At 57.1% G+C, this 43,589-nt stretch carries 50 protein-coding genes (1 of these 50 cut by a window edge); 20 read left to right on the forward strand and 30 right to left on the reverse strand.

The window, feature by feature from the left end; translation table 11 throughout:
• The 8 genes from ACR0C5_RS17215 to ACR0C5_RS17250 form a co-directional block, all read left to right on the forward strand.
• Positions 1 to 1,390 carry the 3' portion of a ParB/RepB/Spo0J family partition protein gene (locus ACR0C5_RS17215; protein ID WP_170417794.1) on the forward strand. It extends 476 nt beyond the left edge of the window, so only the last 1,390 of its 1,866 coding nucleotides appear in the window; the start codon falls outside the window, past its left edge; its stop codon occupies positions 1,388 to 1,390.
• Between the two features lie 115 nt (positions 1,391 to 1,505).
• A complete protein-coding gene (locus ACR0C5_RS17220) occupies positions 1,506 to 1,799 on the forward strand; it encodes a type II toxin-antitoxin system RelE/ParE family toxin (RefSeq protein WP_170417791.1) in 294 nt (97 codons plus the stop codon).
• A gap of 5 nt (positions 1,800 to 1,804) precedes the next feature.
• Positions 1,805 to 2,095: an addiction module antidote protein gene (locus tag ACR0C5_RS17225; protein ID WP_152460667.1), complete on the forward strand. Its 291-nt coding sequence runs from the start codon at positions 1,805 to 1,807 to the stop codon at positions 2,093 to 2,095.
• Positions 2,096 to 2,117: 22 nt separating this feature from the next.
• A complete protein-coding gene (locus ACR0C5_RS17230) occupies positions 2,118 to 2,660 on the forward strand; it encodes a hypothetical protein (RefSeq protein ID WP_170417788.1) in 543 nt (180 codons plus the stop codon).
• 683 nt (positions 2,661 to 3,343) lie between these two features.
• Positions 3,344 to 3,544, forward strand: a complete 201-nt coding sequence (locus tag ACR0C5_RS17235) for a hypothetical protein (protein WP_170417785.1) — start codon at positions 3,344 to 3,346, stop codon at positions 3,542 to 3,544.
• 472 nt (positions 3,545 to 4,016) lie between these two features.
• Complete coding sequence (locus ACR0C5_RS17240; protein ID WP_170417782.1) at positions 4,017 to 4,436, forward strand: hypothetical protein; 420 nt, start codon at positions 4,017 to 4,019, stop codon at positions 4,434 to 4,436.
• Entirely contained in the window at positions 4,433 to 6,268 is a 1,836-nt protein-coding gene (locus ACR0C5_RS17245) for a relaxase/mobilization nuclease domain-containing protein (RefSeq protein WP_170417779.1), read from the forward strand. Before ACR0C5_RS17240 ends, ACR0C5_RS17245 begins: the two co-directional genes overlap by 4 nt.
• Positions 6,269 to 6,289: 21 nt before the next feature.
• Positions 6,290 to 7,393 (forward strand): hypothetical protein, encoded by a 1,104-nt coding sequence (locus ACR0C5_RS17250; RefSeq protein ID WP_170775031.1) that lies wholly within the window; start codon positions 6,290 to 6,292, stop codon positions 7,391 to 7,393.
• A gap of 209 nt (positions 7,394 to 7,602) precedes the next feature.
• On the opposite strand, the gene ACR0C5_RS17255 is transcribed toward ACR0C5_RS17250, so the two are convergent.
• A complete protein-coding gene (locus ACR0C5_RS17255) occupies positions 7,603 to 8,019 on the reverse strand; it encodes a MerR family transcriptional regulator (RefSeq protein ID WP_170417773.1) in 417 nt (138 codons plus the stop codon).
• A 74-nt stretch (positions 8,020 to 8,093) separates the two neighbouring features.
• Between ACR0C5_RS17255 and ACR0C5_RS17260 the strand changes: the two genes are divergently transcribed.
• From ACR0C5_RS17260 to ACR0C5_RS17270, 3 genes are all read left to right on the forward strand, one after another.
• The gene (locus ACR0C5_RS17260) at positions 8,094 to 8,723 is read left to right on the forward strand and encodes a cation efflux transmembrane domain-containing protein (RefSeq protein WP_170417770.1); all 630 of its coding nucleotides are present in this window, start codon (positions 8,094 to 8,096) and stop codon (positions 8,721 to 8,723) included.
• Between the two features lie 74 nt (positions 8,724 to 8,797).
• Positions 8,798 to 9,265, forward strand: coding sequence for a DUF411 domain-containing protein (locus tag ACR0C5_RS17265; protein WP_170417767.1), 468 nt, complete (start codon positions 8,798 to 8,800; stop codon positions 9,263 to 9,265).
• A gap of 38 nt (positions 9,266 to 9,303) precedes the next feature.
• Positions 9,304 to 9,849, forward strand: a complete 546-nt coding sequence (locus ACR0C5_RS17270) for a c-type cytochrome (protein ID WP_170624900.1) — start codon at positions 9,304 to 9,306, stop codon at positions 9,847 to 9,849.
• A gap of 214 nt (positions 9,850 to 10,063) precedes the next feature.
• Here the strand turns inward: ACR0C5_RS17270 and ACR0C5_RS17275 are convergent, their stop codons facing one another.
• The 17 genes from ACR0C5_RS17275 to ACR0C5_RS17355 all read right to left on the reverse strand — a co-directional run bounded on the left by ACR0C5_RS17275 (position 10,064) and on the right by ACR0C5_RS17355 (position 23,653).
• Positions 10,064 to 11,956 carry a type IV secretory system conjugative DNA transfer family protein gene (locus tag ACR0C5_RS17275; RefSeq protein ID WP_170418000.1) on the reverse strand — a complete coding sequence of 631 codons (1,893 nt, stop codon included), beginning with the start codon at positions 11,954 to 11,956 and terminating at the stop codon, positions 10,064 to 10,066.
• Positions 11,949 to 12,107 carry a hypothetical protein gene (locus tag ACR0C5_RS17280; RefSeq protein WP_170417997.1) on the reverse strand — a complete coding sequence of 53 codons (159 nt, stop codon included), beginning with the start codon at positions 12,105 to 12,107 and terminating at the stop codon, positions 11,949 to 11,951. The genes ACR0C5_RS17275 and ACR0C5_RS17280 overlap by 8 nt, the downstream gene beginning before the upstream one ends.
• 12 nt (positions 12,108 to 12,119) lie before the next feature.
• Positions 12,120 to 13,133 (reverse strand): ATPase, T2SS/T4P/T4SS family, encoded by a 1,014-nt coding sequence (locus tag ACR0C5_RS17285; protein ID WP_170417994.1) that lies wholly within the window; start codon positions 13,131 to 13,133, stop codon positions 12,120 to 12,122.
• A gap of 205 nt (positions 13,134 to 13,338) precedes the next feature.
• Entirely contained in the window at positions 13,339 to 14,172 is an 834-nt protein-coding gene (locus ACR0C5_RS17290; RefSeq protein ID WP_170417992.1) for a TraB/TrbI/VirB10 family type IV secretion system protein, read from the reverse strand.
• A gap of 11 nt (positions 14,173 to 14,183) precedes the next feature.
• Positions 14,184 to 14,864, reverse strand: coding sequence for a hypothetical protein (locus ACR0C5_RS17295; RefSeq protein ID WP_170417989.1), 681 nt, complete (start codon positions 14,862 to 14,864; stop codon positions 14,184 to 14,186).
• Positions 14,864 to 15,679 carry a TrbG/VirB9 family P-type conjugative transfer protein gene (locus ACR0C5_RS17300; protein WP_170417985.1) on the reverse strand — a complete coding sequence of 272 codons (816 nt, stop codon included), beginning with the start codon at positions 15,677 to 15,679 and terminating at the stop codon, positions 14,864 to 14,866. The genes ACR0C5_RS17295 and ACR0C5_RS17300 overlap by 1 nt, the downstream gene beginning before the upstream one ends.
• Positions 15,679 to 16,323 carry a VirB8 family type IV secretion system protein gene (locus tag ACR0C5_RS17305; RefSeq protein WP_170417982.1) on the reverse strand — a complete coding sequence of 215 codons (645 nt, stop codon included), beginning with the start codon at positions 16,321 to 16,323 and terminating at the stop codon, positions 15,679 to 15,681. The genes ACR0C5_RS17300 and ACR0C5_RS17305 overlap by 1 nt, the downstream gene beginning before the upstream one ends.
• Before the next feature lie 17 nt (positions 16,324 to 16,340).
• A complete protein-coding gene (locus ACR0C5_RS17310; RefSeq protein ID WP_170417979.1) occupies positions 16,341 to 17,396 on the reverse strand; it encodes a TrbL/VirB6 family protein in 1,056 nt (351 codons plus the stop codon).
• Positions 17,393 to 17,893: a hypothetical protein gene (locus ACR0C5_RS17315; RefSeq protein ID WP_170417977.1), complete on the reverse strand. Its 501-nt coding sequence runs from the start codon at positions 17,891 to 17,893 to the stop codon at positions 17,393 to 17,395. The genes ACR0C5_RS17310 and ACR0C5_RS17315 overlap by 4 nt, the downstream gene beginning before the upstream one ends.
• Positions 17,890 to 18,636: a type IV secretion system protein gene (locus ACR0C5_RS17320; RefSeq protein WP_170417973.1), complete on the reverse strand. Its 747-nt coding sequence runs from the start codon at positions 18,634 to 18,636 to the stop codon at positions 17,890 to 17,892. Before ACR0C5_RS17320 ends, ACR0C5_RS17315 begins: the two co-directional genes overlap by 4 nt.
• Positions 18,636 to 18,773 (reverse strand): hypothetical protein, encoded by a 138-nt coding sequence (locus ACR0C5_RS17325; protein ID WP_170417970.1) that lies wholly within the window; start codon positions 18,771 to 18,773, stop codon positions 18,636 to 18,638. Before ACR0C5_RS17325 ends, ACR0C5_RS17320 begins: the two co-directional genes overlap by 1 nt.
• On the reverse strand, positions 18,770 to 21,136 hold the full coding sequence (locus tag ACR0C5_RS17330; protein WP_170417967.1) for a VirB4 family type IV secretion/conjugal transfer ATPase: 2,367 nt from the start codon (positions 21,134 to 21,136) through the stop codon (positions 18,770 to 18,772). Before ACR0C5_RS17330 ends, ACR0C5_RS17325 begins: the two co-directional genes overlap by 4 nt.
• Positions 21,129 to 21,407: a VirB3 family type IV secretion system protein gene (locus tag ACR0C5_RS17335; protein WP_152460684.1), complete on the reverse strand. Its 279-nt coding sequence runs from the start codon at positions 21,405 to 21,407 to the stop codon at positions 21,129 to 21,131. Before ACR0C5_RS17335 ends, ACR0C5_RS17330 begins: the two co-directional genes overlap by 8 nt.
• 3 nt (positions 21,408 to 21,410) lie before the next feature.
• Entirely contained in the window at positions 21,411 to 21,692 is a 282-nt protein-coding gene (locus tag ACR0C5_RS17340) for an HAD family hydrolase (RefSeq protein WP_152460685.1), read from the reverse strand.
• Positions 21,689 to 22,372: a lytic transglycosylase domain-containing protein gene (locus ACR0C5_RS17345; protein ID WP_331252774.1), complete on the reverse strand. Its 684-nt coding sequence runs from the start codon at positions 22,370 to 22,372 to the stop codon at positions 21,689 to 21,691. The genes ACR0C5_RS17340 and ACR0C5_RS17345 overlap by 4 nt, the downstream gene beginning before the upstream one ends.
• Positions 22,373 to 22,834: 462 nt before the next feature.
• A complete protein-coding gene (locus tag ACR0C5_RS17350; protein ID WP_170417964.1) occupies positions 22,835 to 23,248 on the reverse strand; it encodes a thermonuclease family protein in 414 nt (137 codons plus the stop codon).
• 48 nt (positions 23,249 to 23,296) lie between these two features.
• Positions 23,297 to 23,653, reverse strand: coding sequence for a hypothetical protein (locus ACR0C5_RS17355; protein ID WP_142638830.1), 357 nt, complete (start codon positions 23,651 to 23,653; stop codon positions 23,297 to 23,299).
• 419 nt (positions 23,654 to 24,072) lie between these two features.
• Between ACR0C5_RS17355 and ACR0C5_RS17360 the strand changes: the two genes are divergently transcribed.
• The 3 genes from ACR0C5_RS17360 (at position 24,073) to ACR0C5_RS17370 (ending at position 27,329) form a co-directional block, all read left to right on the forward strand.
• Complete coding sequence (locus ACR0C5_RS17360; RefSeq protein ID WP_170624892.1) at positions 24,073 to 24,531, forward strand: hypothetical protein; 459 nt, start codon at positions 24,073 to 24,075, stop codon at positions 24,529 to 24,531.
• A 367-nt stretch (positions 24,532 to 24,898) separates the two neighbouring features.
• On the forward strand, positions 24,899 to 26,188 hold the full coding sequence (locus ACR0C5_RS17365; RefSeq protein ID WP_170417959.1) for a helix-turn-helix domain-containing protein: 1,290 nt from the start codon (positions 24,899 to 24,901) through the stop codon (positions 26,186 to 26,188).
• 187 nt (positions 26,189 to 26,375) lie between these two features.
• The gene (locus tag ACR0C5_RS17370) at positions 26,376 to 27,329 is read left to right on the forward strand and encodes a LuxR family transcriptional regulator (protein WP_170417956.1); all 954 of its coding nucleotides are present in this window, start codon (positions 26,376 to 26,378) and stop codon (positions 27,327 to 27,329) included.
• A 263-nt stretch (positions 27,330 to 27,592) separates the two neighbouring features.
• Here ACR0C5_RS17370 and ACR0C5_RS17375 read toward each other — a convergent pair whose 3' ends face one another.
• Positions 27,593 to 28,012 carry a MerR family transcriptional regulator gene (locus ACR0C5_RS17375; RefSeq protein WP_170417953.1) on the reverse strand — a complete coding sequence of 140 codons (420 nt, stop codon included), beginning with the start codon at positions 28,010 to 28,012 and terminating at the stop codon, positions 27,593 to 27,595.
• Positions 28,013 to 28,157: 145 nt separating this feature from the next.
• Between ACR0C5_RS17375 and ACR0C5_RS17380 the strand changes: the two genes are divergently transcribed.
• Together ACR0C5_RS17380 and ACR0C5_RS17385 are read left to right on the forward strand one after the other, a co-directional pair.
• Entirely contained in the window at positions 28,158 to 28,481 is a 324-nt protein-coding gene (locus tag ACR0C5_RS17380; RefSeq protein ID WP_170418031.1) for a hypothetical protein, read from the forward strand.
• A gap of 4 nt (positions 28,482 to 28,485) precedes the next feature.
• Positions 28,486 to 28,704: a GDCCVxC domain-containing (seleno)protein gene (locus tag ACR0C5_RS17385; RefSeq protein ID WP_237215937.1), complete on the forward strand. Its 219-nt coding sequence runs from the start codon at positions 28,486 to 28,488 to the stop codon at positions 28,702 to 28,704.
• A gap of 211 nt (positions 28,705 to 28,915) precedes the next feature.
• Here the strand turns inward: ACR0C5_RS17385 and ACR0C5_RS17390 are convergent, their stop codons facing one another.
• Together ACR0C5_RS17390 and ACR0C5_RS17395 are read right to left on the reverse strand one after the other, a co-directional pair.
• The gene (locus tag ACR0C5_RS17390; RefSeq protein ID WP_170417950.1) at positions 28,916 to 29,392 is read right to left on the reverse strand and encodes a DUF411 domain-containing protein; all 477 of its coding nucleotides are present in this window, start codon (positions 29,390 to 29,392) and stop codon (positions 28,916 to 28,918) included.
• A 284-nt stretch (positions 29,393 to 29,676) separates the two neighbouring features.
• The gene (locus tag ACR0C5_RS17395; protein WP_170417943.1) at positions 29,677 to 30,090 is read right to left on the reverse strand and encodes a heavy metal-responsive transcriptional regulator; all 414 of its coding nucleotides are present in this window, start codon (positions 30,088 to 30,090) and stop codon (positions 29,677 to 29,679) included.
• Positions 30,091 to 30,179: 89 nt separating this feature from the next.
• On the opposite strand from ACR0C5_RS17395, the gene ACR0C5_RS17400 reads away from it, so the two are divergent.
• Positions 30,180 to 31,208, forward strand: coding sequence for a lysylphosphatidylglycerol synthase domain-containing protein (locus ACR0C5_RS17400; protein ID WP_170417940.1), 1,029 nt, complete (start codon positions 30,180 to 30,182; stop codon positions 31,206 to 31,208).
• A complete protein-coding gene (locus ACR0C5_RS17405) occupies positions 31,195 to 32,445 on the forward strand; it encodes an MFS transporter (protein ID WP_170417937.1) in 1,251 nt (416 codons plus the stop codon). Before ACR0C5_RS17400 ends, ACR0C5_RS17405 begins: the two co-directional genes overlap by 14 nt.
• A 292-nt stretch (positions 32,446 to 32,737) precedes the next feature.
• On the opposite strand, the gene petA is transcribed toward ACR0C5_RS17405, so the two are convergent.
• The 9 genes from petA to ACR0C5_RS17450 all read right to left on the reverse strand — a co-directional run bounded on the left by petA (position 32,738) and on the right by ACR0C5_RS17450 (position 41,116).
• Positions 32,738 to 33,286 carry a ubiquinol-cytochrome c reductase iron-sulfur subunit gene (petA, locus tag ACR0C5_RS17410; RefSeq protein ID WP_050605700.1) on the reverse strand — a complete coding sequence of 183 codons (549 nt, stop codon included), beginning with the start codon at positions 33,284 to 33,286 and terminating at the stop codon, positions 32,738 to 32,740.
• 325 nt (positions 33,287 to 33,611) lie between these two features.
• The gene (locus ACR0C5_RS17415) at positions 33,612 to 33,890 is read right to left on the reverse strand and encodes a DUF2933 domain-containing protein (RefSeq protein WP_170417934.1); all 279 of its coding nucleotides are present in this window, start codon (positions 33,888 to 33,890) and stop codon (positions 33,612 to 33,614) included.
• Positions 33,887 to 35,221: an APC family permease gene (locus ACR0C5_RS17420; protein WP_255612171.1), complete on the reverse strand. Its 1,335-nt coding sequence runs from the start codon at positions 35,219 to 35,221 to the stop codon at positions 33,887 to 33,889. Before ACR0C5_RS17420 ends, ACR0C5_RS17415 begins: the two co-directional genes overlap by 4 nt.
• Positions 35,218 to 37,503, reverse strand: coding sequence for a copper-transporting P-type ATPase (locus tag ACR0C5_RS17425; protein ID WP_170418025.1), 2,286 nt, complete (start codon positions 37,501 to 37,503; stop codon positions 35,218 to 35,220). The genes ACR0C5_RS17420 and ACR0C5_RS17425 overlap by 4 nt, the downstream gene beginning before the upstream one ends.
• 132 nt (positions 37,504 to 37,635) lie before the next feature.
• Positions 37,636 to 38,685, reverse strand: coding sequence for a YncE family protein (locus ACR0C5_RS17430; protein WP_170417931.1), 1,050 nt, complete (start codon positions 38,683 to 38,685; stop codon positions 37,636 to 37,638).
• Positions 38,686 to 38,817: 132 nt separating this feature from the next.
• On the reverse strand, positions 38,818 to 39,177 hold the full coding sequence (locus ACR0C5_RS17435) for a hypothetical protein (protein WP_152460765.1): 360 nt from the start codon (positions 39,175 to 39,177) through the stop codon (positions 38,818 to 38,820).
• Between the two features lie 84 nt (positions 39,178 to 39,261).
• Positions 39,262 to 39,630, reverse strand: a complete 369-nt coding sequence (locus tag ACR0C5_RS17440; protein ID WP_157054266.1) for a hypothetical protein — start codon at positions 39,628 to 39,630, stop codon at positions 39,262 to 39,264.
• A complete protein-coding gene (locus tag ACR0C5_RS17445; RefSeq protein WP_331252139.1) occupies positions 39,627 to 40,349 on the reverse strand; it encodes a TVP38/TMEM64 family protein in 723 nt (240 codons plus the stop codon). Before ACR0C5_RS17445 ends, ACR0C5_RS17440 begins: the two co-directional genes overlap by 4 nt.
• Before the next feature lie 251 nt (positions 40,350 to 40,600).
• Positions 40,601 to 41,116 (reverse strand): EF-hand domain-containing protein, encoded by a 516-nt coding sequence (locus ACR0C5_RS17450; RefSeq protein ID WP_170417928.1) that lies wholly within the window; start codon positions 41,114 to 41,116, stop codon positions 40,601 to 40,603.
• A 172-nt stretch (positions 41,117 to 41,288) separates the two neighbouring features.
• Here ACR0C5_RS17450 and ACR0C5_RS17455 point away from each other — a divergent pair, with 172 nt between their 5' ends.
• Together ACR0C5_RS17455 and ACR0C5_RS17460 are read left to right on the forward strand one after the other, a co-directional pair.
• Complete coding sequence (locus ACR0C5_RS17455) at positions 41,289 to 42,014, forward strand: response regulator (RefSeq protein WP_170417925.1); 726 nt, start codon at positions 41,289 to 41,291, stop codon at positions 42,012 to 42,014.
• On the forward strand, positions 41,978 to 43,408 hold the full coding sequence (locus ACR0C5_RS17460; RefSeq protein WP_237217564.1) for an ATP-binding protein: 1,431 nt from the start codon (positions 41,978 to 41,980) through the stop codon (positions 43,406 to 43,408). Before ACR0C5_RS17455 ends, ACR0C5_RS17460 begins: the two co-directional genes overlap by 37 nt.
• The last annotated feature ends 181 nt before the right edge of the window (positions 43,409 to 43,589 follow it).

A 43,589-nucleotide genomic window follows, 5' to 3' on the forward strand; every position in this document is an offset into this window, starting at 1 on the left:
TCTGGATGCGCTCAAAGCCGGTGAGATCAGCATGGGGCTGGCCAAGGCCATGACCGTCAGCACCGAAGAAGAGAAAATTCTGGAGGTTCTGGAACGGGCCAAAGAATGTCGGTGGTTCAGTGAGCATGATGTCAAACAGGCACTGACGTCGGAGGCTGTTAGCAGCACTAGCCGCAAGGCCGTATTTGTCGGGCAGAAGGCTTATGTTGAGGCGGGCGGCACCGTCACCGCTGATCTGTTTGCCGATGAAACCCTATTCAATGAAGGCGCGTTACTGGATCGTCTGTTTGCCGAGAAACTGGCGGTAGAAGCGGAAAAACTGCGCGACGCGGAAGGCTGGGACTGGGTGGACACCCATGAGGAAAGCTACATTCCCTATGGGTTCTCGGGTACGAAAGACATGCACCGTTTGGACATGGTGAGCCGGGACTTCACCGAAGGACAGGCCGAACGGTATGACGAACTTGCCGAACTCTATGAGGGTGAGGCTCTGGACGCGGATGGTGAAAAGGAGCTGGCCGCGCTTGAGGACTATACGGCGCCGTTCTATTCTGACGCGCAGCGCAAGCTGTCCGGCGTGTTTGTCTATGTCACCAACAATGGCGAGATCAAAACATCCCCGGCCTATGTCGCGGCGGAACATGTTCAGGCTGCCATTGAGGCTGGTGTTCTGGCCCCGGTCAAAGAACCGGAGATCAAGGAAGAACCAAAACCAGTTTATTCGCAGAAGTTCATCGACGACATGGTGGCGATCCGGCTGGCAGCGGTTCAAACGGCCCTGCTGGACAAGCCTGATTATGTGTTGAGCCTGTTTGCTTTCTTTGCCACCCCGGCCTCCGGTCTGAGCAGCAATCTGTTTGGGTTTGGCTATGGTGGTGCCGAGCGGAACACACCCGAGATCGATGACCAGTTCATCCTCGACCCGCGTCTTGGCGGAGAACGGGATGAAGCGGCACAGGCAGCCTATGACCAGTTCCACGAGATTGCCGCACAAGGCAGCGTGGAAGCGTTCAAAGCGTTTCGCGATCTGGGCAAGAAGACCCGCAATGGTGAGATCACGGGTTTTCTGGCCCGGCGGTTTCTGACCCAACGCCCGGAGTTCATGGCGGAGATCGAGGCTGAGATCGAGGCTGACATGCGCGCGATCTGGACCCCTTCGGCTGAAAACTGCTTCAAGCGTCTGAAAGGCTGGCAGCTGGATGATCTCTACAAAGACCTGCTGGACCTGCACATCGACGCCGACATGTTCAAAGCCTTCGCGAAATCCAAAAAGGGTGCCAAGAACGAGGCGCTGCACAAGCTCTTCAATGATCCAGAGCATCAAAAGGCACTGGGCGTGACCGAGGCACAGAAAGCCCGGATCGATGCATGGGTGCCGGATTGCTTCTGAAACTGGCAGGGCAGGGCGCAACGCGCCCTGCTTTTCAGCAATGATTTTTGATTTTAGTTCAATGGTATAGGTTGTTTTGACTTGAAAGGTTGTAGCCTGTAGGCTACATATAGGTATGATAGAAATTCGTAAGACGGACCTGTTCGACAAGTGGCTCAAGGGCCTGAAGGACCAAAGGGCGAGAGCCAGGATCTTGGTTCGCATCACGCGGTTGAGCCTGGGCAATCCCGGTGATGTGAAACCGGTTGGTGAAGGTGTGAGTGAACTGCGTATCTCCGAAGGGAAGGGGTATCGCGTTTACTATGTGTCGCGCGGTGACGTTTTGATCGTTTTGCTGTGCGGGGGAGACAAGTCATCCCAGCAAGCCGACATCAAAACCGCCAAGGCGATGGCAAGAGAGTTGGAGTGAAAAACATGGGTGTCAAAACAACGAAGTTTGAAGCGGCTGACTATCTGGACAGCCCGGAAGCCATTCAAGCCTATCTTGAAGCGGCTTTTGAAACCAGCGACACGGCGCTGATCGCGTCGGCACTTGGCGATGTTGCCAAGGCCAAAGGTATGTCGAGTGTGGCCGACAAATCTGGTCTGTCTCGGGAAAGCCTCTACCGCGCACTTAGCGAAAATGGCAATCCCGAGTTTGGCACGGTGCTGAAAGTGCTGAGCGCTGTGGGTGTGACGCTCACCCCGAAAATGCACGTGAATTAACCCACTTTAAAGGCTATCCACCATGTCCACCGATGCAGCTCCGTCTACGGTTGAAAAAGCCGCCCGCCGCGTCTGGAAATCCGCGCAGATGTTCGTCGGGTTTCATACAGACCAGAAGGGCAAGCCGCGCACACAGCCGAAGCTCTGGCCGCCAAAAAACGGGAGCGCGTCGATCCATGGTGATCCCAGCGCGCAGGAGGCCATCGTGGTCGTCAAAGCCGCTGATCCGGACGAGGTACAGGACGTGCAGATCAAGCTGCACCCAAACCGCATTGTTGTGCGCCGCGATGCAGATGCCTGGTGGCAGGGTGTCGCTGTAGATGAGCATACCGTGACGGTCCGAATGGCCGACAACACGATCATCGAAATCCGCCATGACGGATCGGTGAAGCGGCGCTCGGCAGAGGACGAAACCCATGTTGAAGCAGATGGCAGCATCTTCAAGTTCACGGAATTTGCCGAGGCGCATATGACGGGTGACGGGGTGGAAATGACCCGCCGCACAGAGGATCGCATTGCCACGATCACAGCTGACGGTGTTGTCGATCGCGCGCGCAAGCGTTAGCCTGTAAAGAATACCTCCAGATTTTCCTTTGGTTAAACTCGTGGCCCGCTTCGGTGGGCCTTTTTCTTGGCGTACTCATCACTGTATCTGCCCGTGCGCCGGTCTCGCCCCGCGACAGCGCTTGAGAGAGTTCTTGCGGATTACCGGGGCGTCCTACCGAACCCGCCAATCCAAATTGAGTCCGGCTGTTTACCTGATCCGCACAAGCACGGACCAGGGCCGGACCGTCCGGTCTTTGGCCTCCGCCAGTTGGATAGGGCGGTTTGCACCGTCCGTCATTCTTCATCCTTTGCGACGACGGTCATACCGACCCAGAAGGGCAACCCCCAACTTAGAACTGAGCGCCGCGCCTGTGTCGGATCGAGGTGATGTTGCCGCCATCAAAGACATCGTTTTGTTCAGATGTTCCGCGCGCAGCGATCCCAGAAAGCCTTGCCTTTCACCAGGTCTGACAGTTTCAAGTACGTTGCCGGAGAAGATCCTCGGCTGCGGTGTTTCTGAAGGGATGAACATAAGCGGGCAGTCGGGGAAGACGCGCGGCGCCCGGGCCGGGCGCCGCGCTTCAACAAGGAATGTCCCCTGCGCCTGCGGCGCATTCCGCGCGGATCAAATTCCCTGCTGACATCCCCTTGATGCCCGCTTTTCCCTTGTTCATCGAAACACGCCATAGCGAGGATCAAACAATGGCAACTCAAACTCTGAAACTGAGCGTCAAGACCGGTGAAAAAGAAGGCAAGACATTCTGGGATCGATGCGGGGTGCTCTTCGTCAATACCGATGAGACCGGCACCATCACCTCGATCCAGGTCAAGCACAGCATGTTCCCTGGCGTTGAGATGGTGGCCTTCCCGAAGCGCACCGATGACGATCCCGTCACCGAATGACGGGAGGGCAGGGCGGCGCAAGCCGCCCTTTCTTCTGCTCCGGCCGCAGGCCGGACCACATATGCGCCACAGGTGGCGCGCGGTCCTAAGACCGGGCAGGGGTGCCGACCTGCCCCAATGCGGCAGCAGACAACCCTGCCACACCCGCCGCGAAAGCGGCGGGACATTGAGCGCGCTGAGGCGCGCGGAAAATGCCATACTGACCTTGAACGTGCCGGTATGTGACGGGCGCTGTTCGGGCAGCTCCCGCTTTGCGTGATTGCCCTGCGCCGGTCCACCGGCACCCACGCCTGCTGGCTGGAAAAGGGGCAGGACCCTTTTCCCGGCGTGGAGATTGCCTCCAAGAGCAAAACTGTTCCGGGGGCAATTTGAGAAAATACGGATTTCTAAAATCACCCCCGGTTTCCTCTTGGAGAGTATGACAGGATAAGGTAGTTGTGTTACAAGTCATAAAAACAACCAGAGGTATACATTGAGCAAGCCCGGCGACACCACTGTCTTTTCCGTTCGATTGCCGTCAGATGCGTTGGTGCGTTTGGAGGAGGCCGTGCAGTCGCTTGGGGCCAAGAGCCGCAACCAGATCATCCAACGACTGATCTATCGTCTGATCGGGTATCTCGATCCTGACCCGGCCGTTGTCGATCTCTGGCAGACGCACTTGCGGCAGGTTCAGGGTGGATACACCAACCTCAATCAGCTCGCAAAATCGGCCAAACGCGGTTCGGTGATCTGGACCGATGACGACCGGCGCGATGTCGAAAACCTCCATCGTGCGATCATCCAGCACCGGCAAGACCTGAAGGCGCTGATCACCGCGGCCCGCCGAAACCGAGAGCCAGACTCCGCCATTCGCCGAATCTTGCGCGACGATGAGAGGACATCTGAAGCATGAACGTCGCGGCTCACAATTTGACGGCAGGGGACTTTCTGGAGCTAGCCTTCCGGGAAGCGCAGAAGGGTATCGATCGGTCCAAGCAGATCAGCCAGCAGCTGCAAACCGCCAAGCGCATGAAGTTCATGATCTCGCGGGCCTCATCCATCAAGGCGCGGCTTGGTGCTGTGGTTGGAAAGCCCGAGGCGGTTGTGAAACACGTCCGCAAAGGTGGGGTGAAAAAAGCGCATGAGCTGCGCCGCCAGATCAATTACCTGACCGTCAGGGCAGAGGGCGTGTTGGACATCCGCGACAATGGTGTGACCCCGCTCGATGCCGATCAGGTGAGTGATCTGATCGAGACCTGGGCCGAGGATTTCAACGGGAAAACCAACTATGGTTATACCCGTCACATGATCGTTTCTTTTCCCGAAGGCACCTATCCGGATGCCGCGCATGAGGCCGGTTTGGACTTCGCGGATCGCCTGTTTGGGAGCGGTGATTTTGGCGATACCTGGGACTATCTGACCGTGTTCCACAACGACACTGACAACCCCCATGTCCACATCGTTGTGAATAACCGAGGCGTGGAACATGGGCAGTGGTTGGCTATGGGTATGAGCAGCGACATGAACATCGACGTTCAGCGCTCTATCCAGGTTGAGGTTGCCGAAGGATACGGAATTGAGCTGACCGCAACGACCCGCCTTGAGCGCGGTTTGCGGCAGGAAGTTGAGACCGACACGTGGAAGGTTCAGGCCGGACTGTCTGTTGTTGAAAGCACTCCGGAGGTTGAAGTTACGGCCCGCGACATGGCCGGTGATGTGATGACACTCTCCATCGCAAGAATGTCGGATCTGTTTGATGAGCGCGCCAACGCTGTCAAAGACCGGATCGAAGAGTTTGCCATCCAACTCGTTGAAAGTGAGGAACCTATGGTATCGAGAATGGAACATCTGCTGGATCAAGCCCATCATTTTGATGATTACGGCGAGCCAGGAGACCCGTCTTATGTGTCGCCCGAAGTCATGAGCAACTTGCGGCGACACATCGAATTAGGCGGTTCTGAGGAAACAATCGCACCCGAGCTGAAGGCTCAGGTTGTTGCCCATATCAGCGACGTTCGGGACAACGAACAGAGCCATCCGTATCTGTCTGCCCTTGCTGATATTGTCGATGACAAGGCGTTCCAGTCGTCCGCTGATTATGCCCCGGCAGCACGCCGGTACGAGGTCTATATACAGGACACCTTGGGCAAGGGGGCCTATGAGGACTTCCAGACTCAGACCAAAGAATTGCTGCAATCCATCGACAAGATGGAAGGGCTGGCCCGTGAGGTTGACGACCCTCATCTGCGTGTCGCTATGGATATTCAAATTGGCGAGTTGAAGGGCGACGTTGCGGACCTGCGCACCAACGATCCGGACCTTCAAGCCTTCATCATCGAGGACCGCCGCTATTCAACGATGATGGGAATGGGCACTGCCGAAATGGATGTCTTGGATTATTCAGAGGCCGGCAAGTGGGCAGCGATCCGCAAAGAAGTCACCGACACGGCCAGCAGCTACGGCCTCGATGGCGAGGCGTTCGTTGCCCGCTTTGGCGATCATCAGAACGTCACCCTGGGTACAACAATGGGATGGCGCAGCGACGACATTTCGACCGCCGCGGCCCACTTCCAGGCGCAAGGATTACCCGACAGCCACGACCGCGCTGAGGCCGTTGTTGACGAGCTGCACCAGCTTGCGTCTTCCAGGATCATCGCAATCTCAGAAGAACTTTCAGACGTTCACGCCCACGCAACGCACCCGCTCTTGCAGGGGCGCGGTGACGATGACGGGCACAGCTTGTAAGGACTTTAACCGGTCTGCCTGATGCGCGCGCCAACGCCCCAGGCAGACCCATCACAGAGTTTTCCATCAACTCGCAAAGGAAAAACTATGGTTTCGCGTACAGACTATCTTTTGAACGAAGTCGAACACTTCGCACCCTATTCCAGATTTGATCAATCCGCCCCGCGTGAAGATCGCGTTTCAGAGCAGATCGACATCATCAGGAAAGAACAGCAGGCGATGGGCTTTGATCGTGCAGCCATCGCCTCAAACAGCTTCGACATCGAGGACCAGGCCAACCGCCGTGTTGACGAACATACTGCGCAACAAGATCTGGTCGAAGAATTCAAAATCGAATTTGAAGCTGCGGAGCGGTCAGGGGAGCCGGTTGATCTGAACGATATGCAGGCTTTGGTTTCTCAGCACATGAGTGATGCTCAGGAATACGATCTGTATCACCCTTACTATTCGTCCCTTGCGGATCTGAGTGGTGACAAGGATTTTCAGGAGTCCGACGACTACCAGTCGCCCGGTGATCGCTATGTTCAGTATATGCAATCCGCTTTGGGGGAGGCCATCTTTGAGAACTACGAGCAGCAGACCAAGGACATCGTGAACTCCATCGAGAACATGGAGGCTCTTGCACGAGAGGTCGAAGATCCACACTTGCGTGCCGCAATGGACGTTCAGATCGGGGAGTTGAAAGGCGATGTTGCCGAACTGCGCCCATATGACACCGACCTGCAGGCATACACTTTGGCTGATGACAGCTACACCACATCCATGAATGCGGCCGAGTTGGACAACCTGGACCCCACGGAAGCCGAAAAATGGCTGGCTGTGCGTGATGACATTGTGGCGACCGCGCACAGCTTCGGTCTCGACGGAAGCAAGTTCCTGGCCCGCTACAACGATCATGACAGCGTTTCAATCGGCACAACGGCGACTTGGAAAGACGCGGACATTTCCACCGCTGCCGCCCATTTCAACAGCCAAGGCGTTCCGGACAGCTACGAGCGCGCGGAGGCCGTTGTTGGTGAGCTGCACCAAGTTTCATCCAGCAAGATTGCCGCCGTGGTGCAAGAGATTGCCCATACCCGCGAACAGGCTACCCACGTCCATGAGTATGATGGACACAGTCTTTAACCACGGAGGACATGATAGATGATTGTTCGCGCCGGTGAATGTGTTGCCGGGAACAGCGAGACCACCGGGTTGGAGTAATGTGGGGTCTGTTCCGATTGGGACGGACTCTTGTCCTTGGACATTCCGGGCATTCGCTGCACCACGTTTGAATAGGCAAGAAGCGGACAAAACAGTCTTTCGCTGGGACTAAAGCAATGTCCGCTCATAGTTTAGTGATCGTGGTGACAGAGTTTATGATCGGCAAGAGACGCGAGCACATAGCAGTTCTCTGACACTCCTTCGTCATCACAGCCCTTCGAAATCCGAACCAGCTCTTTTTCAAGAGCCCGTAGTCGTTTGATCTTTGCTCTTACTTCGGAAAGTTGTGAGACGGCGATGTCCGTTGCGGCTTGGCATGAACGATCCGGGTGGCCTTGAAGCACAATCAATTCGGAGATCGCTTCAATTGAGAAACCAAGATCGCGTGCATGCTTGATGAAACTGAGACGCTCTAGCCCTGCCACATCGTAGCGCCGTTGGTTGCCTTCGGTGCGTTCTGGTGCGGCAAGCAGGCCCATTTCCTCATAGTAGCGGATAGTCGGAACTTTGACCTTCGTGCGCTTGGAAAGCTCCCCGATAGAAAACATGAAAATACCTCTTGAACCTCTAGTAACTAGAGACACTACACTATGGTCACGACAGATACAAAAAGGGCTTCCCAATGTCAGCATGTTGCGGACACAACGCCAAATTCGACGGCGTATCAGACGACTACAAAAGGAGGCTGTGGATTGTCATTGCTCTGAACGCGGTGATGTTCGTCGTCGAGATGACTGCCGGTCACTATGCAAAGTCTCAGGCACTTCAGGCCGACGCTCTAGACTTCCTTGGGGATGCTTTGACCTACGGTATCTCGCTGGCAGTGATCGGGGCTTCAATCCGTGCACGCACCAATGCCGCTCTGGCGAAAGGGGTGAGCTTGCTGCTGATGGGTCTTTGGGTGTTTGGATCGACCGTGTACCGGGTGTTCTATGTCGGAGTGCCGGAGGCCGAGATCATGGGCATCGTTGGCTTTTTCGCTCTTATGACCAATCTCGCAAGTGTTCTCTTGCTCGTCCGTTACAAGGACGGCGATGCAAATGTGCGCTCTGTCTGGCTATGTTCGCGTAATGACGCCATTGGCAATGTGGCCGTTATGTTTGCAGCTTTAGGCGTCTGGGGCACAGCTAGCGGTTGGCCTGACCTGATTGTTGCGGCGGTCATGGCAACGTTGTTTCTTTCCTCTGCTTTCCAGATCGTGCGCCAAGCGCTCGCCGAGCGTCGGGAAGTTGGCGAACATGAGCATGTTTGACGTGGATTATGACCTTTGATCTCGAATGATACGAAATCGGCTCAATTTAGTTGGAAATACCAAGGACTCTCGCCATGAACCTGAAACGCCGCCAAGTACTGACTTACGCCGCTGGCTTTGCCAGCACAGTACCATTTGCCGCGTTTGCGCAAGACACGCCTTCCGTCCGTGTTCTCAAGGATCCGAACTGCGGCTGTTGCCAGGTTTGGATCGACATCCTGCGGCAGGAAGGCTTTCGCATTACCGAGGAGCGCAGCTTTGGAACACAGCTTGTCCGCCACAAATTGGACAACGGCATTCCCGAAGAAATGATGTCCTGCCACACAGGCGAGATCGATGGCTATATGATCGAGGGGCATGTGCCGGTTGCAGACATTCGTCGTCTGCTGGAGGAGCAACCCAGTGCTGTTGGACTTGCTGTTCCTGGCATGCCCTACGGTTCCCCTGGGATGGGGCCGGAAGATCGTCGTGAGGCCTACGACGTGTTTTTGATCCTCAAGGACGGTAGCACCGAGGTGTTCAAGAGTTACGAAGCGGCCTGAGGCGACGTTCATCGAGCGGAAACAGTAAGGAGGAGAAGATGACGAAGCTTGGATTACGCACTCTTACCTTAAGCGTTCTGTCTATCACCATTGCTACAGTGGGTTGCGCACAACAACAACGAGGAGATTGGTGGGGTCACGGGCCAATGGGATCTAACCACATGAGGTCTGAGCACATGCGTGGTTGGGGGCACGGCAATATGGGGCCTGGCCAGCAGCAGCGCATGCAACGACATTGGACGTATATGAACGAGGACGTGCCCGCAGCCTACCGCGGGGCTCGGAGCACCATTCGTGCAACGCCCGAGAATGTTTCGGAGGGCAAGACGCTATATACGGAAAACTGCGCAAGCTGTCATGGAGCTGAGGGTTTGGGCGATGGTGAAGCCGGACGTTCGCTCGCGCCCTCTCCCGCTCTCCTACGATGGTTCGTTCAGATGCCGATGTCGGGGGACGAGTACCTTCTTTGGGCAATTTCCGAGGGCGGCGAACGCTTCGGAACAGACATGCCAGCCTTCAAGGAAGCGCTGAGCGAAGAAGACCTTTGGAAGATCATCGTTTATATGCGTGCGGGGTTCCCTTGATCTGTCGTCAATCTGTTGGTTTTTGATGAGTGTTTTTGCTGTCGATACTATGACGACAATTCTCAGCAGGCATAAAGCTGACAATGCGCCATTCTAGTAAGCTTCACGGAAGCGGACATATATGTAAGTCGCAGCACGAGCAGGTTAGGGCTCTCTCCTGCCGTTCTCTGCATATTGAAGTAAGGTCCGGTTCGGCCGCGTCCTGTTACCCCCGTCAAGTGAAGGCGCTACTTTCAGCCCGTTTGGCTTTCATTTTCTCCATCGCCATATCTTTCGCTGACCGACTTTTCCGCTTTGCGACCGTGCGCTGCGCATCAAATGCCGCCTGAAGTTCCTGGTCTTTTTCAGAAACCTCTTTCACCGGGGCAGGGGCCGGATTCGCATCCGCCAGAGCCTTTGCCGTGTCCCTGGCCTGTTCTTCAGCAAGATCCAGATGTGTACCTTTGATCTTTGGAGCATCACCCCCAAGGAACTGCATGAAATAGGGATCTTCGAAGTATCGGATCTTGTTTGCAATCACCGGCATCTTGCCTTCGCGGATCAGCACAACTTCATTTTCAGGCAATCGGCCAACGTGTTCGGGCCGGAGCAGGCGAATGCCTTCTTCACGCTCTGATATGCTGCCCATTTCCATCTTGCCGAGTGCTCGAGACTTCGACTTGCTTATGACCGTTTTGTCCCCGATGGACCTGGACACATGTTCGCGTACTTCGGAATCCTCTGAGGCGGCAAACATCTGGGTTCCAGCGTTTGCCAGCATCGCCCGCACACCCTCGTGCCCATAAATGTCCTGTAGGCGCGACAGTGTTTGCGAAATCACCACGAGCCTGCCCCCGAACGATCGCATGGTGTCATAGGCTTCAACAACGCGCTCAAGATGGCCGAGGCGTTGGAACTCATCGAGCAGCATCAAAACCTTGAACGGCTCATCTTCGCCCGGCTCAACAGTTTCGATGGTGTTCACCAGATCGAGGAAGAACAGGCGAATGAGCGTCCGGAACTCTTTGACCTTTTTCCCTGGCACGGAAAAGTAGATCGAGCTGGGGCGCCGACGCAGATCTTCAAAGTTGATGTCATTGCCCTGCGTGGCTCTTGCTACCGACGGGTTGCGCCAGAGCTGCAGGCCGGAGTTCAACATAACCGAAATCGTTGACCGCAGGATTTTGGATTCTTCGGCTGCAAGATTCAGAAACTCATCTGCAGCTCGCGCATATCCAACTTCTTCAGCCATTTTCTCATAGTCCTTTTGCTTGGTCGTTTTGACCAGGCGCAGGACTTCGGAAATGTATGGCCGCTTTCTTTTGATCGCCAGCATCGCCATTGCGCAGAACATGCCTTCAACACCACCCATAAAGCCCTGCGCGGACGAGCTGGGCGTGTCGAACATCTGAGTTGCAACCTGAATCACTTCTTCCCATCGCCGGTCCAGATTGTCGGCACGTGCTGCGCGGCGCAGAGGGTTGTAGCTGTGGCTTTTGTCGGGGTTCTCGGGGTCGAACACAAAAACCTCATCGCCCATTGCTGCCCGACGCGCGCCGGTTGTCTGGAAAATCTCGCCCTTGATGTCCAGGACGACGCAAGACCCATTGAAACGCAGGACATTCGGGATCACAAAGCCGCTGGTTTTGCCCGAACCAGACGGGGCAATGAACATCGCGTGCGGCTTTTGGACACCGGGGCCGGGCTTATAGTAGATCGCGTTTTTGTCCTTTGGCTCACCAAATTTGGCAAACACGATTTCACTATCCAATTTGTCTTTGAGCTTCAGAACCGACGCATAGCCTTCCTGGACGAGCTGAGGGGCCTTTGCAAAGGTCGCATCACCGTATTTCGTTGAGGGACCACGCAGCGCAGCCGCCACAAATGCAAAGGTCAAAACACCCACTGCGACCACCGCCACCAGACCCATGATCTGCTGCGTCTCTGCAGGCTGTGCCATGAACTTCTCTGGGATCGCCCAGATGTCCAGCCCGCGAAAGCCTCTGGTGTTGATGTATTCGAGCGCCAGCCCGACCACCAACACCGCGCAAGCCGAGGTAGCGATAAAGCCCATAGTACCGGCTATCGCGACCTTCTTGCCTTTGGGTAGATCCTGAAACTCAGCCATCGGTCAGCTCGCGTTTGAAGAAGCACACGATGCCAAATTCTGCACGTGCGACACCAACCATTTCCCAACCTTCTTTGCCCAGCTTTGCGAATTTCTCGCTGGCGTCGTCGCATTCCGAAAAAGGCACGTCTCGGTACTCGAATTTCTTCATCTTTGTACTCCTTCAATTCAGTTGTTCAGCAGTCATCAGAGGCGGGAAGATCACGCCGTTGACCTTCCGTTCGTCCCCGATTTTCTTCATGTGAACGATCATGTGAATGGTGGCCCGGATGTCATCGACCACTTCTGACTTTTGAACGGTCGGAGATCCGCGACGCACCATTTTGCTCATCCGTCCAATGGCATCTACGGGCGAGTTCGCGTGCATGGTGCAGACAGATCCATCGTGGCCGGTGTTCACCAGTTCCAAGAACATATTCGCGTCGTCGCCTCGGATTTCACCGCAGACGAGGCGGTCAGGCCGGAGGCGAAGCGCCGATTCCAGCAGCTTTGTTGGTGATCGAGGGCCATCTTCTTCGGAACGGTCGGCAAGCAGATCGACAGAATTGGGTTGCTCGATGTCCAACTCGGCCACTTCTTGAATCGTCACGATCCGTTCGCCCGGATCGACGCGCTTCAGCATTGCATTGAGGACAGTGGTTTTGCCGGACGAGGTGCCCCCGGCAATGATCACGTTCCATTTGCTAAGCATTGCAAGGTCGGCCAGCTCGTCAAAGTTCATTGTTCCGTCAGCGAGAACAGCCCGAGCATTTTCAAGCGCGCTATGATCGTTGTTTTCTGCCAACGCCGCCTCTTTGCTGGCGAAGCTGAACGCGCCCAGATCGACGTTTTTCACGCGCAGGAGACGGATCGCAACGGACCCCACGCCGGTTGTTGCTGGCGGAATCACGACCTGAACCCGCGCTTTACCCTGCTGTGTCGGCACGTTGGCCGTCGCAATCGGCTTCTTTTCTCCGAATGTTACATCGCTGAAACCGGCCACGCAGCGCCCGATGTTTTCTACATCGTCTCTGTTCAGAGTGATGTCTGTCCTGGTCATGTGCGTTGTGCCCATTTCTTCGACCCAGACCGATCCGTCAGGGTTCACAGAAATTTCGCTCAGGCTTTCATCGTGTAACAGATGCTCGATCTTGCCTGTATAGTATTCCAGAAGGCTATTCCCGTTCCGCCCGCTCATGTTCTTGTCCTTGGTAGAGCACTTTTTGGAACACTGGAGGTTGCCTTCGCTGCATCTCGGCTTTGCCTCGAACACGAAGGCATCCACATAAGATTCATTGCTTCCAAAAAGTGCTGAATTTGCTTCAAAAAAGGCCGCTACCGCACTCGATCATGCTGGCAGCGGCCGGAAAGACCGCTGAGGCGGTCGGCTCATTGGCTCGCTCTCAGAAGCTATCGAACACAACGTCGCGCTGCAGGATCGCGTTGATACGACTGCCCTGATCGACAAAGATTGTCGGAGTGATGCGCAGGTATTCATCAAGCGCCGCTGCCGTGGCGTTCTGCAGGTTAGACCCCACTTGGGTTGCCAGATCCGTTCTGACCGAGTTGTTGCTGTCGCTGTCAGACACCAGCGCCACAGGGGCAATACCGATGATGGACAACAACGCAGCCGTGCCGAACCGCTTCCCAAAGTGTGTGTTCACCCTGCCGGTCGCGCCGGTGCGGCCCTGTCCGTCCGTGCCAACTGAGCCGATCTGAGCGGAAAGGCCATCCGGTGTAATGACACGGCTCCAAACAATCATGATGCGCGTTTGCGCCAATGTCGTATCCGCTCGATACTCGCCATAGAGCTTCGATCCACGAGGCAGAAGCAAACGTGTGCCGTCCATCGAGTAGACGCCGCGTGTGATCGTTGCCACGACACTACCGGGCAGTTCCGAGCTGACCGCCCCACCGAATAGCGCCGACAAGACCGTGCCTTGCGTTAAGGTGCGCGACGGATCGTCAATGATCGAGGCCCCGACGATGGGTGGATATTCTTCGACCAGATTGTTTTGCCATGTCGTATTCGGGTTTTCCTGATAGCCGCGCTGTTCTTCAGGTAAGCGGGTGTCGTCTGGCTGGACTTGAACCGGCTGCGGCGCAGCAGGGAAGGGTTGGAAAATGACCGGCTGCGATCCACCATTGATCGGCTGGTAGTTTTGACCGGGTGCTTCCTGTGCCATCGCGCTTGACGCCAAAGCAACCAGGGCGAGGGTGAGTGCTGTTCTGTTCATCGTCAGCTCCATTAGTTTCTGCCGTATGGGTTTTCATCGAACACGATGCCGTCTGACTGGTTCTGGCGCTCGCGCATCCGCTTGAGTTCTTCAAGCCTGCGCCGCTCATCATCAGTCAGACCCGTAGTCTGCAAGTGGCTCATACTGGCGAGCGCCCGGGCCTCTGCATCAGCAACCGCCTGGGCAAGCTCAGTCTGAAACTTTTTCTCGCGCTCATCATATCTGACCTGAAGGCGTTCATTGGTCAGGTTCAGCGTTGCGATTTCACCGTCTTTTTCTGACAGCGAAACTTTGGCGTCCGTCAGCTCGTCTTGCAGATCGGAAATCCGGCCATTCTGTTGCTCGATTGTTTTCAGGGCTTGTTTCAGCCCTTCGGAATCGACCTGCGGCACTGCTACCGGTGTTGCCACCGCAATTTCCTCGGGCAAAGCCTCTTGTTCCGGCTCATCGACCTCTGGTCCCCGTGCGGTCAAAAGCCCGTATCGCTCGCCACCGCCTTGTTGCAAAGCGTCAACGCGGACACCCGTGTTGGTGCTTTTGTTTTCGTCGCCCATGACAAACCATACAAAGCCCAGGAACACCGCCCCTGCGATTGCAACAGTTATCAGCTTCTTTGGGTCGAACTTCTTCCGGACACGTTGCGACGGCTGTTCAGCCGCCGCCCGTGCCGCAATTGTCTGATCGCGGTTCATTACTTGCTGCCCCCCGGTTTAACTGTCTGTGAAGTGACGGGCCGACCGCTCACACTTGCCTGCTGAAACGCGTCGCCATCGTTTCGTACACAGATCGAAGTGTCCTCGATGCGCAGTGTCCAAAGATCTGAAAGGCCTTGCACCTGGATAATGCCGCGCTCTTTGACTGTGGTGTTCACCATCAGCTCGCGGCCATCAGGCAGGACACGGAAGATCCCCGGCAACTCCGCATCCTGCGGGATCTGCATATAGGTGTGAACGCCATCGTCCCACACGGCAGTAGGCGCGAAGTCAGCTTTGCCCGAGCGCGAGTAGTTTTGGTTGACGAAGCGGCCTGTTGGTTTCGGTTCGCTGCGCGCTACCGTGCCACGGCGCGTTGTAGTCCCGCCGCTGTTGTTTTTGTTGTAGAACGTGACCCGGAACGGAACACGTTTGCGTTCGGCGGCGCTCTCGGCCGGAACCAGATAGAAGTTGTATGTGCCGCGATTGGTCAGGACAGTCAGGTTTGAATCCGAGTTCAGGATTTCCGGCTTGAACGCAATAACGCGACCTTCCTGAAGGCGAGTGATCTGAAAACTTTCAGTGTCGCCCGCACCAATGCTGCGGACGGTTTCGCCCTGCGGAAAGTGAACATAGGTAATCAGGCGTTCACCCACAGGGATGCGGTACACCTGGTTCTCGACGTAATGGAAATGCGTGATGCGGTGATCCGCGTTCTTTCCGTCCGGTGTCGGTGTGATTTCAGCGAGCAGAGGCGTAGAGAATGCCAAAACTGCTGCGGCGGTGGCGGTGAGTGTTTTGAAAGAACGCTGCATCAGATGTCTCCCATTGCGTCTACGCGATAGTTGGTGACGACGAAGCCGAATGGATTTTCCAAAAGTTCGTCCATCGACGTCACGATTTTTTCCTCAAACCCATAGGTCACTGTGACCACGTAGCGGGCTGAGGCCGTTGCTTGGTTTGGAACGATCAGGGACTTGCGGATCTCGACCTGCACCGTCGCATCGTTGACCGGCGACACGCCCAGAATTTCGGTCTGCACCTTTGTCTTGGGCGTATAGATTTCGTCCGGATGGTTGTCGTTCGACCCGTCCCACAGTTCGCGGTAGGACGTTTCGGCCAGCTCATCAGAACGACGCAGCACCGATTTCAGGCGCTCGTTGTTGTCCTGGACATCATAGGTTTCCCGGTCGCGCACATAATTTGCGACTTCACGGAAGGCCATCGCCTCAGAAGGTTCCAGTTCTTCGACTTTTTCAGTCAGCAGGACCGGCAGTTTCGTGTCCGGATCAATGGAGAATGGCACCGCGCGGATTTCCTTCAAGGGAAGGAGCATCGCCCAACCAATCATAGAGGCCACGCCCATTGCCATGCCGACCATGCCGAATACCTGCCATTTGAAGGCATCGCGGCGTGCACCCAGAAAGAGTTCTTTTTCGTGATCTGTCACGTGTGACATCAGCTCAATACCTCGATTTAGGAAGATTTATTGACGCGAGCTTGTCGAATGCTCTGCCGGTAACGGTCAGCGGCGTAGCTCTGTCGAGCCGCCCCATCCTGATTGCGGGCTCTGTGTGCAATGTCCCGACGCGCTTGCATCGCGCGCGAGGCGCTGTCACGAACACCTGTCCCATCGCGGGCTGCGGAGGCCATCGCGGCGGCGGTTTTCCCACCGGCTACTGCACCCCTTGCGCCGTCGCTTGCAGTGCCCAATGCACTTCTTGCGGCAGCGACGGCACCAGTTGCCACGGCAAGACCCGAGGATGCCGAAACGATTGCACCCGACATTCCGCCCGCGAGCGATGGGATCTGCGTGAGCATCACGATTGACACAATGCAGATCGCCAAAAACCGGCCACTGGCCTCCATATTGTTCACATCCTCAACAGCGGTCAGTTCTGAGCTGAAAAGGGCCTGAATAAGAGAAACAATACCTGTCAGAACGACGATGACCATGATCAGGCCAACAGTCGTTTTCGCCCAGGCTGCGAAGATATTGGCTGTTGCTGAGCTGAGCAGCGTTGCGATGAAAACAGGCGCTAGTCCCAGCAGGACCGCCAGACCGCCTTTTGCGATCAGCGCCATGCCGGTGCCAAAAGCTACGATGACAGCCCCAACAACCCAGAGAATAGCCCCGGTGATGCTCAGGCCCCAGGTCGCGTTTTCAATGGCCTGCTGGCCCATCAAGAAACACTGAAGCGCAATGTCATCGAGTGCTTCCCAGACATTTGTTGTGCCGGTCAATTCTCCGGCAATCGTGTCTGGGAGGCTCGAAATGCCCTGATAAATGGGCTGAAAGAAGCTCCAGCTGGAAGCCATACCAATGATGATCGTCGCCCGAATGATCCAGCCGACATAGCCACCAAACCCGATTTCCCGGATTTGAAGCACACCGTTGATCAGCATTGCCACGAAGATCAGCGCGGCTATTGCCCAGAGGGCGGATGCAAGATCCGCCGCCAGGCTGTTGTATGCTTGCTGCGAGAAGTTATTAAGCGCAGCCTCAATCGAGCTGACGAAATCTTGGATCACGGCCCACAAGCCTCCTCAATTGCAGGGCGCAGAGCTTCCAGACGGGTCCGTTGCTCTTTTTTAAGCGCGGCAAGATTGTCGGACGGTTGGGTCCAAAACTCGTCTTGGTCAGCTCCGACCTTTTGGGCCGCGTCCTCACGGCTCAAACCACCCAGCGGACATTCGGTGCTGTAGGTCTCGCCAGACTTGCGCAGATTACATTGCTCGATGGTGGCCTCGTGCGCTGCTATGACCTGTTCATTCAGGATCACCACCGACCAGTTGGTCACAAGAGGCTGCTTGTCTGCGGATTGGCCCGCTTCGGCCATGCGCGCTTGATCGTCTTTGACGAATTGACGACCGTACTCACTCGCGCCCGAGTACCCAAGGCACTTACGATATTCATCGAACGGCATATCGACCTTGGGTGACGGGCGCAGCTTCACCTGTGCCGATGCAGCACCCGACATAACGACGGCGGCTGCAATGGTCAGGATGAGAGTTGAGCGGAGTTTCATTGTGAGGTTCCTCGTACATAGTTGCTGAGTGTCGAAAGATCAGCAGCGGTTGCAGCCAGATCCGTGCCCGACGCCAGAGCATTAGCCGAGGTTGCGCGCAAGATTTCAATTTCAACTTGCAGGAGTTTCAGGAGAACCGCCGTGTTATAGTCGATTGCATCCTTCAGATCTTCTTGCTGACCGATTTCACCGCGCAGTTTTTCAGCATCTTCGGAGAGCTGACCGGCCATGTCATAGCCATTCTCACCCAACGCCGACGCCATCAGGCCCGCACCACCACGCTCAGACAGGATGCGGCGAGCCTGCACATCCGATCCGCTGAAGTCGGACAAGATGCCATCGTTCAGGCCGAGGTTGATTGATCGACGTTCCATTGCCTGCGCAGCGACATCGGGCAGGCCGGAGATACCGCCCTCCGCTGCATCCAGTGCGTAGCCGAGCGTGTCAGCAGCAGTCGCCAGTTTCAAAAAGCTGCGGCTGTTGAACTCATCCAGATCTGTCAAACCGCTGATGGTTTTGAAGGAGTTTTCGAGCAATGCCCGCTGTTGTTCCAGTTTCTCGTACTGTTCCAGCAATTGCTCGTACTGGCGGACCATTTCAGCGATTTCTTTGGCCGAATTGGCGGCGTCCTGCGTGATGGATGCAGAGTCCACCACCGGAACACCCTGGGCCGATGCCATGACGGGCAGGGCGGCCAGAACTGAAACAGCAATGGTTGTGCGGAATTTCTTTGAAATATTCATCAGACAAGCTCCAAGTTTTCAGGGGGGGTCATGCGCTCAAAGTCGCAGGCGCATTTGCTGCGATAGCCCGAATAGGTGCTGGTGCAGGCTGAGACAGCGGCCAGAACTACAAGGGCGATTACAAGGCGGGTTTTCATGTGATTTCCTTCCAGAAGTTGGGGTTTTTTCGCCAGTCAGGATCAGGGAACGATTTTCCGTCTGATCCGCTCAGAACACGGAGAAGCGGGCCGAGAGCGCCGACATCGACATCGAGCCAAACACTCTCATCACCCTTTTTCATGAGCATTACGCGGTCGCCAAAATGCGCCCTCAGCGCGGCCAGCTCTGAATCGTTCAAGCCGATTGCCCGGTAGTCTGCTTCATTGCCGGATCGAGAGGGGAACAAGAGCTGCGTGCTGGTGTTTTCCAGGATCGACTTACTTGCCGCCGACGACAGGAGGTGATCGGGGATCTGCGTCATCATCATCATCATGACGTTCAGCTTCCGATACGTGGTGTAGGCATTTATGAGAATGCCAGCGCCATAAGGGTTGCCAGCAATTACCCATGCTTCATCAATCACAAAGACAGTGGGTATCTTGGTGGCGCAGCGGCGTTCGATCTGGCGCATGACGTAGCTGATCCATGCCAGCCGCACCAACTCGTCATCCAGAACCTCGGAAATGTCGAAAACAAGATGACGGGCGCCAGCAGCAAACGGATCTGAGCCACCCTCGCCAAACATCCAGGACAAGCGGCCTTCGCCAGCCCATTCACTTGCACGCTTGTACAGGTTCTTGTCATCGTCAAAGGCTCTGAACCGTTCCACCAATGAATCGAAGTTCTGAAGCGCAGGCGGCAAAGTGGCATTCGCTTGGCAAGCCCGCGTGATTTCATCCTTTTGATCGGTGGTCAGTGGTTCGTCATAGCTCAACAGGGCAATGACCCAATTGGCGAGCCAGCTTTGCCCAGCCTCATCCGTCTCGGTCTGAAACGGGTTCATGCCGGTTGGTTCACCAACTCGGACGCGGGTGTACTGTGCGCCGAGCGCACGCATGGGGGCCTCCATCGCCCGGTCTTTGTCAAAAGCGATGATCCGCGCGCCCTGTGCAACCGCCGTTGTCGCCAGCAGCATCGCGGTCACAGTTTTACCCGATCCGTTCGGCCCCAGAACGATTGTGTGGCCGGAGGGCAGGTTTTCAGCGTCTTTGCTGGTCTTGGGAAGGTGCAGCGAAACATCGTAGCTGTCCCCGTGCGTTGTCGGCAAAGTCGCCAATGGCCCCGGCCAGGGCAGCTTTTCCGCATCCAACCCTTTAGGGCGCATGTGGAACGCAACCATGTCCGCAAAGTTCTGGTCCGTGATCAGTTCTTCACGAGGACGGAATGCGAAGTTGCCGGGGTGCTGCGCGAAGTACACCGACCGCGCCGACATCGCTTCGCGTTTGACCGTGCCGCCCGAAATCTGGATTTCACCGATGATGTGTTTTTCGGCGGTTTTCAGATCTTCCTCGTTCCCAAACACACAGATCGACAGGTGGTGCTTGCCGAGTGACATGGTGCCGGAGGCAATGCCGTCCGCCAGAATGGACAAATCTTCTTCAAGCGACTTCGCTTTGTCGCCTGCCGAGCGCATTTGTCCCGACTTGCGGCGTTCCATTTCCTGCGCCTGGGCGCGGCTGATCGGCAGGAAGGATTGCGAAATCACAACATCAACCGGCAGGTCCAGCCCGTCGAAAATGCCGGGGAACGAAGCCATCGGGTAATTCTTCAGGGAATAGACACGGATGGAGCGTTCCTGATCGTCGCCCGTGACCAGTTTGCCGGTCTTGCCCTGAAACAGCACATCCTCTTGCGGCATGTTGAAGGCGATGGGTTCTGCAATGTTCGTGTGAATGATCGGCTGATACCGACCGTTCAACAGCATTCCATAATAGCCGAGCCAACGCCCCTCGCTGAGCTTCAGCCGGCGCACCCGGCTTTCGCCCAGCGTGCCCGCCAGTGTTGTGAAAACACCGTCGAGCTGTTCGATCATTTCGCGGCGTTCCTCGTCTATCGTTCCAGACGACATGCCGAACATCTGTTTTGCCCGCTCATCCTGCCGCTTTTGCAGAATGGCGCTGATGATGATCTTGCGTTCTTTCAGCTCTGCATCGACGGAAGCTGAGCGCATGGCCTGTGCCACTGCACCGGCAAAGCCGGTTGGATCTGTGATGACATGACCCGTCTCAGCCGGGACGGTCAGTCGATGAACGTAGAATGCCACCTCATTGGGTGTTGTGCGCAACACACGCTCAAACCGTTCGGCCAGGAACTCGAACTCGTTTTCGTCCAGCGTGTTTGCATTGATTCCGGTGATTTCTGCAGCGGCGATAAGGCCACCGTTGCGTGTGGAAATAACCTCATCGTCCACGACATAGCCATAAGGCAACATCTGAAAGAGGCTCATTTCATCCTTGCGCCAGCTCGGCTCGATCAACGAGCGGGCAAGGGTCCACAAATCCTGTGCAGCAGGCTTAGGCACTATAGTAATCTCCCCCATGATGCTGGCGGTTTTTGGTGCGCGGAGTTTTGGAAAGGGTTACGGACAGGACGCGGAAGAAAGCCGGTTCCCATTCGTAAAAGAGGCGAAGCCCGGTGTAGAAAACAAAACCCGCAATGATTGCTGGCGCTATCCCGAACATGAAGAACGAAAGCATGGTCATCCCGAGGATCACCAGCAGATAGATCACGGGTAGGCCGCCCCATTCTGCGGGGCGGCTCAGGCCGCGAAAGACCGTATTGCGGCGCGGCATCAATCAGCCTCCGATGAATGTATCAGCGAGGCCGATAACAGCGCCGACGACGATAGCGATTACCGGGCCTTTCAACGAACCCCAGCCGAACACATAGGCGAGACAGCCCCAGATGAAGCCGACAGCGGCAAGGCTGACGCCAACGACCTTCGAGTCGGCCAGTGTTTCGTTGATGAAATCGCCAATGGCATCTTGCAGCCAGCCAGCGGAGGCGGGCGCTGCGGTGATGATGAACGCAGTGATCGCGAAAAACGCCATCTGCTGGTAGAAGTGGGTTCTTTTCATAGGTCTTTACTCACTTTGCTTAGGATGATCCGCACGTAGTTGCGGGTTTCGGTGAAGGGGGGGACGCCGCCGTATTCGACGACGCGGTGAGGCCCGGCGTTGTAGGCGGCAAGCGCCAGCTTCCAGGTTCCGAACTCGCGGTACTGCGCCGCCAAATAGCGGGCACCACCGTCGAGATTTTCTGCAGGGTTCTTTGGGTTCACGCCCAGGTCTTTCGCCGTTCCGGGCATGAGCTGTGCGAAGCCATAGGCACCCTTGGGCGACAGAGCATCAGCGCGATACCGGCTTTCCTGCCAGACCAGTGCCATGAACAACTCGGCCGGAATGTCGTGCCGTTTTGCCGCTGCATGGATTTCTTTGACGATCCGCTCTTGCGACCAGCCGCCCGAGGATCTGCGAGGCCGCGGTGCTTTGCCCGCAATCTCGATCTTTGCCTGCGGTTTGGGGGTTGGTGCTTCCGGCTTTTCATTAAGCGTGTATTCACGCATCCGGATTGGACGAACGACGCCATCAACGATTTCTGCGCGAATGCCGTTTAGATACACGCTTCCATCAGGTTCGTATTCAATGACCTGGGCACAGACATCCGTTCCGAAAGTCGCCGTCAAGAACGCCAACAACGGCCAAACGGCGTTGATCCGACATCTGTTATCGGTGAAGCTTTTGATGGAGCTGGTCACTAATTTGTCCTCCAAATTAGGTCAGTAGTTTTTACATAATTACTATTATGGGGTCGACTTCAGGTCATCTGAGCGGTGGGGAATCGGGTGCTGGGACACAGCACTGAACCTTCAGTGGCGCCGCAAAAGACCAATGTCTGGTTCGGATCTCTTAGTCAGATGTTTTGGCTGGAACGTTCGGATGTCCCGCGCGCCTCAATCGTCAGACAGCGCTAAGGGATCGGAGGTGCAGACGCGTTGTCTAGGTTTGCACCCATTGACTCTGTCGCGGTGCTGCCCAATCTAGGACCGGCATCTCGGACTACTGTTTTTACCATAGTACAGTTCTCTCTTGATGTTGGAGGAATGCCCGGATGGATTAAGGGCGTTTCTTGTCCTGTCGATTGTTGGCGCAATCGGCAGGACTGCTTATTGCTTAGTCGTTTCTCTCTGCTGTCATAAATCGTTGTTTTATCCTTTCTTTCAGCCGCACCAGGACTGGCGCTTGCCACCCGAGTACGGGCGCGCCAGACCTTCAGAAATCAGGATGGCCCCGACGTTCTGTCCAGACACGCGCCCAAGCGCCAAGAAGCGATCGTGGACGTCAAAGTGCAGCTCAATCTCAAGTTCAATTACGCCCGCGAAGTTGATGAGCTCCGTCAGCCGGTCCTTGGCTCGTAGACCCAAAGCTCTCTCAGCATCGCACTGAGCCCGGAATGTCTCAGGCGTATCAAACCCAATAAGCCGGTATCGGTCGTCACCATGGTCGATCGTGTCACCGTCAACGGCAATCACCTCGGATGCGCCGAGAGTCTTTGTTTTCCTAGCTGGTTCAATCCAAACTGCAGCAATGAACAAGGACGCGAGTGCAGCGCTGAGAAACAAGAGCCGTTTCATGCGCCCTGCCCCAGCATTTTGATGAGCCGGGTTCTCGAACGTGACCGATCAGGTTTTGGATTTCGCGTCCAGGGCCTGAGCTGCTTCGAGACCCTCTGGGGTAATCGACTCGATCGTATAGTCTGATTTGACGCAGAGAATGCGCCCATCACCAAATTCCTGATGATGCTTGAAGAGGCCCGGCCAAAGATCGAACTCTCTGGGCTCAGCGCCCGCTCGAGAGATCTTCGACTTGCACAAGGCCCCGACATAGTTCGGCGAGCTGTAAATGCAGTGGTACTTAGGTCGTCCAAGGGAAGCGAGTCCGATAAATTCGTAGCGGCATGTAAAGGGAACCTGATCCTCTTTCAGGCCCCGGACCATCTCGATGGTTACCACAGTGTATTGTCTCTTGTTGTCCGCCATGACGACCCCCTATGGGCCGTCTTCTACATCCAAAAGTTGTGGACTAAAACACAATCTACGTCAATATAAGAAAACCCGCCAATATACGATATTGGATTGTCAGAAATATATTGGCCGGATATTGCTTAGGCGATTCGCAAGCAGGAGAGACCATCTTGAAACACTCAAAATCCGGAAATCGAACTCGCGCGAAGGCCCTTGCAGTTGCACTCGCTGCACTGCCAGCCACGCAGGCTCGTGCCTATCCAATTGACTGTGCCATATTCCTTTGCCTCGCCGGGGGTTGGCCAAGTTCGGCTGATTGCGTCGCAGCCAAGGCGGAGTTCATTCGGCGCATCACACCCTACCCGGTCGAACCGCCGCTTCAACTCTGGCGCTGTCCGATGAATACGTCACACAGCCCCTCGGACTTGGGTCCTATGGAACGGTTGGAAGCCATCAAGCGCACCAGTGCTAGCCCAGTTCCAGAGCTTCCATCGGATGACACCGCTAAGCCAATACTGGTAGACGCAGCGATCTCGATAGGAAGGATCGATGCACATCACGGCCAATACGGTGACGGTTTCCAAGCCACCCCGATCAGCGTCGATCTTTCTTCTTCCGATTTCGACGTTGTGAGATCCATCAGGGTTTGGGATGTGCGCCACTACAGCTATCGCCGTCGTTCAAGGGAGGGAGATTGCGAGCGTTCGCTTGATCTTGTGGTTGGCACCTACGACGATAATACGAATTTTCGCTGGTCCGAGCGCGCTCCTGCCCCAATCCCTTACTGGCTGCCACTGGGCAATCGCTGTGAACCTCCCAGCTACTTCCGCGGCGTTGGCGTCGAGTGGACCGACACATTCGGGTTCAGCGACTACGAACTCATCCGATATTGAGGTGCTGACCTGCGGTACAACGCGTTGCTCCTGGCTATGCCACCAAAAATCGCCAGCTGCATTTTTAAACCAGGCCGATTGGCCCGGAGGAAAAACTTAATCCCAGAAACAAAAACCCCCGCAAGGCGGGGCCTCAGCGGGGATCTTCTTAAGTCACGTTTGATCACCTGATTTATAGGAAACTCCAAAATTACTGACAAGGACAAACGCATCTGTGCGAACGGTTTTTCTGTGTCTTTTTGCTGAGGTTCGAGCCGCCTTGCTTCCCCAATGAGAAGCAGACCATGAGACCGTTGAACCATTCCGAACACCCTGCCCCGCGAAGCCGCGATATCAACACTGACCTTTGCCAAATGAGGCCAAATCCATGAGCTTTCGGCAGATCGCATCCGCCCATCACCACGATAATATTCGCTTTCACAACGGCCTTCCTGAGGGCTGGAACCGTGACAGGTTACGTCAGCTCTGCGTGGGATATGCGCAGATCAGAGGCGCATCAGCCCAGTGTATTCGCACCTTAGAGATCATCATCGATATGATTACGCCATGTGCTTTTCGAGACCCGTCTCAGGAACCCTTTTGCTACGCGCGCCAGGAAACCCTCATTGCCGGGCGAGGCGTGACAGATCGGACAATCCACAATCACGAACGTGAGCTGGAAAGGATTGGTCTGATCGAACGCAGGCTTGGCGCAAATGGCGCGCGCTGTAAGCGCAAGAAGCTTGGACTCTTCCTGACCCCTGCCCTGAACCTCATTCCCGAGATGCGCGACGCGGACGTGCGCAGCAAGGCCGAGAAGAAAGAACAGGACGAGCTGCGCGGGGATCGATCACGGCTTTACCGATATGTGAAACATAGTCTGGCCGTGCTTCTCTTACTCCCCTGCCCTCCTGAAAGTCTGGAAGGCATGAAGGAGGAACTTCGATCCTGGCCGCGCGCCGACAAGTTGAAATACATGACGCTGGAGGCGCTCAAGCTACATGTTCAGGCGGCTTACGACCTTTGGAGCCGGATCGAAGAGCATGTCGCAAAACCCGGTGAAATTTCGGGTGAACCCGAAGCTTGTTTCGGGTGCCATATACAAGACCAAATTGAAGAAACAATTCTGTCCTGTAACGCCGATGGCGAGAGTTCAATGTCCTCGGCAAAAGCCTCGGAACCAGATTGTTCCGGCTCCGGGCCTGACGGCCCTCCGCATTGCTTAGAAAGCAATCATCCGACAGATACGGCATCGCGCAAGGCCCAAAAACTACCGCGGGTGAATAACCGCATCCTATATGAACTGGCCTCACCCGAGCTGCGCATGCATATCGATATCGCGGGTGGCGGAGATCAGAATTCCAGCCCGTCGCTCTACGCGATTGAGACCGGCGTTTGGTCGCGATTGTCGGAGATCGGCGCCAATGCCTCGGCTTGGCGTACGGCGATTGACCGATTGACCGTGATGGGTGCAATCCTGGCCGGGTTGATCACAGACGCGAGGCTGAGCGATCCACGGTTGCCGCCAGTGGTTAATCCGGGCGGATATCTGCGCGGTATGGTGCACGCAGATGAGCGCGGTGAACTGAACCTGATTTCCAGTTTCATGGGGCTTTTGGCGCGTAGAGCCCGAGAGGAGGAAGACGGGCTTCCGCAAGATCACTGCAGCGGGTTTTAGCCGTGCCGGGTTATGAGCCGCCAGCTTCTCCAATTCATGTGTCTCATCGGCAGGTTTTCGCTCCGTTTCCGCCTCCAGAACAGAACTGTATTCAAATGCATGATTGGCTACGGGAATTCCCGAGTGGTTTGTTCAGCTTTAGGTTGCTAAGCGGCCTCGACGGCAACGCGGAACAGAAAGACGATCTATGAAAATCGCGGACATTGGCAATTCTGAACTGGATTTCAGGCAGACCGGGGAGGCGCGCCTTCAGGAAATTTGTTCGAGGTTCGGACTGGAGAATGCGTCCTACGCCCATATCGACAAGCATCACAACGTTGTCCACGGCTGCACCACGTTCCCGGCCGAATGGGTCAGGCACTACGTCGACAACGACATGGTCCTGGTCGATCCCCTCATCCGGTTTGGCGCCGCAATGATCGCACCAATTGATTGGGCTGTGTTTGATGATCAGCGTGAACACGCACCGCTATTCGATGCAGCGAGAAAATTTGGTGTGGGTCAGCACGGACTATCCATTCCGGTTATCAATCCGTTTGGGGAGCGTGGTGTCTTTACGGTTACCTCCAACCTGCGCCGATCCGACTGGGACGCCTTGGTCGGGAGTATGCTCCCTGCCCTTCGCCACGAAGCGCAGGTCCTGCATCTACTCGCGCTCGATGTGATTGATACAGTTTTCAACTTTCCTACGGATGCGTTGTCCGATCAGGAGATGGATGTTCTGAAGATGCTCGCATCAGGATTGATCCCATCCGTAGTTGCTGGCCAGACGGGGCTCTCCTCCAGGATGGTGCATGCTTTGACGTCTTCGATCGTCACAAAACTCAAGTGCCGGACAACGGAACAAGCAGTGGCGAGAGCTGTCAGCACAGGTATTCTTAAATGGACCGATTTCTTTGCCGACCCGGTCGCCGAACTTGCGGATGTTGAAGGACAGACCCTTTGCGGCGGGATCGTGCGTTGGTCTGGAAGATCACACGAGTTGATCACCTTTGAAGATGGTCGAACGGTGCGGAACTTGGATAGCTTTCAGGCGGTTCAGGTCCAGGAAATTGCCAAAGACTTCAATCTGGATGCTGAAAGGATCCTCGAAGAACTTGGACCCAACCGGGATCAATGCGTGTGGATCAGGCATCTCTGAGTTCGGCCCACGTGCACCGCTTGATTTGCAAAATTGTGAGCAGGGGCAAGTTTCACATAATTTCACTTATGCTTCCGCAATCTGTAGCCGCAAAGCTCAAATGTCACCCATGAGCAATTCAGGAATGTCACTCTCGCCTGCGATGAGGACAGGCAGAGAGTTCGGGCATGGGGTGGGTAATGATGAGCGAGCCGGATTTGAGCCGCATTGTAGTCTTTCCGCAAACTGAGTTGGCCAGATTCGATCCTTTCCGGGCGTTGCAATTAGGTGTCGTTTATTTTTTCTTTGGCGATAGGCTCGTTGAGCAACGCCGTTAGCAGGGGGCATGAGGCCGTACCCTCGGTGCAGGTCTGCACAAGTTCTGCCAGTGCTTGCTCCAACCGTTGGAGGGCGGCGATTTTTGACCTGACGTTGTCGAGATGTCTTGTTGCGACGTCTTCGACGTCACGACAAGCTTGCTCGGGCGCTTTGGACAATTCGCGAAGTGCGCATGCACCCTGAATGGTAAAGCCAAGATCGCGGCAGCGTTTGATGAATCTGAGCTCGGAGATTTCCCGTTCCGTGTATGCGCGGCGTCCCGAGGCGGTTCGACCGGCTTTCTCGACTATGCCTTCCCGTTCGTAGTAGCGGATCGTCTCGACCGACAGACCGGTCAATCTCGCCGCTTCGCCAATCGCAATCATGTGATGACCTTTCCCTTGAACCTGTAGCTACTACAGGGTGCATGTTGTCGGTCATGATGTCGAATTTCACATACCGCGCGAAGCAAAAATCGAGGAAGTCGAACCGGCTTCCGCTCGAGTTCGTCAAAGCCGGAGAAAGCTGACCATGAGCAAGTTTGTTGGCGCAAGCTTTCTTGGATCGTTTACCGCACTTGGCGTTGCGACCTGCTGCATCTTGCCGATGGCCTTGATTTTGCTTGGCTTGGGAGGGAGCTGGCTGGCCGTATTCGGCAAGATCGCCGCCGCGAGTTATTACGTGCTCGGCGGTTCGACGGCCCTGCTGTTTCTCTCTGGCATCGTCGCGTATCGCCGTGGTTCGCTCGACCGCTTCAAATGGTGGCTGACAGGCAGTTTTGCGTTGACGGCCATCGCTTGGGTTATCGTGCTCAACGAAATCCGAATAAATGATTTCCTGATAACCTTGATGTGACGCCATGAGTGAAAAGCACCCGAACCTTGTCAGCACGATCATCTGCCCGGAATGTGGACATTCAAGGCCTGAAACGATGCCAACAGACGCGTGCCAGTGGTTCTACGAATGCACATCTTGCGGAAAAGTCCTGAAGCCACTTCCCGGCGATTGCTGCGTCTACTGTTCCTACGGATCGGCCCCATGCCCGCCAATTCAGGCGGGCGACAAATGCTGCGGTTGATACGGCGACCGGGATGTCGGTTTTGTCCGCAAAGCCGGTCATCAGGCTTTGCGGACGCAGGTATTTTTTCACCGTAGGCTGGAACTTGCCCGGTAGGACAAGGCAGGCGTGAAGTCACGGATCAACTGGTTTGCCGTGAAGAATGTCACGTAAACCAGGCAGCAGAAGCGAGCGCCGTGTTTGTCAGGATCTTGCCAGCGCCATCGGGAAATTATGCGGCCGGGTAGCTGGCGAACACCTCTGTGGTTCCATCCTTGCGGATCAGAAAGACGTCGAAGGCTTCGCGTTCACTTTCCGGCCCCATGCCCGGTGAGCCGAAAGGCATTCCCGGAACCGACAGTCCGACAGCATTCGGGCGTTCGCCCAGCAGGCGCCGAATGTCAGCGGATGGGACGTGTCCTTCGATCATGTAGCCCTCCACGCGACCCGTGTGGCATGACATCATGCCCTCCGGAATCCCATTGGCGGTTTTGTAAGCGTTCAAGGCCTCCCAAGCACTGTTTTCCACGCCTACTTCAAAACCTTCCGCCCGCATGATTTTGATCCACGATCCGCAGCACCCACAATTCGGATCCTTCAGGACATGGATTGAGGGACCGGTTTTCGCGAAGGCGGGAAGCGCCGCGCTGCACGCAATTGCCGCGGCTCCTTGCATCAAGCGGCGGCGGCTCAGGTTATTCATTGTCATGTTCCCTCTTGGGTAAACTTGTCTTAAACCGATATAAAATCGCACCGGTAGGATAAAAGCTGGACCGCATTTACAGGGCCGACTTGTCCGTCACCCTCCGACACTCATCAGATATGGCTTTCTGGGCGACGCAGGGATTTCTCACAATGATCTGGCGCAAACTCTGCTCGGAAGCGGAACCCTCGCTCTCCTTTTTTCGCTGCACCTGCCGTTCTGGGTCCTGCTTGGCAATAACCCGGTTCGCAAGCAACGCCGCTACCCTCCGTTCAAGGCCGGAATTGCGCCTATTTCTCACTGCTGCGTTCTATGGCGCCCACGATCGAACAGTTCTGAATTCCACCACGCCCCGGACACGCCGCGATCAGCTCGTCCAGATTGTTCCTCAACCGTGCAAGCCCTTCGATCCGTTCCTGAATTTCGTCCCGCTTTTTGCGCGCTCTGGCCTGCATCGCGACGCACTCGGTATTTGGTGCCGTGCGCAACTCCAAAATTTCCGCGATTTCTGCCAGCGAAAATCCGAGCTTCTTAGCGCCGGATATGAATTTCAGCCGCCAAAGCGTGTCACCACCATAGTCCCGCGCGCCGCCGTCAATTGGGCGCGGCGGCTGAGTGACAAGGCCCTTCTTTTCATAAAATCTGATCGTCTCGACGCCTATCCCGGTCTCGCGCGCGGCCTGGCCGATCTTGAGTGGTTGCATCGCAGTCTCCCTCCGTCACCGTCATCTTGACACCGTATCATGATACGGAGGTTAAAACATTGAGGTCTTGGTAGTTGCGAGGATGTCAAATGCGGACCTTCCTGAAACGGTGGCTGCTGCCGATATTCGGCTCCGCCCTGGCGCTCTATCTGGTGTTTGCGCTCTACGGCAGCCTCGATTTTGCGCTGTTTCTGCAGGGCCTGCGCGGAGCCAACATGTTCTGGATCGCGATTCTTGCCGCCACCATCCTGCTGGAGCAGCTGATGAGCGGCTGGAAGTGGCGGCAGATCCTGTTCGACGTGAAACCCGTCGGCACCCTGCGGCTGACGGGGGCGCTACTGGCAGGTTATGGCGCAAATGTCCTTGTCCCGCTCGGCATCAGCCCGCTGGTCCGGGCCTGGCTGGTTGCCCGGCTCGACCGCTTGAAGATGGCGACCGTGCTTGCAACCGCGATCATCGCCCGGTTCCTCGACGGCGTCGTTTTCGCCCTTTTTGCCGGAGCGGTGGCCGCCGCCGGCCAGATTCCACAGATCGAGGGTGACCTGCGGCTGGGATTGAGCGTTGCGGGCCTGTTGAACCTGATGCTTTTCGGCAGCCTGCTTTGGGTTCTGTTCCGGTTCCGCGCGTCACTTCTGAGCGAGGACCCTCTGGTCTGCCGACTCTTCGACTGGGCTGCCGCCCGCATCGGGGCCGATGGCGCGTATCTGCGCACCGCGCTCGGTGAAGGGATCGTCTGGCCACAGGCACGGGCCCGCCGCGTCGCCGCCATTGCCGCAGCCATTGCGGGTAAGCTGGTGGCGACAACCCATTTCCTGTGGGCCGGGCTGGCGGTTGGCGTGGTGCTGAGCGCGTGGGATTACCTGTTCCTGATGGTGTTTGCCGGGTTCGCCATGGTTCTGGGTCGTTTCGTGCGCATCCCGGCGAGCTTTGTCTTTGGGGCGGGGTTCGCGCTCAAGGTGCTTGGCGTTCCGGACGAAACCGCCCTTCTGATGATCCTGTTCAACTATGTGCTGACGATCCTTCTGGTGGTCGGGATCGGCCTGACGGTGTTGTGGCAGAGCGGCATCGACATCCGCCGCGCCCGGGCGGAGGCAGAGGCGGCGAATGGCAAGGCGTAATCCCGAAGACACGAGATTTTGGCGCATCGCCGGTGCTGGTGCGGTGTTTCAGGGCGGGTCGGCGGCGGTGGACAGCGCGACGGTGGTGGCCAGTCTGGTGCATATGCTGACCGGTAGCGCGCTGGCCGTGGGCTATGCCAGCACGGTCCTGCGTCTTGGCTGGCTGCTGCCCCAGTTCGCGGTGGGCTACCTCGCCGAGCGCACCGATCGGCGGATGCCGTTCTACGCCCTTGGTGCCTATGGGCGGGCGATCACGGTCGCGATGATCGGTATTCTTCTGTGGTGGGGGGCCGACTGGCCTCAGGTCGATTGGCCTCCGGTTCCGCTGGCGCTCGGGATGCTGGGATTGTGGACGGTCTATGCCTTTGTCAGCGGCGTGGTCGCGGTGCCCTACAACGACATCGTCGGCCGGGCGATCCCGTCCGAGCGCCGCAGCCGGATGTTGGCCTGGCGCTTTTTCGGCGGCGGTGTTCTGGCGGTTCTGGTGGCGGGCTTTCTGCGACACGCGCTCGACGTGATGCCGCCGCTCAGGGCCTATGCGCTGATCTTCTGGCTCGGCGCGGTGCTGATGATCGTCTCTGCGACGCTTTTTGTCTCCGCGGGTGAGCCCGCTACCGCTGCAAGGGCGCCACGGGACCGTCCTGCCAATCTGTCTGGATTTCTGCGCGAAGGTTTCTCGACGCTGCGGCAGGACCACCGGTTCCGGCTGTTCCTGATCTTCCAATGGCTTGGTGCAGCGACGCTGATGGCGTTGCCGTTCTATGTCGTTGCCGCCAGCCGCAGCGGCCTCGGGGCGGCGGATGTCGGAACGCTGTTGGCGGCGCAGACTGTCGGCGCGCTGGCCTCGAATCCGCTCTGGGGCCACATCGGAGACCAGGCGGGCAAATTGCGCCTGCTGGGGATAGTGGCACTGGTGCGTCTCGGACCTCCGGTGCTGGTTTTGCTGCTTGTGGTCACGGGTTCGGGGCTGACCGGTTTCGCGGTGCTGTTCTTCCTGATCGGCGCGATGATGAACGGGGTGACCATCGGCTATCTCGGCTATTTGCTGGAGATCTCGCCCGACGACCGCCGCCCGGCCTATTCCGCGTGGTTCAACAGCTTTGCGGCCCCGGCGGCGCTGGCGCCGCTTGTGGGCGGTGTGGTGGTCAGCATGATCGCCATCGAAGCCGTGTTCATCGCTGCGATCCTGGCCGCGCTGGGACAGGTCGCGATCGCCGCGCGGCTGACACGGGGTTGAAATAGCACCTTGTTCAGGACCAAAGCGTTTCCTCTCAACCCGCAATTCAGATGCGATCCTGTCAAAAGGCAAGATGGCATGTCTAAACATGGGCGAAGCAGAAAACGTTGAGCGCAGCGATTAGAATTGTTCCGTTCAGAACATGACGGCGAGGTCTCTTCTCGAAAACTCCAGAAAGCGGGGTACATGTCGAATTCCGCCACATAGCATCGCGGCGCTGATCGAGGGATATTCGAGGACTGACAAACGAACTTGGTGAGGCACGCGCCTCTGAACAAAGTTCACCGCGCCGTCACCCAATTTTGACCCGTGTGTCGGTGACGAACTCGTAAGGGGGCAGATCGAGGTTGCGGGGCGCGGGGCCTTTCCGAATTCTGCCAGACGTGTCGTAATGTGAACCGTGACACGGACAGAACCAACCGTCCCAGTCTCCGGTGGGTTCGCTGCCGCCCTGCCCGAGTGGTATGCATCCCAGATGGGTGCAAACGCCAATAACTACCAGCCATTCCGGTCGCTGTACGCGCTCGGCGTCAGGTTGCGGGTCGATCATTGGTGCATCGTCTTCTGCTATCGCCAGCGCGATCCGCTCTTTAGTCCGGTGGTCGATAAAGATCGGCTTGCCTTTCCATTTAACAGTGATCCTCGTTCCTGGTCCGACACCTTCAAGATCTATGTCGACAACGGCTTGGGCGGAGATGTCTGCACTGGGGTTCATGCTGTTAACAAGTGGCCAGACCGCCGCGCCCGTGGCCACGATGGCGGCACCGCCGGTGACGAAGTATAAGAAATCGCGCCGAGTTTCAGGCTCTGAAGGTGCCTGTCTTTCAGAAAATTCAGACATATTGTTCCTCCTGTGCGTCAGGACGGGTTCATCGAATTATAGGACTCGGACGAGGTGGATCAGTCGCCTTGGTCCTCTTCTTCACCGCGATGCCCCATTCCCTATTCATCAGAGTGATCTTCGTCGGTGTCACCGTGCAATGCCTTTACAGTTAGTGCACCGGCCGTCAGGTGCAGTTCAGTTGCTGCTCTCCGAATTGGATTTGCTAACATGGCAATTTCCCTTCCTTATTGGGTTACAAATTTGTTCTGATCAGTTGGCCGTTGCTGCTCCTTGTTGCGCAGTGTTCTTGCCGCAAAGCCGCCAGCCATACAGGGCGCCGTTCTCAGTGTTTGCCGTGGCCGCGATGCATTAAGAAATGCATGCCCACGCAGACCAGCAAGAACAGCAACGGAGAACTGAGCAAAGGATAGAGTGTCTCGCGGTATTCCCAGCCCAGAACAGCGGCGCCCAACGCGATCGCAATGACAACCGGGAGCCAATTACGCTTGGCACCGTTGGCCGTCTGATCTTCGGTTTTGGGCGCTTCGGCCGTTACGTCAGAGCTGACCCTTTCGGTCGTCTCCTGTGTGGCGCGGGTTTCGTCGAAATTTGATTGGGTCATAGCTGATTTGTCTCCTTTTCGATGATCCATTGTTTGAGAAAGATGCGCTCATAGACGAAGACCAAGCCGATGCCAGCAACGGCATATACTACGATCATCGGGTCGGAGCGCAGCTTGAGTATTGTGAACGCGGTCAGGACTACGCAGTCCAGCGCCAGGGCGGTCAGCAAGACCCATCCACGGGCTTTGATCTGACCGCGCAAGCGTCGCCAGACACCCCAATGCACCGCCATGTCCATCACCAGGTAAAAGAACGCCCCCAACGAGGCGATGCGAGACAGGTCGAACAACACCGCAAGCAGGCCCGCAATCACGACCGTGTAGATCAGCGTGTGAGACTGGATGCTGCCCGTCATGCCGAAATGGCTGTGCGGGATCATCTTCATGTCGGTCAGCATCGCCAGCATCCGGGACACAGCGAAAACGCTGGCGATCAGCCCCGAGGCCGTCGCCACCATCGCCAGCGCCACGGTCAGGTAGAACCCGCCCTGCCCCAGCACCGGCCTGGCAGCCTCGGCCAGGGCATAGTCCTGCGCCGCGCGGATTTGCTCGGGCGGCAGGCTGACACCGACGGCAAGGGCGACCAGCAGGTAGACCACCGCGCAGATCGCGATCGAGATCATGATGGTGCGCCCGACATTGCGGTGCGGGTCGACGATCTCGGCCCCGCTGTTGGTGATGGTGGTAAAGCCCTTGAAGGCGAGGATCGACAGGGCTACCGAGGCGACGAACCCCAGCGGCGCGGCCGGTTCCGAGCCCTGAACCTGCCAGGTTCCGCCCGCAGCCCAAAGTGCGGCGATGCCGAATATTGCGATCCCGCCTATCTTGAGCGCCGACATGATGATCGACCACAACCCCACCGACCGGTTGCCCGACCGGTTCACCGCATAGGCAAAGACGATCAGCGCAACAGCGACCAAAGACACCAGCGGTCCGCTCTCGATGTTGAACGGGCGGAGCGCATAGGTCGCGAAAGTACGCGCGACGAGGCTTTCGTTGATCACCATCGACAGTGCCATCAGCAGCGAGGCCGCCGCCGCAACCGCCCCGGGCCCATATGCCTTGGTCAGGATCATGGCGATGCCGCCTGATGAGGGCCAGGCGTTGGACATGGCGATATAGGTATAGGCGCTGAAAACCGTCACCACGGCCCCGACCACGAAGGACAGCGGAAACCATGGCCCCGCCAGCCCGGCGATCTGTCCGGTAAGTGCAAAGATCCCAGCGCCAATCATCACGCCGGTCCCCATGGCGACGGCTCCGGTCAGCGAGATTGATCCGGGCTTCAGCGCGCCACTGGCGCCGTGGGTACTATGCTCGTGCGTGCTCAAATCTTCGCCCCCCGCAATCGCAGCGCATTCAACACCACTGAAATCGATGAAGCACTCATAGCGAAGGCCGCAAACATCGGGCTGATCAGGATGCCGAAAAGCGGGAACAGAAGACCCGCCGCCACCGGAACGCCCGAGGCGTTGTAGATCAGGGCAAAGAATAGGTTTTGCCGGATATTGCGCATGGTAGCGCGGGCCAGCCTACGGGCGCGCACGATGCCATCAAGGCTTCCGTTGACCAGCGTGAAGCCTGCACTTTCGATCGCCACGTCGGCACCGGTCCCCATGGCGATGCCCACATCGGACTGCGCTAACGCGGGTGCGTCGTTCACTCCGTCACCCGCCATGGCGACCTTTGCGCCTTTCTCCTGCAGTTCGCGAATTATGCGGGCCTTGTCCTCGGGCAGTACGTCGGCTCGAATCTCATCGATACCCAGACGTTCGGCCACCGCCTTTGCAGTGCGTTCGTTGTCGCCAGTCGCCATGATGATCCGGAAACCCAGTTCGTGCAGCGCCTTGAGTGCGGCTGGTGTTGTTTCCTTGACCGGGTCGGCGACGCAGACCAACCCCGCCACTGAACCATCAAGCATCACGAACATCACCGTTTCGCCGTCATCCCGACGCGCATTGGCCTTGGCCGTCAGTTCGGCCGCCTCGAGTCCGAGATCGGTGACCAGTTTCAGATTGCCGAGCGCGACGGGGCGGCCATCCACCGTGCCTTTCACGCCTTTACCAGTCACCGCCTCGAAGTCACTGGCGTCGGACAGGGCTACGCCACGTTCCTCGGCTCCTGTGACGATTGCCTCAGCTAACGGGTGCTCCGAGCCCTTCTCCAGCGTTGCGGCCAGCCGCAGCACCTCGACCTCGTCATGGCCAGGTTCGGGTAATACAGCCACAAGCTTTGGCTTGCCCATGGTCAGCGTGCCAGTTTTGTCGACGATCAAAGTATCGATCTTCTCGAACCGCTCCAGCGCTTCGGCATTTTTGATCAGCACTCCGGCCTGCGCCCCGCGCCCCGTGGCCGTCATGATCGACATCGGAGTGGCCAGGCCAAGCGCGCACGGGCAAGCTATGATCAGTACCGACACCGCTGCGATCAAGGCGTAGGAGAGCGCCGGAGCCGGTCCCCAAATTGCCCATGCAATAAAGGCCAGCGCAGCTATACTTATGACCGCCGGTACAAACCAGCCCGCCACTTTGTCAGCGTATTTCTGAATTGGTGCGCGCGAGCGTTGCGCGTTGGCCACCATTTCGACAATCTGGGACAGCATTGTGTCAGAGCCCACTCGGGTTGCTTCGATCACAAGGCTACCGGTGCCGTTGATTGTGGCCCCTGTGACCGGCTCGCCTTGTACCTTTTCGACCGGAACCGGTTCGCCAGAGATCATGCTTTCGTCAACAGATGAGCGCCCTTCGAGTACAATGCCGTCTACTGGCACCTTGTCGCCGGGGCGTACGCGAAGGCGGTCACCTACCTGTACTTCTTCAAGCGGAATTTCCTCTTCACTGCTGTCAGGGCGGATAATGCGGGCGGTCTTTGCGGCCATGTCCAGCAAAGCGCGGATTGCCTTTCCTGTGCCTTCGCGTGCCCGCAGTTCCATCACCTGCCCGAGCAGAACAAGTGTAACGATAACTGCGGCCGCTTCGAAATAGACCCCAACATGGCCTTCTGAATCTCGAAAACCGTCCGGAAATATGTGGGGCATCAATACGGCGACAACGCTGAACAGCCACGCGGCCGAAACCCCCATGGCAATCAACGAGAACATGTTCAGGTTCATGGTGCGAAACGAATTCCACCCTCGTTCCAGAAATGGCCAACCGCACCAAAGAACAACCGGAGTGCCAAGTATCAGTTCAATCCATAGGGTTGTTCGCTCACCAAAAATCTCTCGCACACCAGACAGCCCAACGTAGGGGCCCATCGTGAAAACCAAAAGTGGAAGCGTCAGAATCGCACCTACCCATAGGCGCCGAGTGAAATCCACCAGTTCCGGGTTCGGCCCCTCGTCCACCATCGCCGCGCTTTCCAGCTCCAACCCCATGCCGCAGAGTGGACAGGACCCGGGATGGGTTTGCCGCACCTGCGGATGCATCGGGCAGGTATATACGGGTCCGTCATAGCCTGTCGGAACGATGTCATATTCACCGTTCTCGTCCGTCGCGCCATGATGCGCGGAATGGTGGTGATGCGCATGCGCATCCACCTCGCCCTCGGGCACAAGGTGCATCCCGCATTTGGGACAGTCGCCGGGCCCAGATTGACGCACGTCAGAATGCATGGGGCAGACGTAAGCGACCTCGGTCGGGCCGTTCGCGTGGATTCTGATGTCGTGGTCTTCTGTCATGTTCTGCTCCCTGGTTTAAGCTTTGGTCGTAGAGCCGTTTAATTACGCAATGCCGGGCACAGTCCTTCAGGGCAGAACAACCATCTGGTGGCCCTCACCCAGTATCGGCATTTCGGTAATAGCCGTCAGGCTGACTTGATCGACGATCCAGACCTTCGGTTCGGTTCGGCTTGATACCATCACTTTGCCTGAGTTCGGTATGGTCGTCAGGTGATAAGGTGCCGGTGACAGGTTGGTCGAGCGCTGTTTGCCCGTAGCAAGATCAATCGACAACAACCGGTCGGTGCCTTTGGCGGCCACGAACAGTACGCCCTCGCGGTCGGACAGGCCGATCCCGTGCAACTCGCCTCCAATGTCATAGGTTTCGGTGACAGAACCGCTGGCAAGATCTACGCGGAAGGCCTTGCCACCATCACTGTCGGCTACGAAGGCGGCGCTGCCGGTGGCGTTAAGTACAAGATGCTCAGGGCCTTCGCCGACGGGCATGTTGCGTACGACGAAGCCTTTGACGACATCCACTTCGCTAAGTGTACCATTGCCGGTATTGGTGACATAGACCCTGTCGCCGTCAGGCGCGAATACCGCATAGTTGGGCATTGGCCCGGTTGCTACGAAACCAAGGAAGCTGAGCTTATCGAGATCGACGATCGAAATACCGTCACCGCCCGGATGGGTCGCCACCGCGAACCGCCCGTCGGGCGACACCGCAGTGTGATGCACCGCACCTGGAACCTCGATCTGGCGGACGACCTCGCGTGTTTCCGCATCAAGGATCGTCAGCAGGCTCCGCCCCTTGTCTTTGGGCAACGCAGTGACATCGCGCTTGGCGTGGTGCGCAGCGTGTTCATCCTTGGACATACCTTCGGGTTTTGGTGGCGTTGTGGCCTCGGTTTCTGCGTAGCTGCCCGCGACCAGGTACTTAAAGCCGGGCGCGCCGGCCAGCCCATGGACCGCCACGAGCCTCGGCAGCCGCTCGACGGTCTTGCCGGTTTCGGAGTCGATCACCAGAACCGAGTCCGCGCTGCCTTCGGGAATGAACACGGTTGCCGCCAGCGTGAGCGAAGGCGCAGTCAAAGCTGCGACGGACAGGCCTGCGGCCAGATTGAACAGGGTCATTTAGGTTTCCTTTCGTCAACTGAAACGCGCGCATTGGCGGGCACGTGCAGAAAAATCCGGTAGATGACGGCCATCAGGAAGGGCGTCAAAAGCAGGGTCAGAGCGATGGCCTTCATGGCTTTGTCCTTTCAATCAGTTGAGTTTTGTGCGAGCCGCAAAGACATTGAACAGTCCGCCGAACAGCAACGCGGCGTACCAGCCGTAGAGAAACGCCCATAACAGTCCCAACAGGAATGAGGGCAGGCTGAGCCAAGTCATTCCGGGCATCAGGCCGATCCAAGCCCGGTACATGGCAAAACTTGGAAAGATCAGGTCAAAGGCCACGCACAGCAGGTAGGTTGCGGCCAGAAACAGGCTGAGCGCCCAGCCAAGGGTTGTCACCGGAACACCGGGATGATGTTCTTGTGTCCCCATCACACAGGGGCCACAGGTCAGGCGCAACAGTGCGAATAGCACCACGCCCGTGACGAAAAAGTACAGAATGGTAAGCATGGTAAGTGTCCTGAACTGAGTTGGGCCGCAATCAACGGCTTGGGCAAGACCCCGGAGCGATTCCGGAGCCATTGCCGGTCACGTTCAGGACAGGTTTGGCGGATGTGGTAGTGGTGCGACCGGCAGGCTTGCGCGTGGCCGGAACCGTTCTGGCGCCACGGGCGTAGCAATACGCATCGAGAGCAATTCAGGTGCCGCCATAACTGCCATCGCATAGCAGCCCGGGTGCACTGAGCAGTCTAATTCTTCTGATGGATGAGACGCGGGATACCCACCGCTGTCATCGATCACAAGCTCGGCCTGGGTGGCGGCCTTCGCGATGTCATGCCCGGCATGGGACGGCACAACAGAGATCAGCATCGAAACCACCAACGCACAGATCAACAGGACCTGCAGCCGGCCCATGGCTCGGGCCGTCCGTGTCGCAGTTGATATCCATTGTGCGCGGATCACTTAGGGTTTCCTCCATTCTCCAACAGTTTAGGGCCGCTTGGACCGGTCGCATTGATCTGGCTCAATTCGTGGTCTGAAGAGCCAACAGGCATCTTGCGTTTCCAAGCCAACCAGATAAGTGGCGCCCCCGTCAACAGCCCAAGCCCGATAACCGCAAGGCTGGTGCCGCCTGTCGCGGTTTCGGTAATCTGGCTGCCCAGATGGGCCAGAACGAAACTGGCCGGCAGGAGTCCAGCCAAGGTGGCCAGTGCGAACCGCCAAAATTGAAGTCGGGTCAGACCGGCGGCATAGCTGACCATGTCGAAAGAAACGAAAGGCATCAGGCGGCTGGTGAACACGGTCAACATCAGGGCATTCTGCGATCCAAGCAACCCCAAGTCCAGCTTGTCGCCGAACCACTGGCGCAGCGCGTCGCGCCCCAACCAACGGGCTATCAGGAACGCCAGCAGCGCCCCCAACTCCGCTCCGATAGCAACCAATGCGGTTCCCAGCCCATGCCCATATGCCACCCCGGCAGCGACAGCGATCGGAGCGCTGGGGATTGGGCTGGCAACCACTGCGGCTGTCATGAAGCCGATGATGACAACGGGTCCGAACGGGCCGGCCCAATCCACCCACGCAGTAATGACTTCGCGCGATAGTCCTGCGTCCAACGCGCCAGACAGCCACAACCAGATGGTGGCGATCAGCAACGCGATCAAAACCGCGATGAAAACCAAACGGCTATTGCTGTGCAGGCCCTCCAGCTTTCGTTCCTCCTATGACATAGCCCTCCACCCCTAAACGGGAGTGACGGATTCCGAGGTCACTTAGCGATGTATTTGATCAGCGCTACGATCGCCAGAACGATCAACACTGCGATCAGCAACATCCAGATCATTCCAAACCCCATTCCAGCGCCATAGCCCATCATCGCTTTGTTCCTCAGTGGTTTGTGCCGAGTGCGATGACCCGGCTACACGGTTGCGTTTCAGTTGTTGGTTTCAGAAGCCTTTGTCACAGGTTTCGAGGCCTTCATGCCGTGTTTCGGCGACATCGTCTTTGCGCCTTTCTCGATTTCCCCTGTGGTCACAACGCCATCGCCATTGGCATCAAGATGCTGAAATCGGTCCACCATGGTTTCGCGGATCATCCCGGAATGCAGCGCTTCGAACTCATCAATCGACAGGTTGCCATCTCCATTGACGTCATGCGCCTGCATCCGGGCCTTCAGACCTTCGGCGATCTCAGATTCGCTCGGGCGACCGTCCTCGTCCATGTCCAGAACCGCCAGCCAGTTGCCGCCCATCATCTGGCCATGCATTTTCACCATCATTTGCATCATGCCTGCGTGATCGCCCATCATGCCGCCGGGCGCACCCTGCATCATGCCGCCCTCATGGCCCTGCATCTGCGCGCTGCTGCCATGCTGACCGGCGGCAAGCGCGGGCAGCGCCATCAAAGTCGCGGCAATGGCTCCAGCGGCCAGCGTGAAGGTACGTTTCATGACTTTCACCTCTCGGGTTTTTGTTTCTACACAAAGCATATGGCCGCCCTCGGTCGCGCCACCACCCCCCTGCTCAACCCGGTTTGTATCGTTGTGTCGCAGCCCGCCCAACTGATACAAAGGGATACAAAAAAGCCGGGATTTGTACCGCGCCGGGGCTTATGATTGCGCCATGACTGAAGCACCACATATCTTGATTGTCGACGACCACCGCGAAATCCGTGATGCTGTCAGCCGCTATCTGGAAAAGAATGGGTTGCGCGCCAGTACCGCGCGCGACGCAACCGAGATGGACGCACGACTGGCGGCCGGTCGGATTGATCTTATCGTACTCGACATCATGATGCCGGGCGAAAACGGATTGTCGGTCTGTCGCCGCCTGTCCGCGGCCGGTGGCCCGCCGATCCTGATGCTGACAGCCCTCAGCGATGACACCGACCGTATCGTGGGTTTAGAGATCGGCGCCGATGACTACCTGCCCAAACCATTCAACCCACGTGAATTGCTGGCCCGGATCAAGGCGATCCTGCGGCGTTCCGAAACCACCGTCCCCCCGGCTGGCGATCTGAGCGGCAAACGGATCGCCTTTGGAAGCTGGGTTCTGGATGCCGACAGTCGCACCTTGATATCCGCCGAAGGGGCCGAAGAAAGTCTGACCACCGCCGATGTCCGGCTGCTGGCCGTATTCCTGCAGCGGCCCCGCAAACTCCTGTCGCGAGACGAACTGCTGGATTTGACCGCCGGCCGCAGCCCGCACTTGTTCGACCGTACGATCGACAACCAGGTCAGCCGCTTGCGTCGCAAGATCGAAGCTGACCCAACGCGGCCGAAGCTCATCACCACGATAAGAGGTGGCGGTTATTGCCTGTCGACCGACGTGAGCGAGCTTACGGGATGAAAGCCTTTGCCCAAAGTCTGCGCGGTCAGCTTATCCTTTTGATCATCGCCGCGCTGGCTGCCGCGCAACTGGTCAGCCTGTGGCTGTTCGTCGACGAACGCTCAATGGCAGTGCACATGGCCCTTGGCCTGGAAACCGCCGGACGCGCCGCAAACATCGCGCGGCTGATTGAAGAAGCTCCACCCGAGATGCACGACGCGATCCTGCGGGCGGCAAGTTCTCCACTGGTGCGTTTCAGCCTTACAGATACGCCCGCAGTCGATCACACCGGACATAGCGCTGGTGGGACGGTCGAAAACACAATCCGCAGAATTCTGCCAGGCTATGAAAACCGTCCCATCCGGGTAGAGTTGCATGAGTTCTCTCCCGATATGCTGCCGGTTGAAGGTGTTCCGTCTACAATGGCTGAAATGCACATGGCAATGATGCGTGATCACGTTTCCGCAATTGAAATGCAGCTGTCGATCGCTCTGACGACCGATCAATGGCTCAACGTGGATACCCGGTTCCATAACCCTCCTCTGCAATGGCCTTTGCAGTCCTTCGTCAGCTTCGGTTTCACTGCAACTTTAATTCTTGGAGCAGCCATTTGGTTTCTACTGACACGGCTGACCGGCCCGTTGCGCCGCCTGTCACTGGCTGCAGACCAGTTTGGTCGCGGTGAAGACGTCCAGGAACTGACGGTTTCTGGTCCGACCGAGGTGCGAGATTTGACGCAGGCGTTCAACCATATGCGTGATAGGCTGACTCGCTATGTTGCCGATCGGACCAGACTATTGGGGGCGCTGGGTCACGATTTGCGGTCGCCACTGACGGGATTGCGGGTTCGCGCCGAACTGGTGGAGGAAGAGGAGACCCGTGACCATCTGATCGAGACCATCGAGGAAATGCAGGAGATGGTGGACTCCACCCTGTCATTTGCCAAGGGCGTGGCCACGCGCGAACCTTCCAGTACCGTCCCAATTGGTGAATTCGTAACCAAAACGACCGAAGACATTGTGCAAGCCGGTGACACGGTTGAAGTATCGGTCGCAGACAATCCGGCCGTCACGCTTCGGCCGATGCTGATGAAGCGAGCTCTGCGCAATATCATTGAAAACGCCTGCCGGTATGGTGCCCGGGCCAACGTCTCAGTCATGCAAGAGGGGAATGAGGCAAAAATATTGATCCAGGATCAGGGGCCCGGCATCCCCGAGCATATGCTCGATGCGGTATTCGACCCATTCGTGCGGCTTGAAACATCCCGCTCGCGAGAGACTGGCGGAACCGGCTTGGGGCTGTCGATCGCACGTACGATCATCCAGTCGCACGGTGGCACGATAGAATTGCTAAACGGGGAAACTGGCGGCTTGTGCGCTAAGGTGGTTCTGCCAGTTTTTGAGGGCCAAACGTAACTTGTGAACACAATCGGCATGCCCCGAAAGCTTATTGGAAGCGTACCGCTTTGGGCCAGTTTCAGGTGTGGGCTCAAACGCAGCGGCGGAGAACACTGAACTGGAAAGACTGACTTTCCCCCCAAGAGGTTTGGTGCAGGTGATGGCGATGCGCGACGAGTTCAAAGTGTTCCTCAAAAAG

Source organism: Ruegeria sp. N8 (assembly GCF_056531325.1).

Bases quoted from the DNA above. Each gene is read 5' to 3' on its own strand.
- ACR0C5_RS17400 (WP_170417940.1), top strand. From the start codon at position 30,180: ATGCGGACCTTCCTGAAACGGTGGCTGCTGCCGATATTCGGCTCCGCC.
- ACR0C5_RS17265 (WP_170417767.1), top strand. From the start codon at position 8,798: ATGAACCTGAAACGCCGCCAAGTACTGACTTACGCCGCTGGCTTTGCC.
- ACR0C5_RS17325 (WP_170417970.1), bottom strand. From the start codon at position 18,773: ATGAAAACCCGCCTTGTAATCGCCCTTGTAGTTCTGGCCGCTGTCTCA.
- ACR0C5_RS17395 (WP_170417943.1), bottom strand. From the start codon at position 30,090: ATGCAACCACTCAAGATCGGCCAGGCCGCGCGCGAGACCGGGATAGGC.
- ACR0C5_RS17455 (WP_170417925.1), top strand. From the start codon at position 41,289: ATGACTGAAGCACCACATATCTTGATTGTCGACGACCACCGCGAAATC.
- ACR0C5_RS17370 (WP_170417956.1), top strand. From the start codon at position 26,376: ATGAAAATCGCGGACATTGGCAATTCTGAACTGGATTTCAGGCAGACC.
- ACR0C5_RS17360 (WP_170624892.1), top strand. From the start codon at position 24,073: ATGGAACGGTTGGAAGCCATCAAGCGCACCAGTGCTAGCCCAGTTCCA.
- ACR0C5_RS17270 (WP_170624900.1), top strand. From the start codon at position 9,304: ATGACGAAGCTTGGATTACGCACTCTTACCTTAAGCGTTCTGTCTATC.
- ACR0C5_RS17225 (WP_152460667.1), top strand. From the start codon at position 1,805: ATGGGTGTCAAAACAACGAAGTTTGAAGCGGCTGACTATCTGGACAGC.
- ACR0C5_RS17220 (WP_170417791.1), top strand. From the start codon at position 1,506: ATGATAGAAATTCGTAAGACGGACCTGTTCGACAAGTGGCTCAAGGGC.
- ACR0C5_RS17315 (WP_170417977.1), bottom strand. From the start codon at position 17,893: ATGAAACTCCGCTCAACTCTCATCCTGACCATTGCAGCCGCCGTCGTT.
- ACR0C5_RS17320 (WP_170417973.1), bottom strand. From the start codon at position 18,636: ATGAATATTTCAAAGAAATTCCGCACAACCATTGCTGTTTCAGTTCTG.
- ACR0C5_RS17450 (WP_170417928.1), bottom strand. From the start codon at position 41,116: ATGAAACGTACCTTCACGCTGGCCGCTGGAGCCATTGCCGCGACTTTG.
- ACR0C5_RS17260 (WP_170417770.1), top strand. From the start codon at position 8,094: ATGTCAGCATGTTGCGGACACAACGCCAAATTCGACGGCGTATCAGAC.
- ACR0C5_RS17350 (WP_170417964.1), bottom strand. From the start codon at position 23,248: ATGAAACGGCTCTTGTTTCTCAGCGCTGCACTCGCGTCCTTGTTCATT.
- ACR0C5_RS17380 (WP_170418031.1), top strand. From the start codon at position 28,158: ATGAGCAAGTTTGTTGGCGCAAGCTTTCTTGGATCGTTTACCGCACTT.
- ACR0C5_RS17425 (WP_170418025.1), bottom strand. From the start codon at position 37,503: ATGCATTCTGACGTGCGTCAATCTGGGCCCGGCGACTGTCCCAAATGC.
- ACR0C5_RS17305 (WP_170417982.1), bottom strand. From the start codon at position 16,323: ATGTCACACGTGACAGATCACGAAAAAGAACTCTTTCTGGGTGCACGC.
- ACR0C5_RS17335 (WP_152460684.1), bottom strand. From the start codon at position 21,407: ATGCCGCGCCGCAATACGGTCTTTCGCGGCCTGAGCCGCCCCGCAGAA.
- ACR0C5_RS17430 (WP_170417931.1), bottom strand. From the start codon at position 38,685: ATGACCCTGTTCAATCTGGCCGCAGGCCTGTCCGTCGCAGCTTTGACT.
- ACR0C5_RS17245 (WP_170417779.1), top strand. From the start codon at position 4,433: ATGAACGTCGCGGCTCACAATTTGACGGCAGGGGACTTTCTGGAGCTA.
- ACR0C5_RS17415 (WP_170417934.1), bottom strand. From the start codon at position 33,890: ATGACCCAATCAAATTTCGACGAAACCCGCGCCACACAGGAGACGACC.
- ACR0C5_RS17365 (WP_170417959.1), top strand. From the start codon at position 24,899: ATGAGCTTTCGGCAGATCGCATCCGCCCATCACCACGATAATATTCGC.
- ACR0C5_RS17275 (WP_170418000.1), bottom strand. From the start codon at position 11,956: ATGGCTGAGTTTCAGGATCTACCCAAAGGCAAGAAGGTCGCGATAGCC.
- ACR0C5_RS17295 (WP_170417989.1), bottom strand. From the start codon at position 14,864: ATGAACCGCGATCAGACAATTGCGGCACGGGCGGCGGCTGAACAGCCG.
- ACR0C5_RS17390 (WP_170417950.1), bottom strand. From the start codon at position 29,392: ATGACAATGAATAACCTGAGCCGCCGCCGCTTGATGCAAGGAGCCGCG.
- ACR0C5_RS17300 (WP_170417985.1), bottom strand. From the start codon at position 15,679: ATGCAGCGTTCTTTCAAAACACTCACCGCCACCGCCGCAGCAGTTTTG.
- ACR0C5_RS17375 (WP_170417953.1), bottom strand. From the start codon at position 28,012: ATGATTGCGATTGGCGAAGCGGCGAGATTGACCGGTCTGTCGGTCGAG.
- ACR0C5_RS17290 (WP_170417992.1), bottom strand. From the start codon at position 14,172: ATGAACAGAACAGCACTCACCCTCGCCCTGGTTGCTTTGGCGTCAAGC.
- ACR0C5_RS17250 (WP_170775031.1), top strand. From the start codon at position 6,290: ATGCGCGCGCCAACGCCCCAGGCAGACCCATCACAGAGTTTTCCATCA.
- ACR0C5_RS17230 (WP_170417788.1), top strand. From the start codon at position 2,118: ATGTCCACCGATGCAGCTCCGTCTACGGTTGAAAAAGCCGCCCGCCGC.
- ACR0C5_RS17405 (WP_170417937.1), top strand. From the start codon at position 31,195: ATGGCAAGGCGTAATCCCGAAGACACGAGATTTTGGCGCATCGCCGGT.
- ACR0C5_RS17235 (WP_170417785.1), top strand. From the start codon at position 3,344: ATGGCAACTCAAACTCTGAAACTGAGCGTCAAGACCGGTGAAAAAGAA.
- ACR0C5_RS17255 (WP_170417773.1), bottom strand. From the start codon at position 8,019: ATGTTTTCTATCGGGGAGCTTTCCAAGCGCACGAAGGTCAAAGTTCCG.
- ACR0C5_RS17340 (WP_152460685.1), bottom strand. From the start codon at position 21,692: ATGAAAAGAACCCACTTCTACCAGCAGATGGCGTTTTTCGCGATCACT.
- ACR0C5_RS17285 (WP_170417994.1), bottom strand. From the start codon at position 13,133: ATGAGCGGGCGGAACGGGAATAGCCTTCTGGAATACTATACAGGCAAG.
- ACR0C5_RS17435 (WP_152460765.1), bottom strand. From the start codon at position 39,177: ATGCTTACCATTCTGTACTTTTTCGTCACGGGCGTGGTGCTATTCGCA.
- ACR0C5_RS17385 (WP_237215937.1), top strand. From the start codon at position 28,486: ATGAGTGAAAAGCACCCGAACCTTGTCAGCACGATCATCTGCCCGGAA.
- ACR0C5_RS17355 (WP_142638830.1), bottom strand. From the start codon at position 23,653: ATGGCGGACAACAAGAGACAATACACTGTGGTAACCATCGAGATGGTC.
- petA (WP_050605700.1), bottom strand. From the start codon at position 33,286: ATGTCTGAATTTTCTGAAAGACAGGCACCTTCAGAGCCTGAAACTCGG.
- ACR0C5_RS17280 (WP_170417997.1), bottom strand. From the start codon at position 12,107: ATGAAGAAATTCGAGTACCGAGACGTGCCTTTTTCGGAATGCGACGAC.